Below are 55,551 nucleotides of genomic sequence, written 5' to 3' on the forward strand. Positions count from 1 at the left end.
CTGAGCCATGCCAGTACTCAGCGACCTCCCGGCCCCGCGATCGAAGGCGAGTCCGTACGGCGGCAGCACGGTTCATCACCGGCACCGTCCGTTCGGCACCGAACGTCTCGCCCCGCGCGCCCTCCGCATCATCGGCCGCGGCGCGAGGGAGTTCGGCCGACGCCGTCGGGCTGTGCCGCCGCCCACGCGGCACGCCTCGGAGTCGCCAGCCTGCTCCGGTCACGCCCCTTCGACACCGATGTGCGTGCGGTGGTGACGAGGAGTGTCGATCTCGTCGAGCAGGGCGAGCGCGAAGTCACAGTCGGAGATGCGGCTGGCCATGTTGCCGTCGGCGACGGAGTACCGGCCGGAGCGCGCCCCGGCGTGATCGAAGTCACCGGCTGGGCTGACGACCAGCCAATATCCAGCGCGGTCACCGAGGCACGCAACCACAGGGACGGCAAGCAGTGGACCACCCGCTCCCAGATCACGCGGGCCGACCCCGGCGCCGCCGTCACCTTTGTCGTCGGCGGCGCCGAAGACGGCATCGTGCGATGGAGCTGGACCTTCCACCCTCAAGGACGCGGCACCGTCGTCCAGCAGTCCTGGCAACTCCTCCGCCTCGACCCCGTGCTGGGCACCACCCGCAGCCAACTCAGCGCACTGCGCGACTACATGGCTGACAGCGCCCAAACCACACTGACCTCTCTCGCCCAATGGATCGCCGAAGAACGCCAGCCCGACACCACCCGCAAACCAAGTCCCGTCGGACATCAAAGTCGGTGACTCGTCGTCAGGTGAGTTTCGACACACGCTCTTCGGCTACGCGAGATGGCCGGGCATGGGACATGTCCAGATGGGACGGTCTCATCGTGCTCCGTCAGTTCTTCGGTCTCGGCCGTGGGACAACTGGGTCAGGCCACTGGGGGGATCCGGCCGCCGGTCTTGTGTCGAAGTGCGGCTGCCAGCCGGTCGCGGGCCTCGGTCTGGGCGGCGATCCGTTCGTTGAGGACCGCCAGCCGTTCCAACGCGACTCGCAGGCCCTTGTCCGACGGCGGTGCGACAGCCACCTCGCCGTCCAGACAGGGCAGGAACACCTGCACGTCGTCGAGGGTGAGTCCGGCGGCCAGCAGGTGGCGGATGTTGCGGACCCGCACCACTGCCCGTTCGTCGTAGATGCGGTAGCCGTTGGGGGCCCGCTCGCAGGAGATCAGCCCGGCCTGTTCGTAGTGCCGCAGCGCACGGGGGGTCGCCCCGGTCGCCTTGGCGAGCTCGCCGATCCTCACTCGTTCCGCCTCCCCGGCCACTCCTATCACGCCACGACCGCCCCGCCGTCGACCGGGAGCACGACTCCGGTGACGAACGACGCAGCCGGTGAGGCGAGTTGGGTGATGGCCCAGGCCACCTCCTCGGGCTGACCGATACGACGCAGCGGGGTGTGGGCCAGCTGCCATTCCCGCACTGCGGCCCTCCGCTGCGGCGTCAGGCCCTGGTGCTCGCCGATCGGGGTGTCGATCGCGCCGGGGGCGACCGCGACCACGCGGATGCTGCGGGGGGCCAGTTCGACCGCCCAGCTGCGGGTCAGCAGTTCCAGCGCGGTCTTGGTCGCCGCGTAGACCGAGCTGCCGGGCCAGGCCCGCTGCCCCACCGATGTGCTCACGTTGACGATCACTCCGCCGGTCGCTTCCAGGAGGGGTAGCGCGGCCTGGGTCAGCAGGATCGGTGCGATCAGATTGGTGGCGATCTGCGGGGCGATCGTCTCCGGTGTGAGGATGCCGAGGGCACCACTGCGCACGATACCGGCGTTGTTGACCAGCACATCCAATCGGCCGTGCAGCTCCCGCACCGTATGGATGATTCGCTCAGGCTCTCCCGCGGCGGTGATGTCCGCGGCCAGCGGGGTGATCCGCTCGTGACCGGCGGCGGTCTCGTGGAGCGGTTCGGCTCGCCGGCCCACGGCGAACACGCGGGCACCCTCGGCGGCGAAGGCCCGGGCGGTGGCCCGACCGATCCCGGTGCCGACCCCGGTGACGGCGACGATCCTGCTGCTCTGCGGTGCGGTGCTGGTGTCCATGCCGTGATCGTTCAACCCTGCCGCCAGTGGCAAGGTCAACCGGCGCCCGGTGGGGCCCGCCGGTCCAAGACTCATCGGGCCGGGAGCGTGGACCGTGGCGTGTGGGGCGGACTCGACCGAATCGCGGTGCGGATCCGATCCTCGGTCTCCGTGTGGCGGTCGTGCGTCATGAGTGGTCCCTGGGACGCGCGGCGGCGTCGATCTCGGCGACGATGCGGGTGGCGCGGTCGAACGCCGCCTGGGCTCGCGCCCGTTGCGGGCTTGGAGAGCCGGGGGTTGCCGAGGAAGACGGCCTGGGTGTTCTCGGCACAGGCACAACGCCTTGGCCGAATCGGAGAACCAGCGTCTCAAGGACATCATCGAGGAGCTCTACATCCGGCCGATGGTCGCGGACTCGGACGTGGTGGGCGACGGCAAGACCGCCACGGCACTGATCGAGGAGCTGAACGAGGGCAAGGGCTTCGGCGGCGACGGATCGAAATGGCACATCGAGAAGGCCGTCGCCAAGCTGGGCGGTCTGCGTGACCTGCTGGAGGACGACCGCAAGGCGAAGGAGAACACCGGAAAGGGAATTCTCTCCGACGCCGACCGAAAGGTCGCGCTCAATGAGTCGAAGGAACTCTGGACGGCCCTCAACGCGGACGACGTCGCCGGGGTGGTGACGAAGAACGTGCAGGCCAAACCTGAGTTCGCGAAGACGGTGTCCAAACTCATCAAGACCGTCATCTCGGCGGAATCGATGAGCGAGGTCACGGGACAGAAGTTCGCCGTTCCCGAGAACCTCCACCTCAAGGCCCCCCAGCGCGCCGTGCCCTCGGGTGAGAGGATCAAGGGCCGGGGCTTCGCCAAGGCGTTCGGGGTGGTGGGCGGCGCCCTCAACGCCGCACAGTATCCGGTGGACATCTACAACTACGGATTCAAGGAAGCGTCGAAGCAACTGTCGGAGTCCCTGACGGACCCGCTGGACGTCGTGCCCGACGGACAGGGCGCGGGGTGTGTCTTCTTCGGTGACTGCTATGTGGTGACCCCGATGGCCTGAACATCTGCCGAAGACGCCGCCGGCCGGGGAAGTCTTCCCGGCAGGCGGCGCGGTAATTTGCTGCTCGGAACGAAGGAGTACGAACATGCAAGGAATCCCCTCCGGGGAACTGGTGGAGCGGCTTGTGCGGCTCCTCCCCGAAGTAACGCCCCACGTCGACAAGGCGGCCCAACGCCACGGCATGCGTGCTTCGCAGGTGACCCACTGGGATCAGGTCAACACCCACCCCGGCACGTTCCTGTCCGAGGTGCTCGTCTACCCGCTGTTCAAGCCCCTGATGAATTCCACCCAGATCACCCTCGACCAGGAGGAATTCCTGGCGCGCTGTTTCGAATTCATCGAAGGGCTGGAGGAAAGCCCTGAGGGCGAGTTGGTGGACACGGCCCACTTCACTTCCTGGAGACTCTGCTGGAGAGCAGAGCGGTACTCGACCGCGCCTTCCGGTTCGCCCGGCCGAAGACCCGGGCGGAGATCCTTTCCATGCTGAGAGGCTGGAACGTCCCCGTGGACCCGGCCTGGGAGGACCCCGCGGAAAGACGCTGTGACACCTGAGCTTGATCGGCACACCCGCGGGACGGGGGCCTGGCGCGGAGGTGGCGGAACCCCCGGCGGACCCGGGCCGTACTGCGGGCGGCCCGCCGGTTCGTACGAGCGGAGGGCGCGCTCATCCCGCGTTCGTCGAGAACAGTCCGCCCGTCGGTCCCTGCTTGTCGCCGCCCTGGGCCTTCTTGAGGGCGTTGGCGAGACTCTCGATGGTGAGGGACTGCAGGATGACCCGGCCGTTGCCCTCCAGGGTGGCCAGGGACAGGCCCTCGCCGCCGAAGACCATGTTCATGATCCCCTGGCGGTTGAGGCCGCCGACACGCTGGACGCCGTACTGGATGCCCTCCTGGAAGGCGACGACGCACCCGGTGTCGACCTCGATGCGTCCGCCGAAGTCGGCGGGGTCGAGGTCGATGAAGTTGCCCGCGCCGGCGATGATCACCGTCCCGTACCCGGTGAACTTCTCCAGGATGAAGCCCTCGCCGCCGCTCATGCCGGTGCGCCCGCCCTGGAAGGCGATGCCGAAGTCGACGGTCGACTCGGCGGCGACGAAGGCGTCCTTCTCCGCGAACCACGCGCGCGTGCCGTCCAGTTCCAGGGCGCGCATCTCGCCGGGGAGTACGCCCGCGAAGCCGACGGTGCCCTCGCCGCCCTGTGCCGTGAAGTACTGGAACGCCAGCGACTCGCCCGCGAGCGCGCGCTGGCCGACCTGCATGGCGGTGCCCATGGCCTGGCGCAGCAGTCCGCCCATGCCGCCGCCGGAGCCGCCCTGGGCCTGCCCGCCGTTCGACGGACCGGACAGGCGCGTCTCCATGGTCACGTTCGTCGTCTTGAAGAGGAACTTGCCCGCCTCGCAGTACACGGTCTGGCCGGGGTGCAGGTTGACGACCGCCATCTGCATGGCGTTGCCGACGATCTCTTGCCGAAGGGTCACGAGGAGAGAACGCGGCGGACGGACCGAAGAGTTCCGGGCGGCCGAAGTCGATGTCCGTTCGCCGCCGGTGCCTCGGGACGAGGACTGCTGGGATGGACCCCATGACCTCTCAAGGAACCCTGAACGGCAAGGTGGCCCTGGTGACCGGCGGCAGCCGCGGCATCGGTGCGGCCACGGTGGTGCGGCTGGCCCGGGAAGGCGCGGACGTGGCCGTCACCTACCTGAACGGCAAGGAGGCGGCCGAAGACGTCGTACGGGCCGTCGAGGGGCTGGGCCGCCGGGCGGTGGCCCTGCGGGCGGACGCCGTGGACGCGCGGGAGGCGGCGGGTGCCGTGGAGCGTGCGGCCGAGGCGCTGGGCGGGCTCGACGTCCTGGTGAACAACGTGGGGGTGGGAGTTCTGGGCCCCCTGGAGAACCTGTCGCTCGCCGACGTCGACCAGGTCCTGGCCGTGAACGTCCGCGCGGCCTTCCTGGCTTCCCAGGCGGCGGCGGCGCGCCTGCCGCGCGGCGGCCGGATCATCACCGTCGGCACCTGTATGACCCAGCGCGTGCCGGGACCCGGTGGGACCCTGTACGCGACCAGCAAGGCGGCCCTGATCGGTCTGACCAAGGCGCTCGCACGAGAACTCGGCCCGCGCGGGATCACGGCGAACCTTGTCCACCCGGGTCCCGTCGACACCGGCATGAACCCGGCGGACGGCCCGCACGCGCCGGGTCAGGCGGCGATGACCGCGCTGGGCCGCTTCGGGACGGCGGAGGAGGTGGCGTCCATGGTGACGTATCTCGCGGGCGCGGACGCGGCCTACGTCACGGGCGCCGAACTCTCGGTGGACGGCGGGCACGCCGCGTGAAGGTACTGCCACTCGGGTGAGGCAACGGACCGAGCGCGCGTGAGATCACCGCCGCGCATGGTCGTGCGGAATCGGAGTCCGATCAGCTCGCTGGGTCTGGTGCGTGCGATCGCGAGCTCTCAGCCACCCAGTTCCTGGTGCCGTGCCGCCAGGCGCGATGCGCCCTCACTGGTGAGGGAGCCGAACAGGCGCAGGCGGGAGATGCCTCCGTCCGGGAAGATGTCCACGCGCGCGTGGGTGCCGACGGCGGGGGCCGGCAGAACGAAACGGTGGTTCGTGTCGGGCTGGAGGCGGGTGCGCGGGAGGATCTCGCGCCACTCACCGTCCTCGCCGTCCTTGACCGAGACCGACGCCCAGCCCGCCGCGTTCCCCTTCAGGCAGGCGGTGTCGATCTCCAGCGCCCGGATCTGCGCCTGGGCGGCCAGTCGGTAGCGGACCCAGTCGTGGCCCCGGTCGCGGCGGCGCCGCGTCTCCCAGCCGTCGTCCATCTTGCGGGAGCGGCCGGGCTGGATGCTGTTGGTGGCCGGCGAGTAGAAGAGGTCGGAGGCGTCCTCGACCCGGCCCCCGTTCTCCAGGGACACGACGTCGAAGGTGCCCAGCACCTCCAGCCAGGCCGGATCCGGCGCCACTTCGCCGTACACGCGCAGGCGCGCGATGCCGCCGTCGGGGTGCTGGTTGACCCGCAGGTGCGTGAAGCGCTGTTCGACGTTCACCTCGAAGCCGTTGGCCGCGTGGCCGCCGACCGGTGTGCGCGGGACGAGCGTCGTCCACTTCACGTCGTCGGACAGCAGCTCCTCCGGTGACGGGGAGCCGGTCACCGACGTTGCCTCGATGGACACGGCCTGCGGGTAGTTGCCCCGGAAGTGGGCGGTGTCGACGACGATGCCTCGGATGACGCCGGGCGCGCCGAGACGGACGACCGCCCAGTCGTGGTCCTGCGCCGTGGGCCACGGGTGCTCGGCCGAGGCGCCGCGGCGGCGCCGGGTCTCCCAGCCGTCCATGACCTTGCCCTTGTGCCCGAAGTGCTCGGGGTCGAACTCGGCGCGCTCGGGCACCAGCAGGTTCTCGCGCTCGGCGAAGAACTCGTCGTTGGCGGCGACGACCCCGGCGCCGAGTCCCCGGTCGGCGAGGTTGGCGTACCGGGTGAAGGGGAAGTCGGCGGTGCGGTAGTCCGCGTAGGGGTCGCCGCCTCCGTACGGGTTCGCGTCGCCGGTGAAGCCGGTGAAGCCGGATTGCTGCTGCGCCGTCACGGTGATCAGGTCGTCCTTTCGGGGTCGGCCGCTGTCGGGTGCGGGAGGGAATCAGTCGGTTCTGCCGAGCAGTCGGCCCTTCGGCTCGGTGAACGCGCCGTCCGCCACGATGCGCTCGCCGCGCAGCCACGTGGACTTGACGACGCCGCACAGGGTCCTGCCCGCGTAGGCCGTGACCCGGTTGCGGTGCTGGAGGGCCGCCGGGTCCACGGTGAAGGTCTGGTCGGGCGCGAGGACGGCGAAGTCGGCGTCGCGGCCCGCCTCGATGGCGCCCTTGCGGTCGAGCCCCGCCAGCCGCGCCGTACTCGCGGACATCCAGCGGACCACGTCCTCGAGGCCGTGGCCGCGCGCGCGGGCCTGCGTCCAGACGGCCGGCAGGCTCAGCTGCAGACCGGAGATGCCGCCCCAGGCGGTCGCGAAGTCGTCGGTCTTCAGGTCGGCGGTCGACGGGGAGTGGTCGGTGACCACGCAGTCGATCGTGCCGTCCGCCAGCGCCTGCCACAGCAGGTCCTGGTTGGCGGCCTCACGGATGGGCGGGCAGCATTTGAACTCGCTCGCGCCGTCCGGGACTTCCTCGGCGGTCAGAGTGAGGTAGTGCGGGCAGGTCTCCACCGTGATCCGGACGCCCTCGGCCCGGGCGGCGGCGATCAGCGGCAGCGCGTCGCCGGAGGACAGGTGGAGCACGTGCACGCGCGCGTCGAGCCGCTTCGCCTGCGCGATGAGGTGCGCGATGGCCGTGTCCTCCGCGTCGCGCGGCCGGCTCGCGAGGAAGTCGGCGTACTTCGGGCCGCCCTGTTGCGGGGCGGCGGCCAGGTGGTGCGGGTCCTCGGCGTGCACGATGAGCAGTCCGCCGAAGCCGGCGATCTCGGCCAGCGACCGGGCGAGTTGCTCCTGGTCGAGGTGCGGGAACTCGTCCACGCCCGACGGCGACAGGAACGCCTTGAAGCCGAAGACGCCCGCGTCGTGCAGCGGCCGCAGGTCCTTGACGTTGTCGGGCAGCGCACCGCCCCAGAAGCCGACGTCGACATGGGCCTTGTCCCGGGCGACGTGCCGCTTGGTACGGAGGTGGTCGACCGTGGTGGTCGGCGGCACGGAGTTGAGCGGCATGTCGATCAGGGTGGTGACACCACCGGCCGCCGCCGCGCGCGTGGCGGTCCAGAAGCCTTCCCACTCGGTGCGGCCGGGGTCGTTGACGTGCACGTGGGTGTCGACCAGACCCGGCAGCAGGACGTCGTCGCCGAGGTCCTCCAGACGGGCTCCGGCCGGTACGTCGGCGTCGTACGGCAGTACGGCCGTGATCGTGCCCCCGGCGACGGTGACCGACGCGGCCCGCGTCCCTTCGGGGGTGATGACGCGCGTCGAGCGCAGCACCAGTTCAGCGTCGGACACCCGGACCCCTCTCTGCCGCCGTTCCGCTTCCGGTCCGCGGGATTTACCTCCACGTAACGGAATTCAACGTTCTGTTGAAGGAGTCTTCACTCCCGCTCCCGGTGCCGTCAAGGGCCTGGTTCGCGCCGGGACTCTGGACGCGCCCAGTTGGACGTTTCCACAACACGGAATTAGAATTCCGTCCAGCAGAACGTAGCGATGCACGAGCAGGGAGTCAACCCGCTGCCGGGTAGGCTTTGGCCCCTCCTGCCAGTTCCGAAAGGAGCGCGCCGTGCCGACGCCGACGTCCAGCGCCAGCGACGCCCCCGCCAAGTCCGCCGCCAGCGGTGGTGTCCAGTCCCTCGAGCGCGCCTTCGACCTGCTGGAGCGGATGGCGGACGCGGGCGGCGAGGTCGGCCTCAGCGAGCTGTCCGCGAGCAGCGGGCTGCCGCTGCCCACCATCCACCGCCTGATGCGCACGCTGGTGGCCTGCGGTTACGTACGCCAGCAGCCCAACCGCCGCTATGCGCTCGGCCCCCGCCTGATCCGGCTCGGCGAGTCGGCGTCGCGGCTGCTCGGCACCTGGGCGCGCCCCTATCTCGCACGGCTGGTCGAGGAGACCGGCGAGACCGCGAACATGGCACTGCTCGACGGCGACGAGGTCGTGTACGTGGCGCAGGTGCCGTCCAGGCATTCGATGCGGATGTTCACCGAGGTGGGCCGGCGGGTGCTGCCGCACTCGACGGGCGTGGGCAAGGCGCTGCTCGCGACGGAGGCGCCGGAGCAGGTCCGCGCCCTGCTCGCCCGCACGGGCATGCCCGCGGCGACCGAGAAGACGATCACCACCCCCGAGGCGTTCCTCGCCGCGCTGGAGGAGGTGCGCCGACTCGGTTACGCGGTCGACGACAACGAGCAGGAGATAGGAGTCCGCTGCCTCGCGGTGTCCGTGCCCGACTCCCCGACCGCCGCGGCGATCTCCATCTCCGGCCCGGCGGGCCGGGTCACGGAGGACGCGACGGAACGGATCGTGCCGGTCCTCCAGCAGGTGGCGGCTGAACTCTCCCAGACCCTGGCGAGTTCGGGTCCGGCCGTCTGAGCCACTGCGGGTGTGCGTCCGGCCCCCGGCCCCACGGCCGGGGGCCGTCGTCGTACGCTACGGCCCGCGCCCGGCCGTCAACCGCGCGGCGTCTCCCCGAAGAGTTCCACCGCGTTGCGCACGTCGGCGAGGCTCCCGGCCAGAGCGCTGACCGAGCCGATCGCACCGGCGATCAACAGCAGGGAGCGGCGCAGGCGCGGTATCTCGGGGGCGCCGGTCACGGCCATCGCGGCGAGCGCGGCGAGTTCGTCCTCGGCGATGGGCCGGTCGGGGAACTCGGCGGGATGCGCGGCGAGTTCACGGCGCAGCCGGGACACAGCGGTCCGCAGTTCCGCCACTCTCGGGTCCTCTTCGCTGCCGGTCACCGACCTCTGCCCCAAGCTCCGCAACACAGCTCCCCCCTCGCACCTCTTCGTGCGCGCGGCTTCGGTATGTCACCCGGTGCCCCGTGGCGTTGGTCGGGCGCCGGGGACGCGGGCCAGTAAACGCCACCCGGCACGCCGGACGCCACTGTCGGGACGGAAATTCAGCCCCGGGAAACCCGGCGGTCCTTCCGCACGGGGAGGCACACGGCCACCACGGGTCAGGTATGCAGGAGGTATGACGGACAACGAACACCAGGTCGCCGGGCTGCTCCTGGCGGCCGGCGGCGGGCGGCGGCTGGGCGGACGGCCCAAGGCCCTGCTCGGGCACCGGGGGCGGCCTCTCGTGGAGCACGCGGTGGGGGTCCTGCGCGCGGCCGGGTGCGACCGGGTGCATGTGGTGCTGGGTGCGGCGGCCGACGCCGTGCGCGAGCGGGCGGACCTGTCCGGCTGTGTCCTGGTGGACAACCCGGACTGGGAGCAGGGGATGGGCTCCTCCCTGCGGGCCGGCCTCGGCTCGCTCGCCGGGACGGGCGCCACGGCCGCCCTGGTCTCCCTCGTCGACCAGCCCGGTATCGGCCCGGCGGCGGTGGCCCGTGTCCTGGCCGCGTACACCGACGAGACGTCACTGGCCTCGGCCGCGTACGAAGGCGTGCGCGGGCATCCGGTCCTGCTCGGCTCCGCCCACTGGGCCGGTGTCGCGGCCACCGCCACGGGAGACCGCGGGGCACGCGCCTATCTGAAGACGCACGAGGACGTCCTCACGCTCGTGGAGTGCGCAGACGTCGCACAGCCGTACGACCTCGACAGACAGAGCGACCTGGTCCACCTTGAGTGAACGAGGTGGCACCGAGCGCCACCTTGCCTCGAGGCGGAGAATCTCGACATCAACAGAGCATTGAACTTCCACTATGAGGAAACTAGTATCCACAGATCAGAAGCGCCTGCCTACTCACCGGGCGTGGTCAGCCGCATCTGCACTGCCTGGCACCCAGTGCCGCGGCGTCCCCACGTCAGCTCGCCGAAGGAAGTGACAGCTCATGTCCGCACCCGCGCCGTCGCCGGTCGTCGTCGACGCCGAGCCCCTGCCCCGGCAGGACGAGGTCCTCACCGAGGCGGCCCTCGCCTTCGTGGCCGAGCTGCACCGCCGGTTCACCCCGCGGCGTGACGAGCTGCTCGCCCGCCGGGCGGAGCGCCGCGCGGAGATCGCCCGTACCTCGACGCTCGACTTCCTCCCGGAGACCACCGCCATCCGCGCGGACGACTCCTGGAGCGTGGCCCCCGCGCCGGCGGCCCTCGACGACCGCCGCGTGGAGATCACCGGCCCCACCGACCGCAAGATGACCATCAACGCGCTGAACTCCGGCGCGAAGGTGTGGCTCGCCGACTTCGAGGACGCCTCCGCGCCCACCTGGGAGAACGTGGTCCTCGGTCAGCTCAACCTGATCGACGCCTACACCCGGAACATCGACTTCACGGACCCGAACTCGGGCAAGCGGTACGCCCTGCGTCCGAACGAGGAGCTGGCGACGGTCGTCATGCGCCCGCGCGGCTGGCATCTGAATGAGCGTCACCTCCAGGTGGACGGCGAACAGGTCCCGGGCGCCTTCGTGGACTTCGGCCTGTACTTCTTCCACAACGCGCGGCGCCTGCTCGACCTCGGCAAGGGCCCGTACTTCTACCTGCCGAAGACGGAGTCGCACCTGGAGGCCCGACTCTGGAACGACGTCTTCGTCTTCGCCCAGGAGCACGTCGGCATCCCGCAGGGCACCATCCGCGCCACCGTCCTGATCGAGACGATCACGGCGGCGTACGAGATGGAGGAGATCCTCTACGAACTGCGCGACCACGCCTCCGGGCTGAACGCGGGCCGCTGGGACTACCTCTTCTCCATCGTGAAGAACTTCCGTGACGGCGGGCCGAAGTTCGTCCTTCCGGACCGCAACGCGGTCACGATGACCGCCCCGTTCATGCGCGCGTACACCGAACTCCTCGTCCGCACCTGTCACAAGCGGGGCGCGCACGCGATCGGTGGCATGGCGGCGTTCATCCCCTCCCGCAGGGACCCCGAGGTCAACAGGGTCGCCTTCGAGAAGGTCCGTGCCGACAAGGACCGCGAGGCGGGCGACGGCTTCGACGGCTCCTGGGTCGCCCACCCCGACCTGGTGCCGATCGCGATGGAGTCCTTCGACAAGGTCCTCGGCGCCAGGCCGCACCAGAAGGACCGGCTGCGCGAGGACGTCGACGTCAAGGCGGCCGATCTGATCGCCATCGACTCCCTCGGCGCCAGGCCGACATACGCGGGCCTGGTCAACGCCGTGCAGGTCGGCATCCGCTACATCGAGGCGTGGCTGCGCGGTCTGGGCGCGGTCGCCATCTTCAACCTCATGGAGGACGCGGCCACCGCCGAGATCTCCCGCTCGCAGATCTGGCAGTGGATCAACGCGGGCGTCGAGTTCGAGAACGGCGAGAAGGCGACCCCCGAGCTGGCCCGCAGGGTCGCCGCCGAGGAGCTGGGGAACATCGAGGCCGAGATCGGCGCGGAGGCCTTCGCGGCCGGCCACTGGCAGCAGGCCCACGACCTGCTCCTCCAGGTCGCCCTGGACGAGGACTACGCGGACTTCCTGACGCTGCCGGCGTACGAGCAGCTGGCGGGTTGAGTCACTCGGCCGTCCTCTCCGAGTGGCCCAGGGGTTTGCCCGGGGCCACTCGGTCGCGTACGAGACGCTTGACCGCCGTGGGCTCCGGGAACCCCTGCTCGCGGCGGTCCCAGACGATCTCGTCGTCGACCCGCACGATGAAGACACCCCCCGTGCCGGGCTTCAGGGACAGCTCCGTCAGCTCGGCCTCGAACGTCGTGAGCAGCTCCTGGGCCAGCCAGGCGGCGCGCGGCAGCCAGCGGCACTGGGTGCAGTACTCGATCTGGACGCTGTGGGTCTCCACTGGAGGGGTCTGCGTCATCCCAGGTGCACCGACCAATCCTGTTCCGCCGCCGGTTTGCCGTGCAGGTCCGGGACCCGCTTGAGCCAGTCCGGCCGGCCTCGCTGTGTCCGCGCCGCGCGCAGGGCCTCCTCGGCGGCGAGTTCCTCCCGGGTGGGGAAGTCGGTGGGCAGCCAGGCCTCGGACGCCTTCACCCGGGCCGAGAGGTAGTTCACGTACGCGTCCCGCACCTCTGCGGGGCTCGCGAAGCCCGGCTCGTCGGCCAGCCACGCGTCGGGTACCTCGGCGGTCGTCTCGCGCAGCAGCTCCTCGGTCACCCTCGGCGCCAGGTCGGCGTCGGCGGCCCGCGTGTCCGGGGCGAAGTGGCCGAGGGCGTGGTGCCGGAAGTCGTACGCCTTCTCCGGCGCCGAGGCGTCCCAGCGGTGGTGGAACACCAGGGCGGCTCCGTGGTCGATGAGCCACAGACGCGGGGGCGCGGTGCCGAAGGTGGGCCAGACCATGAGGTTGGAGCTGTGGACCGTGCGGTCGACGTTCACGGTCAGGGCGTCGAGCCAGATGATCCTGCCCGCCTCCAGCGGGTCGAGCGTGCAGGCCCTGGCGACCTCGGGCGTGAAGTCGCGGGCGCCCGGGAGGTAGTCCATGCCGAGGTTGAGGCCTGGGCTCGCGTTCAGCAGGTCGCGCACCTCCTGGTGCGGTTCGTGCGCGGCGATCGCCGGGTCGAAGTGGGCGAGGACCAGCTCGGGGACGCGCAGGCCGAGCCTGCGCGCCAGCTCCCCGACGATCACCTCGGCGACGAGCGCCTTCACGCCCTGCGCTGAGCCGGTGAACTTGACGACGTAGGTGCCGAGGTCGTCCGCTTCGATGACTGCGGGGACGGAGCCGCCCGAGCGCAGGGGTGCGAGGTAGCGGGTTGCGGTGACCTCAGTCAGCATTCTCTCAGGCTATTCATCTTCTTTGCCCTGGGGAGGATCTGGGGACTTACGACCTCCGGGCTCCGGCATGAAGTGAGCATAGTAACCGAGCGTGACAGCTGGCGTGGAGCGGCGCTCAGGTCGGGTCTCGTTTCGCCGCTCAGCCCGCGAACAGGCTCACCAGCAGCGCCGCGTTGAGGGCCACCACGACCACGCTCACCGCCCAGGTGGCGTATGTGGTCGTGCGCCGGTTGACCCAGCGGCCCATGACCGCCCGGTCGCGGGTGAGCAGGACCAGCGGGATCAGGGCGAAGGGGATGCCGAAGGACAGGATGATCTGGCTGAGCACCAGGCTCCGGGTGGGGCCGACGCCGGCCGCGAGGACCGCGATCGCGGGAGCCATGGTGACCGTCCTGCGCAGCAGTACGGGGATTCGGCGGCCGAGGAAGCCGCCCATGACCACCTCGCCCGCGTACATGCCGACGCTGGTTCCGGCCAGGCCCGACACCAGCAGGGCCAGCGCGAAGGCGAGGGCGGCAGCCGGGCCGACACGGCTGCCGTACGCGTCGTGGGCCGCGGCGAGCGAGTCGGCGGCCTGGGGAGCGCCGGGGTGGAACAGGGTCGCCGCCGACACCAGCAGCGCCACGTTCACGGCGCCCGCCAGGCCCATCGCGATCAGTACGTCGGCCCGCACATGGCGCAGGAGGCGGTGGCGCAGAGGTCGGTCGGGGTCGTCCGGCGGCCCGTCGGCGCCGGGAGTGAGGGAGAGGCTGTAGCGGTCGCTGGTGAGCGCCGAGTGCAGATAGATGACGTGCGGCATGACCGTGGCGCCGACGATGCCGCCGGCCAGCACCAGGCTCTCGGTGCCTGACAGCCGGGGCATCAGCCCGTCGGCCGCGGTCGCGAGCGGGGCGCCGACGCCGAGCACCTGCCCCAGGAAGAGCGCGAGCAGACAGGCCAGGCCCCCGGCCATCAGCACCTCGAAGCGGCGCCGCCCGCGACCGCGCATCGGCATCAACAGCAGCGAGGCCACGCCGACGACCACACCGCCCAGCCACAGCGGGAGGCCGAACAGCAGGTGGACGGCGATGGCGCCGCCGACCACCTCGGCGAGGTCGGTCATCACGACGACCGCCTCCGCCTGCGCCCACAGCCCCCACACCACCGGCCGCCGATAGCGGGCCCGGCACAGCTCCGGCAGGCTCATACCGGTGGCCACGCCCAGCTTGGCGGAGAGGTACTGCAACAGCATCGCCACGACGTTCGCGGTGAGTAGCACCCACAGCAGCAGCGGCCCGAAGGCGGCGCCGGCCTGCACGTTCGTGGCGAAGTTGCCCGGATCGACGTAGGCGACGGCGGCGACGAACGCCGGGCCGAGCAGGGTGTACGACAGGCCGGAGCGCAGCGGGGGGCGGCGCTCGCCGGGCGTGCGGCCAAGGGAGCCCGCTGTGATGGGCGGATCGAGCGGCCCCGACCGCGCCGGGGACTGTTCGGTCGTCATGATGCGCTGCTCTCCGTTTCGCCGGGGAGGAACGCGCCCCGAGGGGCGCGGGGCTGTGACAATGTGCGGCTTGGCCGTGTGGGCGCGACCAGCCACGACGAACCCGCAGCCGACCACGAACCGAGCACGGCGGACGCCAACACCCCACCCACTACGGGATGTTGGACGGCCGGGGCAGCCCCTCCGCCAGATCGCCGATCTCCGGGGAGTGGATGGAGCCGGGGTTGCCGATGACCTCCTCGACCACCAACGTCTCGGTCGTCAGCAGCAGCGCGGCGATCGACGCGGCGCTCAGCAGCGCGCTGCGGGTGACCATGACGGGATCGATGATCCCCCGCCGATGCAGGTCGGCGTAGTCACCGCCAAGGGCGTCCAGGCCGCTGCCGACGGGCAGGGCCGCGGTCTTCGCCTCGGCCTCGTCGGGGTCGAGACCGGCGTTGATGGCGATCCAGCGCAGCGGTTCTGCCAGCGCCTTGGCGACGATGGCGCGGCCGGTCGCCGCGTCGCCGTCGGCCGGCGGAAGTGCGGCGATGTCGGCGCGGGCGTGCAGCAGTGCCGAGCCGCCGCCCGCGACGACGCCGTCCTCGGCGGCCGCCCGCGTCGCCGCGAGGGAGTCCTCCAGCCGCATCTGCTTCTCCTTGAGCTCGACGCCGCTCGCGGCGCCGACGCGGATGACGGCGACCCCGCCGGACAGCTTGGCGATGCGCTCGCCGAGCTTGTCCCGGTCGTGGTCGTTGGTGGCGCGCTCCAGTTCGGTCTTGAGGTTCTCGATGCGTTGGGCCACGCGCTCGTCGCCGCCCGCTCCGCCGAGGACGGTGGTGGAGCGCTCGGTGGCGATGACCTTCTCGGCCCGGCCCAGGTCGCCCAGTGTGACGCCCTCCAGGCTTCGGCCCGCGGTGCCCGTGATGACCCGTCCGCCGGTGAGCGCGGCCAGGTCCTCCAGCTCGGCGATCCGCCGGAAGCCGAAGCCGGGCGCGCGCACGGCGAGGGAACGGAACGTGCCGTGCGCCGCGTTGGTGACGAGCATGCCGAGCGCGGGTCCGTCGACGTTCTCCGCGACGACGACCAGCGGGGAGCCGGTGCGCGTCACCTGCTCCAGGACCGGCATCAGCTCCTGCACCTTGGTGATCTTCGTGTCGCAGTAGAGGAGGTAGGGGTTCTCCAGGACGGCCTCCATGCGTCCCTGGTCGGTGACCATGTACGGGGAGATCCAGCCGTTGTCGAACTCCAGCCCCTCCGCGTACTCGACGCTCAGGCCGTACACCGACGACTCCTCGACGGTGACGACGCCGGTGCGGCCGACCCGCGCCACGGCCTGGGCGATGGTCTCGCCGATCGCGGGGTCGTTGTTGGCGGACAGCGCGGCCACGCGGACGAGTTCGTCGTCGCCGACCACCGGCCGGGCCTGGGCGCCGAGCGACTCGACGGCGGCCGCCACCGCGGCCTCGATGCCGTTCTTCAACAGCACGGGATTGGCACCGTCGTTGACCGCCTTGAGTCCTTCACGGACGATCGCCTGGGCGAGCACGGTCGCGGTGGTGGTGCCGTCCCCCACGTCGCCGTTCGTCCGGGTGGCGACCTCCTTGACGAGCTGGGCGCCCATGTTGGCGAAGGGGTCCTTGAGCTGGATCTCCCGGGCGATGGTGACGCCGTCGTTGGTGATGGTGGGCGGCCCGGTCAGCTTCTCCAGGACCGCGTTGCGGCCCTTGGGTCCGAGGGTCACGCGCACCGCGTCGGCCAGCGCGTTCACCCCGCTCTCCAGGAGTGCGCGCGCTTCGGCGTTGAAGCGGAGTTCCTTCGCCATGGCTGTGTCGTCCCTTCGGAATTGCGGCTGTGCGGGAGGGAGGGGGTGGCGGCGGCCGGAGTACGGTCTCCGCGGTGCGCCGACCCTCATCTGTGGGTCCACGGATCGGCCGCCGCCACCGGCATGTGGGTACGGCTCAGGGCACGAGCACGGCGCGCCCGCGCACCCGGCCCTGGTCGAGGTCGGTCAGGGCCCGGTCGAAGTCGGTCAGCGGATAGGTGACGGTGTGCAGCGTGACCAGGCCGCGCGCCGCGAGGTCCATCAGTTCCACCAGGTCGGTGTACGAACCGACCAGGTTCCCCACGAAGTTGATCTCGGTGGAGATGATGTCGATGGTCGGTACGGACAGGGTGCCGCCGTAGCCGATGACGTAGTAGTCGCCGGCCCTGCGCAGCATCCGGACGCCGTCCTCCAGGGCGCCGCCCTCCCCGACGAAGTCGAGGACGGCCTCGGCGCCCTGGCCGCCGGTGAGGTCGGCGACCTGGTCGACCTGGCTGCCGTCGGCGACGACGGTGTGGTGGGCGCCGAGCGTCTCGGCGAGCTTCAGCGCCTCCGCCGACCGGTCGACGACGATCAGCTCGGCCGGGGTCAGGGCCCGCAGCACCTGGATGCCGATGTGTCCGAGGCCGCCCGCGCCGATCACCACGGCCTTGCTCCCCGGCGGGAGCCGCCGGGCGGCCTTCTTCGCCGCGTGGTAGGCGGTGAGGCCCGCGTCGGCGAGCGCGGCCACCTCGGCCGGGGCGAGCTTGGGGTCGAGCGGGACGACGGCGCGGGCGTTGGTGCGCAGGTACTCGGCGAACCCGCCGTCCGTGTCGATCCCGGGGAACGCGCCGGCGGTGCAGTGCACGTCGTCGCCGCGCCGGCAGGCGGCGCACAGTCCGCAGGTGACGAGGGGGTGCAGGATCACCGGGTCACCGGGTTGGAGCCCGGTGACGGCCGAGCCGACCTCGGCGATCCAGCCCGCGTTCTCGTGTCCCTGGACGTACGGCAGGTCCACTCCGCTCTTCGCCTGCCACTGGCCCTCGATGATGTGCAGGTCGGTGCGGCACACTCCGGCGCCGCCGATCTTCACGATCACGTCGAGCGGTCCCTTGACGACCGGGTCCGGTACCTCGTCGAGCTGCGGTGTGCGGTCGTAGTGGTGCAGTCGTACGGCCTTCATGACGTCTCCTCCTCTCCGTGTCCGGGCCCGTACCGGGTGGCCAGCAGCCCTTCGCAGAACTCGGTGTTGGTCTCGATGCCGACGCCGGCGGTACGGCCCCGCAGCAGGTGCCGCTCCATGCCCATGGCCGGTACGGGACGTCCCTGGTCGTCGGAGAACAGGGGTGCCGTCGCGTCGGCGGGCAGGCCGAGCAGTGCGCGCCGGCGCCGGAGCGTCACCGTGAGGCGCTCCGGCAGGTCGCCGAGGACGGCGTCGGCCAGTTGCCGCATGGTCCAGCCGCGTTCGAGGAGCCGTTTGCCCAGCCGGGACTGCGCCGCGAGGTGCCCCTTGCGCAGGAACTGGGCGCGCAGCTCCGCCATGCGGTCGGCGTCGGCGAGGCCGGGGAACGCCTCGTCGAACGACTTGCCGCAGCCGACGCCGTGGTTGATCTCGTCGGAGGCGAAGTGGTCCTCCAGGATGACCGTGCACTCCCCCGCCCAGGGCAGCCCGGCGAGGGCGCGGCGCGCATCCTCCACCATGAGCCAGGCGAAGTTGGGGGCGCAAAAGTACGTGGGGAGCCGGAGTCTTGCCTCGACCGCGCCGTCGGCGCCGACGCTGACGGCCCGGACGAAGCCGAGGTCGGTGATCGGCCGGTCGAGTTCCGGGTCGAGCACCTCCGCCAGGGCCGCGTTGACGGCGGTGACCCGGTCGACCGCCTCGGCGACGGTGGTCATGCCGCCACCCCGGGCGTGGGGACCTGAGCGCTCTCGGGGACCTTCAGGCCGTACAGCCGGGCGTGGTTGAGGCCGAGGATCTTCCGCTTGACGTCGGTGGTGAGGGTCCCGTACTCGCCCTGCAGGTCCTCGGGGATCTGGAAGTCCACGAACCTCTCTATGAGCCACTTGGGGCTCCAGATCGCGTAGTCGCTGCCGAAGACGATCCGGTCCTCGTCCAGCCAGTACAGCAGCTCGCCGATGACCTGGGCGAAGTAGCGGGGCCGGGTGTGGATGAACGGCATGACCACCGACAGGCCCGCGTACACGTTGGGTTCCTGCGTGGCGATCCAGCAGAAGTCCTCCAGGCGGGGCAGCCCCGAGTGCTCCACGACGAAGTTCAGGTCCGGGAAGGCGCTGGCGGCGTGGTCGATGTCGGCGACGTCGAAGGCGTCCCGGTTCAGCGGCCAGATGGTGGGGCCCTTGTGGACGTGGATGTTGCGGATGCCGAGTTCCTCGCAGAGCGCCAGGTAGTCCTGAGCCTCGCGGTCGGACAGCTTCCAGCCCTTGGAGGAGCCGCGCCATTCGGCGGTGTAGAGCTTGACGCCGCGCAGGTCCCACTCGGCGTGCAGCTGCCGCAGCCGCTCCAGGCCGGCCTCGCCCTCGCGCGGGTCGAAGGAGCCGTTGGCGATGAGGCGGTCGGGGTACTTGCGGGCCAACGCGCCGTTGGTCTCGGTCGTGTTGAAGCCGTGGTGGTAGAACTCGTTGAGGTAGGTCGGCTGGAAGATGCCCCAGTCGACGTATCCGGTCTCGAACAGGTCCTGGACCAGGTCCTGTTCCGTGTACTTGCGGAACTTGTCCAGCGGCCACACCCACTCCTGGGGGCTGAGGTTGCGCTGGTAGTCGTAGAAGCAGCGGATGAAGCCCTCGCCGTACTTGTTGGCGGTGTTCTCCTCGCTCGCGTCCCAGAAGTGGATGTGTCCGTCGACGATGAAGTAGTCGACGCCGTCCTTGCTGTACATAGTCTCTCCGAGACGTCAGTCGACCGGGCTGAGGTCGAAGTCGATGTATTCGGCGGCGTCCTCGGGGTTGGCGAAGAGGACGGTCCGGTCGTCGAGGTGGACCATGCGGCCGTAGTGGGTGGACATGATCTCCTCGAAGTCGGACTGGTCGAAGTCGAAGCCGAGGGCCTTGGAGATCTCGTCGAAGTCGAAGGTCAGCACGCGTTCGCCGTCGACGCGGATCATCGACGGGTAGTCGGTGACCGTGACGTTCTGCTTGCCGCGCATGACGTCGGCGACGACGTGGCCGTTCTGGTTGTTCATCAGCGTCACGCCACACCGGTTGGACGAGGTGTGGTCCGCGCTGAACGACTGCGGGACGGTGCTCACTGGGCGGTCCTCTCGCTCGTGGGGTCCCCTGGGGCCCGCAGGCCCAGATCCTGGGCAAGGCGGGCGAAGCGCTCCTTGGCGCGGTCGAGGCTGTCCTCGAAGCGGACGGGCTTCTCGGTGGGCTGCGACCACAGCGGCTGGAGCCGGCGTGCCGCGTCGAGGCTCACCGGCACCCAGCGCTCCAGCCACTCCTGGGCGAGGGCCTTGTTGGCGGCGCCGTGGGTGTCGTCGCCGAGCAGCAGGGTGAACAGGGCGCGCGTGTAGCGCAGGTCGCGGTCGTAGTCGTTCTCGCCGGCGCCCATCACGGTGGGCGTGGTGTAGTCGCCGTTGCGGGCGGCGATCTGCTGGACGAGATGGCTGCGGAAGAGCTCGCCCACGAGGGGTTCGAAGACGATGTTCGCGGCGAGCACGGCTTCGGCCCAGTCCTGTACGGCGGTGATCCGTTCGACGTTCTCGCGCACGCCCTGCCAGGCCGGGTCGTTGTGCCAGACGTCCTTGTGGGCGGAGCCGTCGAAGCCGTCGAGCTGCTCCTCGATGTCGAGGTTGTACAGCGCGAGGTCCTGGGCGAAACGGAGCTTGTGGGCGCCGTTCACCGCCAGCGCGTTGTTGATCATGTTGGTGGGCGCGGAGCGCTGGATCGCCACGAACACATGCATGCCGAGGCCTTGTTCGGCGTGCATCCACGCGCCGACGTGCCGTTCGACGAAGGAGGTCCAGGACCTGGTCCACTGCTCGTAAGCCCGCGCCTTGCGGGCGCCCGCGAGGTTGTGCTGGACCTGCCGTACGACGTTGGCGTTGTTGCGGTAGATCGTCTGCTCCCACTCCTCGTTGGGGTCGAGGAAGCGGTGCCAGTCGGAGGACTTGAGGGCGGTCCAGTCCTGCGGGTATCCGGAGGAGCCGTCGGCGAAGCCGTAGATCCAGCCCTGGAGGAGGTGGCGTTCGGGGTCCGGCTGGACGTCGAAGGTGACGTCCTCGTACATCGTCGCGCGCATCTTCTGCGGCTTGTAGTACGAGAACGCGCGGCTGGTGGAGCTCGGGAAGGTGAGCGCTCCCGCTTCGGCGTCGGTGAACTGCGGCTTTGGGAAGCTGCGTTCGGCCCTGGCGGGCTTGTCGGCTTGCGTGGTCATCGCGTACGGCTCCTCGCGTCGATCGGGTCAGGTCGGATGCGGGTCAGGCGTCGGTGGAGGTGGTGAACTTGTCGAGGAAGATCCGCTCCTCGGGCATGCCCTTGCCGGTGAGCAGTTCCAGCGCGGCGTCGCACATCGGCGGCGGGCCGCACAGGTAGGCGTCCGCCTGCGACAGGTCGCCCTCGTGCCGGTCCACGATGTCGGTGATCAGGCCCTGCTCGTACGTGCCCGACGCGTCCTCGGACAGCGCGGGTACGAAGGCGAAGTCGTCGAGCTTGCCGCCGAGTTCGGCGATCTCCTGCAGGGCGAACAGGTCCCGTGCGGTGCGGGCGCCGTAGTAGAAGCGGGTGCGGCGGGCGCTACCGGTGGCGGCGAGGCCGCGCAGCTGGGCCAGGATCGGGGCCATGCCGGCGCCGCCCGCGAGGAGGATCAGGTCGCGGTCAGGGGCGTCGCGCATGACGCAGGTGCCGTAGGGGCCTTTGACCGTGAGCGGGTCGCCAGGGGCGAGGGCGCCGTCGAGCAGTCCGGAGAACACCCCGCCGGGATAGCGCTTGATCAGGAACTCCAGGCCGCCGCCGTCGGGCAGGCCGGCCATGGAGAAGGAGCGCCAGTGCCCGGTGCCGGGGACGTTGATGTCGACGTACTGGCCCGTGCGGTACGGGAGTTCGCCGGTCGGGTCGACGGCGAGCGCGAGGCGGACGATGTCGTGCGTGACCTGCTCAACGGCCACGACCTTCGTACAAACCTCGCGCGGCGGAATGCCGTTGAGGAGCATCTCCTCGTCGTAGTTGATGAGTTCGACGCTGAGGTCGCCGTAGGCGTGCGCCCGGCACAGCAGGACGTAGCCCTCCTCGCTCTCGTAGTCGGCGAGGGCGAAGGTGGAGTAGCGCTCCATCTGCTGGTCGCCGTCGAGCAGGAAGGACTTGCAGGAGGAGCACTGGCCCTCCTTGCAGCCGTGCATGAGCATGACGCCCTGGCGGAACGCGGCGTCCAGGACGGTCTCGTCCTCGTCGGCCTCGATCTCGATGCCGACCGGTTCGAATCGGATGCGGTGTTTGTCGCCCACAGGGACCGGTCCTTCCGGGGCGGCGACCCCGCGACGGTGCGTCGCCGCCCCTGCCTCGAATTCGTCAGAGCATCGACGGGGTGATGTTGCTGCGGCTGCGGTAGTCCGCGATGTGCGCCTCGCGCTCCTCGTCGGACATCTCGTTGAGCGACACGTTGGGGCTGAGGAAGGTGTTGCCCCGGACGTCGTCGAGGGTCCACAGCTTCTTGGGGTCGTCGAGGTCGAGGTGCGGCTGCGGGACGAGGGTCTTCCCGTCGTCGCGGACATAGCCGAGGTCCTGGACGATGTCGGCGAGGTCCTGGCCGTGGTAGACGGTCTCCCACTCGCGCTTGCCCGTCAGGCGTCCCATCGACGGCGTGGCGCGGCCCTCGTACTCGGGCCGGAACGCGGTCGTGTCGGTCCACGCGCAGGTCTCGGAGCAGTAGGTGCGCCACTGCCCGTCGACCTTGTCGACCACCATGTCCTGGCGGATCAGGCAGGGCACCATGCAGGTCCAGCAGCGGTGCGGGTACTGGTAGCCGACGTCCTCGAAGGCGATCGGCTTGTTCGCGCCCGGGTGCCGAAGCCGGTTGTACGCCTCCCACCAGGCGCCGTACTCGGCGTACCAGCCGGGGTACTTGGACTCGAACCACTCGAAGTCCTCGTCCGTCATCCCGTCGATCCGCCAGAAGTTGACGGGCCAGCCGGTGGCGAAGAACTGGGCCACCTTGTGGACGTAGCCCTGGTCCCAGATCCGCTTCCACGCCTCCTCGACGAGGTCGTGCGGGATCTTCAGGCCGTACTTCTCCAGCGGGATCAGGTACGACCGGTAGTAGTCGTCGTAGATCCAGCGCCGCCACATCTCCGCGTACGACTCGCGGTCCTTGCGGCGGTCCTTGCTGCCGTACTCGATGAACGTGCCGATGGCCGCGTCCACCACGCAGTGGTTGTTCCACCAGGCGTAGCGCAGGTCGCGCTCCAGGAGCTGGCGGTTGTCCTCGTCGGCGAGGGCCATCAGCAGGATCGAGTAGCCGTTGGAGATGTGCCGGGACTCGTCCGACTGCACCGAGTGGAAGACGGTCGGCAGCAGGTAGTCGCCGTTGGCGGCGGCCTCGGCGGGCATGGCCACGAACAGGGTGTTGGTGAAGGCGGTCTCGGCGACCAGCGTCAGATAGACGTTGGCGGCGGTGATCGCGTCACCGGTGATGAACCCCTCGCCGAACTGGCGGCCGATGGTGCCGGCGTAGCAGTTGGCGAACGCCTTCTCGGAGATGTCGAACCCGGCGGGGTCGATGTAGTGGTTCATGTACAGGCGCTTGAGGTTCATCTGGATCGTCGAGTGCCGCACCTCGTCGATCATCTGGACCGCGAGCCCGTTGTGCAGCTGCGGGTTCGGGACCGCGCCGATCGCCATCGGCATCGCGCGGGCCGCGCTGATCTCGGGGAACGGGATGATCGACAGGAACAGCTTCTGCCACTCCATCCAGCGCTGCTGGACCTGGCGGAACATGTTGCCGCGGATCGCGCCGTCCATGGCACCGTAGACCCGGTTGTCCTTCTCCTCCTCCATCGGGAAGTAGGAGCGCAGGACCTGCTTGAGCGGGTCCTTCTTGGGGGCCTTGTCGAAGCGGTAGTCGGTCGCGAAGCGGGTGGCCGGGGTGGCGAACGTCGGCTCCCACGACAACTCGGTGATCTTCTTGTGCGCCTTGCTCAGGCTCTGTCGGCTCACGGGTGATACTCCTCCGGCTGACTCGGCGGCGAGGAAAGAGACGCCTCGGTCGGCCCGGTGGGTGCGGCGGCGCACTGCCGTCCGTCACCGGGGTGTCGCCCATCGTGGGGGCGTCCGGTGCGGCCGGTTGTCTCATGTTGAGACAGGCGTCTCGACCCAGGGCTGGCCACTGGACGACAGCCGGACGTAACGTTCGAGTAACGCGTGAATGCGGACTTCTCACGAACGGCAGCAGAAGGCGTCCTCGCACGGCAGAAGGCACTGAGCCGATGAAACCTGTGGAATCCGTGGAACCCCCGAAGGGGACGAAGCAGCCCCCTCGCTCCGCGCCCGGTCCGGGCCGGCCCCTCGCGCATCTCAATCCCGTCCGTGCCCGGGTGAAGTTCCTGGAGGGCGGGAAGATCTCGGCCTCCGACGTGCGCGCGCCTATCCTGGACTCGTGGCAGCGCTCGCTCTTCTGGGGCGTGGACGCCGACCGCATCGAGGCCCCCTACAACGCCGACTTCGACCCGCACTCACGGCTCGCCACGGCGGCGGCCCCGGTCCTGGACCGGCTGTCGGACGCGCTGCAGGGCACTCCGATGTGCCTGATCCTGACCGACTCGAAGGGAAGGGTGCGGGAGCGCAGGACCGGCGACCGGGCGTTGCACCGGCATCTCGACGACATCTGCCTCGCGCCGGGCTTCAGCTACGCCGAGGAGTACGTCGGCACGAACGGCATCGGCACCGCGGCGGAGGACGGCCGTACGGCGCACGTCTTCGGCTCGGAGCACTTCTCGGAGCGGCTGCAGCGGGTGTCGTGCGCGGCCGCGCCCATCCGCAACCCGTCCAGTGGCCGTCTGATCGGGCTGATCGATCTCACGTCCTGGCAGCACACGGCCTCGCCGCTGATGATGGCGCTGGTGCGGGAGGCCGCCGCGGACATCGAGGAGCGGATGCTGGAGATCGGCTCCGAACGTGAACGAGCGGCGTTCCGCGCCTTCCTGACGTCACGTCAGAGCTCGCGGCGGGCACTGCTCACACTGACCGACGGGCTGCTGCTCGCCGACGCGGCTGCGACGGAGCTGCTCGGCCCGGACGACCATCGCCGGCTGCGGGAGCTGGCCGCCGACCCGGCGGGGCTGCCCGAGCAGCGGTTGCTGCTGAGCGACGGGCGGACGGTGCAGGTCCGCGGTCGGCAGGTGGAGGGCGACGCCCCCGACGGAGGTCCGGCCGCGTTCCTGATCGAGCTGCGGCTGATCGCCGAGCGGGAGGAGTCCGCGCCACGGACGGCGACCGCCCCGGTGCCGCGTCTGGCGGGCATCGCCGGCTCGAGCCCCACGTTCCAGGGGGTCGTACGCCGGCTGATACGGAACTGCGAGCAGCGTCGCTGGACGCTGTTGGACGGCGAAGCGGGAACCGGAAAGTTCGCGCTGGTCAGGGCCGTGCACCGGCATGCGGCTCCGACGACGGCGTTCGCGGTCCACGACGGGGCCGACGTGCGGAAAGGTGCGGCGGACTGGTTGCGGGCCGTGTTCCGGGATCTCGCGGAGGACCGGGGCACGGTCGTGCTGCGGCATCTGGATCTGCTGCCCGCGCAGGTGCTGAGGCAGCTCGACGGAGTCCTGCGGAGCACGGCGGGGCGGTCGGGGTGGGTGGCCGCGCTGCGCACGCGTGACCGGCCGGCACTGCCCGCCGCCGGTGACGACACCGCCGCCGGGCAGCCCGCCGCGGTGCGGACCAGGTTCGACTCCGAGGTCACGGTGCCGCCGCTACGCCATCGCACCGCCGACATCCCGGCGCTCGTGACCTGCCTGCTCGCCCGTCGCGGCGCGGACGCGCAGTGCACGGACGCCGCGTTGCGGGCCTTGTCCCGGGCGCCGTGGCCGGGCAACGTCCACCAGCTGGAATGCTCGCTCCGCTATGCCGAGACCCACCGTTCGGGCCCGCAGATCGAGGCGACCGACCTCCCTCCGTCCCTGCTGTGCCAGGCACAGCACCCCCTGTCCCCCTGGGAATCCACGGAACGCGACCTCGTCGTCCAGGCACTCCTCGACCACGGCGGCGACAAGGCGAGGGCCGCGAAGTCCCTCGGGATCTCCCGGGCGACGATCTACCGCAAGATCACGGCGTACGGGATCCGGCTGGGGCCGGAGAGCGGATGACATCCGGACGCGGGGAGCCGGTTGGCTTCGACCGGGACCGGAGAACAGGTGGCTGGGGACGAAGAACCGGTGCCTGGAGCGTTTCGCCGGTGCCGGCGATCGCTACTCCCGGCACCCCCGGCCGTACACGCTGCGCAGCCACAGGCCGACGGCCTCCCAGCAGCTCAGTGCCACGCCCGTGAGGGCGATCCCGGGGCCGGCCGCCGCGCCCGCCGCCGTGGCGACGGCACCACACACGGCAACCAGGGCCCCGAATCCGCCCAGCGCCAGCAGCCGCTCCCGATGTCCGTATGACCGCGTCGCCATCCTGACCTCCGTTGCCTCCAGGCGTCGCTGCGAGCATGCGGGACCGCGGCCGTGGGCGGAGTCTCACTGTGAGACGGCGTCGCGCCGGACTTGGACGGAGCCTTCGAGTACGGCCCGCGTGCCCTCGGCCAGGTTCGTCGAGCCGCGAATTCAGGCCGTGACGGCCGGCTTGAGGACCTCCTCGCACCACTGCCGGAACGTCGTCGGGGTCGTCGACTCCGCGGTGCGCGGCTCGGCGCTGTCCAGGCCCCGGTTCTTGGCGTCGAACATGTCGACCATCGCCTGCGCCATCGCGTCGGTCGTCCCGAAGCCGGTGAGGCGCTCCTTGAGCGCCGCGCCCGGAATCTGCCGGTAGCTGGTCTCGGTGCCGAGGTCCTCGGAGATGATCTGTGCCATCTCGTTGGCCGACACGTCTTCGGGCCCGAGGCAGGCGACCTGGCCGGGCCCCTGCCACGAGTCGTCGACCAGCAGCCGTGCGGCGGTGGCGGCGATGTCGGGGGTGCCGTCGGTGACCCTCTGCTGGTCCGCGCGGGCCAGGGGATGGTCCCGACCCCGCGAGCCTTGGAACTCCGGGAGGAAGTGGGCGCGTTGCTGCGCAGCTGCGACAACGTCCTGCGGCCCGGAGCCGGTTTCGATGCCGCGCATCTCCAGCGCACCTTCACCGTGCAGGCCACCGACCTGCTCCTGGTGGGGCTGGCCGGGACCCTGACCGAGCGGATCCACACGCAGGCCCCGCACGTGGACGTGGTCTTCCTGCCCGAGGCGGTGGAGGGCGGCCCCGCGCTGCGGCAGGGCTGGGTGGACGTCGAACCGGGTGTCCTGGGACACCTGGACCCGGAGATCCGAACCCAACAGCTCACCCGGGCGACGCTGGTCGGCATCGCCCGCAGCGGTCATCCCCTCTTCGACGGGCGGATCGACGCGCGCCGTTTCGCCGCGGCCGACCACATCGGCATCTCCCGGCTCGGCAAACGCCTCGGGCCCATCGACAGCGCCCTCGCGCAACTCGGGCTGCGGCGCCGCATCGCGGTCGTCGTCCCCAGCCATACGAGCGCGATGATGCTCGCCCGGGACACCGACCTCGTTGCGCTCACCCTGGCCAACTGGCTCCCCGACACCACCTCCGCACTGGGACTGCGCACCTTCCCCATCCCCCTGGACCTTGCACCCCTCGACCTCGGAACGGCCTGGCACCCCCGCAACTCGACCGACCCCGGGCACCGCTGGTTCCGCGACCACCTGGCAGCCGCGGTCCTGGCCCCGTCCGGGACGGGAGACGACAGCTCTCGCAGGACCACGACGTCGTAGGGGCGAGACTGGGCGGCAGTTGGGGCATGGAGCCGGTCGGTGCCCATGTGCTGCCGGGTGCGCCTCTTCGGGCGGTCACCGGCAGGCCAGTGGATTCGGCAGCGGCAGATAGCGCGCGTCCGCGCCGTCCGCGCCCGTCCAGCGCAGCAGGAGGTTCGTCTTCCCGGGGAGGGTGGGCGAGGCGAGCAGGGCGGGGATCTCGGGGACGGGGTGGCGGGCCAGTTCCGCGCGGGCGACGGGCCAGGGGTTCCAGCCGGGGTGGCGTTCCGACAGCAGCGCCGCCACCTCGGTGAGGTTGTTGACGACCAGGCAGTACACCAGCCGCTCCCAGCCCGCCTCGCGGGACACGTCCGTCAGGAGCTTGACGCCTTCCGCGTCGCGGAACAGCGCCTGGACGGGCAGGCCGGTGGCGTCCACCGCGACCAGCGTGTTCTGCAGGTGCGCCTCCAGGACGACGCCGTGCCGCTCGAACGCCGCCAGGGCCGGGGGCACGACCTGGCGCAGATACGCCGTCCACCAGGGCGCCGGGTCGGTGAGCGCGTCCAGGGGGCTGCCCTCGAAGCCGTCCACGAGGGCCGCGGCGAGCAGCGGGGTGGCGCCGGGCAGGACGTGCCGGCGCAGGCCGTCGCGGACCAGGACGGCGAGCTCCTCGAAGGCGAAGGCGGCCGTGCGGTAGCCGCGGTCGCTCAGCCAGGCCGCGGGGCCGCCGAGCGCCGCGAACGCGGACGCCGCCGCCGCGTCGGTGCGGCGCAGCTCGAGCAGGTCGTGGCGCCACAGGCGGCGGATGTCGTTGGTGATCCGCACGTCCAGGCTGAACTTGACGAAGAGGTCGTCGTCGGGGGCGTACACCGTGCGGATGGCGGCCGTGGGCCGGACGGGGCGCGCGGTGTGGCCGAGCCGGACCAGGCGCCCGTCCTCGAACGCCTCCTGGATCTCCGGGCGGGCGGCGACCAGGTCGAGCTGCCAGGGGTGCGCGGGCAGCAGTCGGTAGCCGCGCGGGGCGGTGCCGAGCGCGTCGAGCGCCGTCGTGTCGCCCTCCTCGACGACCGCGTCCTCGCGTACCCCCAGCAGGGTGAGCGGGAAGCGGGCGTACGCCTCGGGCGCGTACGGCAGCCAGCTCGCCACCGGTCCGCCGCCGCGCGCCTTGGGCGCCGGATGGCAGGGGTGCCCGGTGATCAGGGACTGCTCGGAACGCACGTACGGGTCGTCCGGTGCCTCGGCACGCGCGCGTGCGGCCAGGATCGCGGCCACCGCCTCCCGGCTGTCGATCATCTCGCCGGGCAGTTCGGGGTTGGAGAGGCCGGTGGCGGCGCGCAGCTCCTCGGCGATGAGTTTGACCAGCTCGGCATGGGTGAGGGGATGCCAGGTGCCGTCTGTGTGCAACTCGGGGTCACGGGGCCGGCGTCCGCCGCGTACGCGCAGCAGCCGGCCGCCGGCCCGAAGCCGGTGGACGCCCTGCTCACCGGTGGGTTCCGCCGCCTCCCGGAGCAGACAGTTGAGCAGCGGCGCCGACGCGTAGGCGTCGGCGCGCTCGGGGACGTCGTCCCTGGGGTGCATGGGGTCCACGCGATCCATTCGTTCCGTACGGTGCACTGACGATCAGTATGTCTGTCGTGGTCCGACACCCATGATGCGCCGCCCCGTCCCGAGGAGCCCGACCGTGCACCCTTCCCCCTCCGCCGAGGCCGAGCTCGCCGGCGAGCTCGACGCCGTGCGGCCCGATCTGTCGGCGTCGTACGCGGCCGCTCTCCCCGGCGCGCGTGCCGCCGTCCTGTCGCGCCTGTGGCGGGCGCTGGCCCATGAGCCGCTGCCGTGGATCACGCGCAGGGAGCCGACGGCCGGCGGACTGACCCTCCACCTGGCCGACGGGCGCCGGCTGCACGGCCCCTGCGCGGACCCGTACGCGACCGCCGCGTATGTGACGGAGGTGCGGCTCGACGGGCAGGTGTACGACCGTCCGGCGGCTGTGGTGACGGCCCTCGGCGTCCCGCACGGTGCGGCGTTCGCCGCCGAACTCGACCACAGTGCGGCCTCGTTGGCGCTGTCGCGGGCCGACCAGCCGCTGGGCGCGCCCGATCCGGTGACGAGCTGGGAGTGGGAGCAGCGGGTGGTCGACGGGCATCCGTTCCATCCCAACTGCCGTTCGCGGCCCGGCTTCTCGGCCGCCGAAGAGCTCGCCTACGGGCCCGAGCACCGGCCGCTGGTGCGCCTGGGTCTGGTCCCCGTGGACGACGGTCTCGTCCGGGGCGAGTGGCCGGCGTGGCTGCGGGACGGCGCCCGCCGGCTGGTTCCCGTCCACCCCTGGCAGACGGCGCACGTGCTCGGCGTGGCGGCGCAGGAGGGTCCGACCGCGCATCCGCTGATGTCCCTGCGGACCCTGGCCCTGCCCGACGACGGCCCGCATCTGAAGACCGCGCTCAGCGCGCGGCTGACCTCGTCCGTGCGCGACATCTCGGTCGCCTCGGTCGACACGTCGCTCGCGTTGTCCGACTTCGGGGAGGCGGTCGCCCGGCGCACGGACGGTCTGCTGCATGTCACCCGGACGCTGGGCGCGGTCAGCGCGTACTCCCCCGATCTCGCGGCGCTGGTGCGGGAGTCGCCCGAGACGTACGCGGACAGGGGGGCCGGAGAGCGGGTCGTCCCGGTGGCCGCCCTGCCCCTGACCGGTCTGCCCGCGTCCCCCGCCTGGCTGGCCGCGTTCGCCCGTCTGGCCCTCACCGTCGGTCTGCTGCTGCTGGACCTGGGGGTGGCCCTGGAGGCGCACGGCCAGAACCTCCTGGTGGTGCTCTCCCCCACGGACGCTCCCGTGCGGCTGGTCTACCGCGACCTCGCCGACATCCGGGTGAGCCCCGCCCGGCTGGCCCGCCATGGCATCAAGGCCCCCGAGGTGGCCGACCGGATCGTCACGGACGACGAGACGGCCCTGCGCCGCAAGCTGTTCGGCTCGCTGGTGGCGGGCGCGCTGGCCTCGACGGCGGGTTCGGCATCCGCCGTGCGGGCGGCGCTGGAGAGCTCGGTACGGGATCTGCCGCGCACCCCTGATCTCGCGGTACTGCGCGAACAGCCCCTGCCCACCAAGGCGTTGACGCTGATGCGGCTGTCCCCGCAGCGGCCCGGGGACCTGTGGACGCGGCTGCCCAACCCACTCGTGCCGAAGGAAGCCCCCTCCGGCCACTGAGGTTGTTGGCCGGCGCGCCACCTCGGATCAACGAGATCGTTTTGAAGCACGACACCGTTGATCAATAGGATCCGCCGATGATCACAAGACAACGGCTGGCGGCGGGAGTCTGCGCCCTGCTCGCCGCCCTGGCGGCCGGAATCGCCGTCCCGGCCGACGCCCTCGCCGACGAGACCACAGCCCAGGACGCGCCCAAGGTCGATCTCGTCCTCGACGTCAGCGGTTCGATGCGGACGCGGGACATCGACGGCGGCTCGCGGATGGCCGCGGCGAAGCAGGCCTTCGACGAGGTCGTGGACGCGACGCCGCAGGAGGTGCGGCTCGGCATCCGGACGCTGGGCGCCAACTACCCCGGCAACGACCGCAAGACGGGATGCAAGGACACCGCGCAGCTCTACCCGGTGGGGCCGCTGAACCGGACCCAGGCCAAGACGGCCGTGGCGACGCTGCAGCCCACCGGCTGGACGCCGATCGGCCCCGCCCTGCAGAAGGCGGCGGAAGACCTCGCCGGCGGCAACGGGACGCGCCGTATCGTCCTGATCACCGACGGCGAGGACACCTGCGCCCCGCTGGACCCGTGCGAGGTGGCCCGTGAGATCGCGGCCAAGGGGATCGGGCTGACCATCGACACCCTCGGTCTGGTGCCGGACGCCAAGCTGAACAAGCAGCTGAGCTGCATCGCCGAGGCGACCGGTGGCACCTACACCTCGGTCCAGCACAAGAGGGAACTCTCCGGCAAGGTCAACCAGTTGGTGGACCGCACGGCGGACAAGGTGGTCACGCCGGTCGCCGTGGACGGCAGCGACCAGTGCGCCACGGCGCCCACGCTGAAGTCGGGTCTCTACACGGACCGCGAGGAGTTCGGGCAGCACCGCTTCTACCGCGCGGACGTGAAGCCGGGCCAGGAGCTGCGCGCCTCGGTCAGCGTCTCCGACGACCGGCAGGTGAACCCCGACTACGGGGTGACGTTGCGGGCGGTCACCCTGCACGGGCGTGAGATCGTGCGCGGCGAGGCGACCGGCACGGGCCGTACGGACGTGCTCTCGACGGGTCTGCGCTACCCGAAGCCGGTGAGCGACGACGAGAACGCGCCCGCCGAGACGGTGTGCCTCCAGGTCGCCAACTCCTTCTCACCGGCGGCCGGGGTGAAGACCACGCCCGGGCTGCCGCTGGAGATGACGGTGGATGTCGTCGCCGGTCCCGACAAGGCAGGCGACGTGGCCTCCTTCGGGCTCGGGCGCGGCTGGTGGCTGCTCGGCGCACTCGTGCTGACCGGCTTCCTCGCGGGTCTGGTGTGGGGCTGGGTGTCGCGCTGGCGGGTCGCGGTCTGGAGGACCAACTGATGCGTATCGCACGAGTTCTGACAGTGGCGGCTGTGCTGCTGGGGGCCGCGGCGGCCCCGGCCGCCGCCGACGCCTCGCCGTCCGCGAGTCCGTCCGGCGGCAGTGCCGCGCCCGCCTCGGCGGGTACGTCGTTCCGTACGGCGACGGAGATCCAGCAGGGGCAGCAGGCCACGGCGAGCGCCTCGACGGGCGACTACCTGTACTGGTCGTTCCCCGCGGACGCCGGGCAGCGCCCCACGGTCAAGGCGACGGTGAAGCTGCCCTCGTCGTCCCGGAGCGGGGCGCAGACCTGGCAGCTCGACGTGTACGACGGGCTGCGGCGCCGCCAGGCGTGCCAGTACGGGGCCCAGACGCGGACGGCCGCCCAGGACGTGGCCTCGGTGGAGCTGGCCTGCACCCTGCGCACGGTCCGCGCCTGGTCGGAGCCGTGGGCCGATGACCCGCTGCCAGGCACGTACTACGTCCGGCTGACCGTGGTGGGCCTGGGCACGGCCGACCTCGGACTGCCGGTGAACGCCGAGGTGCGGGTGGACTCCAAGGACATCGGCGGCTCGGCGGCGGTGGACGGTTCGCTGGCACGGCCGCTGGTGCCGGGAATCGCCACCTCGCAGAAGTCCTCCGACTCCGGTTCGGCCAAGCTGTCCTCACTGACGCCGGGCGACGGCTGGGCCTCGGGCTGGTGGTCCGACCGCTGGGTGTGGACCGCGATCGGCGGTGTCCTGGCAGCGCTCGCGGGCATCGGGGGCCATGCGCTGACGCGCGGCTCGGGGCGTCCGTCGCGCGTGCCGCCGGGCGTCTGACCCCGCCGCATCCGAAGGCCGAGGCCCGCCGCGCCCCTCGGGTGCGGCGGGCCTCGCCCGTGCTCCGGCGTTCACCGTCACTCCCCGCGCAGCACCTTGGCGAGCGTGCCGTCCCCCGACACCTCGACGCGTCCCGCCGCCACGGCCTGATGGAACGTCAAGGCTCCTCGGCCCAGGTCCGTGCATGTCTCCGCGTCGAGAGTGAGGCGCGCCTCGGGCTCCCCGGGGGCTGGCCCGTCGCCGTACACCGGGCCGTCCTGGGCGCCGAGCCAGAGGTGGAAGAGGCCCTCGTCCAAGTGGACTTCGACCAGCCCCTCCCCCTGCAGCGAGCGCAGCAGCGGCAGCGCGAACCAGTGCGCGCGCACCGCGTCCGTCGCCCGGCGCTCCGCGAGGGCGGGCGCGCCCCATGACCCGAGTGCCTGGATCACCGGCAGCAACTCCTGCCCACGGCTGGTGAGTTCGTAGACGTAGACGGCTCCGGGTGGGGGCAGCCGGCGTCGTGTGGTCAGCCCGTCGCGCTCCATCTCCTTCAGCCGGGACGCCAGCACGTCCGTGCTCACGCCCGGCAGATCCGCGTGCAGGTCGGTGTAGCGGCGCGGACCGGCCAGCAGCTCGCGGACGATCAGGAGGGTCCAGCGGTCGCCGACGGCGTCGAGGGCCCGGGCCGTGGAGCAGTACTGGTCGTAGCTTCGGCGAGGTGACATGCGACGCAGTCTAGACACGTTGTTGGACTTTCCAAGCTGTCACTTGGTAAAACCAAGCAACACCCGATAGCGGAGGGGAAGCGGCGCATGGAGTTCCGGCAGTCGAGCAAGCTCAGCGAAGTCTGTTACGAGATCCGCGGTCCGGTGATCGAGCACGCCAACGCGCTGGAGGAGGCGGGCCACAGCGTGCTGCGCCTGAACACCGGCAACCCCGCGCTCTTCGGGTTCGAGGCGCCGGAGGAGATCCTCCAGGACATGATCCGGATGCTGCCGCAGGCGCACGGGTACACGGACTCGCGCGGTGTCCTCTCCGCCCGCCGTGCCGTGGCGCAGCGCTACCAGGAGCGGGGTCTGGAGGTCGGCGTCGACGACGTCTTCCTCGGCAACGGCGTCTCCGAGCTGGTCTCGATGGCGGTACAGGCGCTGGTGGAGGACGGCGACGAGATCCTCGTACCCGCACCGGACTTCCCCCTGTGGACGGCCGTGACGACCCTCGCGGGCGGCAGGGCCGTGCACTACCTGTGCGACGAACAGGCCGACTGGTATCCGGACCTGGCCGACATGGCGTCGAAGATCACGGACCGCACCAAGGCCGTCGTGATCATCAACCCCAACAACCCGACGGGCGCGGTCTACCCCAAGGAGATCGTCGAGGGCATCCTCGACCTCGCCCGCCGGCACGGCCTGATGGTCTTCGCGGACGAGATCTACGACCAGATCCTGTACGACGACGCGGTGCACCACTCGGCCGCCGCCCTCGCCCCCGACCTGGTGGTCCTCACCTTCTGCGGACTGTCGAAGACCTACCGTGTGGCGGGCTTCCGCTCCGGCTGGCTGGTCGTGACGGGCCCGAAGCAGCACGCGCGCAACTACCTGGAGGGCCTGATGATGCTGGCCTCCATGCGGCTGTGCGCCAACGCACCGGCCCAGTACGCGATCCAGGCCGCGCTCGGCGGCCGCCAGTCCATCACCGAGCTGACCGCGCCCGGCGGCCGCCTCCACGAACAGCGCGACCGCGCCTGGCAGAAGCTCAACGAGATCCCCGGCGTGACGTGCGTGAAGCCGAAGGGCGCGCTGTACGCGTTCCCGCGCCTGGACCCGAAGGTGCACAGGATCCACGACGACGAGAAGTTCGTCCTGGACCTGCTGCTGCGCGAGAAGATCCAGGTCGTCCAGGGGACGGGCTTCAACTGGCCCTCCCCCGACCACTTCCGGATCCTCACCCTGCCGCAGGCCGACGTGCTGGAGACGGCGATCGGGCGGATCGGGCGGTTCCTCAGCGGGTACCGGCAGTAGGGAATGCGGGCGGCGGCCCCCTGTCGGTGATCCCCCGGCTTCGCGCGCCCGGCCGAGTCGTACCGCCGCTTCGCCTTCCCCCGGGTCTGGGTGCCTCCCCGGAGAACGGCCGTCTGGCCCAGTCCGTCCTGCGCGCCGCCGCGACCCCATGACACGGTGCTGTGGAGCGAAAACACGGTGCTGTGGAGCGAAACAGGAAGGACAGGGCGTGGGTGACCTCCTTCTCGTCCGGCACGGTGAGACCGAGTGGTCGTTGTCCGGGCGGCACACCGGACGGACCGACGTCCCGCTGACCGACAACGGCCGGGAGCAGGCGCGCCGACTGGCTCCGCTGATCGCGCGCCACCACATCGCGGCGGCGTTCGTCAGCCCGATGCAGCGGGCCCGCGAGACGGCCCGGCTGGCCGGGGTCGGCGGAGCGCGCGTGGACGCGGACCTGTGCGAGTGGGACTACGGAGGCTACGAGGGCGTCACGACCGTCGAGATCCAGCGGAGCAGACCGGACTGGTTCCTGTTCAGGGACGGCGTGGCGCCGGGTCCGCCGGAGCATCCCGGGGAGGGCCCCGAGGAGGTCGGGGAACGCGCGGATCGGATGCTCGCCAAGATCGACGCGGCCCTCGCCGAGTCGGAGGGCAGTGTGGTCGTGGTCTCGCACGGGCACTTCCTTCGGGTTCTGACCGCACGACGGCTGGGGCTGCCCGCCTCGGCGGGCGCCCTGTTCCAGCTCTCCACGGGGACGATGAGCCGGCTGGGCACGGAGCACCGCCGCCATGTGGTGGCCGGCTGGAATGTCAGACCCGACGCGTACTGTTCCCATGGGTCCCTCGCCGCGGGGGAGGCGGGGCCCGACGGACACTGACGCGTGCGGGGGCCCTGTCCCCGGCCTGTGCCCCCGCGGAAGGAGCACGCCGTGACCCGACCGCCGACCGCCGCGCAGCGGCGCCTGATCGAGGCCGCCGACCCGGTGACCGGGCGGCTCAGGGCGACGGACGCCCAGCTGGCGGCGCTGGTGAAGCGGGGGCTGGCCTTCCGGCATCCGCGTCCGCCGCACGATCACTTCCTGACCCCGGCCGGGCATCGCATACGGGAGACGCCCGCCGAGGAGGCGGTGGCGGCGGCCGTGCCCGCACCGGCGGACTCCGGCGTGTTCGCCGCGCGGGTCGGCGGCGAGCAGACCGCGGACGCCTCCCCCGCTCGCACCCGGGAGGTGCACAGCGCCTGGCAGGGCCTGCTGGAGCTGCGCCGGATGACCAATCCGGGCGGCGCCACCGACCGTCCGTGCGGCTGGGAGCGCGCCCATCTGGTGCGGGCCGCGGCGCTCGCCCTGGAGGCCGCGGGGCACCGGCCGGCGACCGGGGAGGGGGACGGTTACCGGGTGCGTGCGACCCCGCAGCCGGAGGCGGTCGCCGTGCACGAGCCGGACCCCACGGCACTGCGCGCCTGCGCGGCCACGCTGGAGCAGGCGGGCTGGCAGGTGAGCGAGCACACCCAGCCCCGGACGCGGGAGCGGTATGTGCTGGCATCACCGCGCCGCATATGAGCCGCCGTCGGCCGGACTATCCCTTCCGCGGGCCGAGTTGACACCGGCAGGACCGCCAGGCGCACACGCCACTGCCGTACATTCGTACATGCATACATCCGTATGTCCGATGCCGTCACGGGGAGGAACATCATGGCTGAGCCGTTCGCCGTCCAGGTCACCGTCCGCGGGTACGAGACGGATGCCCTGGGGCACCTCAACCAGAGCGTGTATCTGCAGTACGCGGAGCATGCGCGCTGGAGCATCCTGCAGGCCGCCGGGGTGAGCCCGTCCGAGCTGCTCGCCAAGGGGGTCGGACCGGTGGTCCTGGAGACGACCATCCGCTATCTGCGGGAGCTGCGCGCGGGCGACGAGGTCCAGGTGACGTGCGCCTTCGAGTGGGGCGAGGGCAAGACCTTCCGGATCGCGCAGACGATCCTCAGGACGGACGGCACGGTCTCCGCCGAGGTGGCGTCGGTCGGCGGGCTGATGGACCTCAGGGAGCGCAGGCTGGTGGCCGACCCGCAGGGGTACTTCCGGGCTCTGGCGCGCGAACCGGAGCTGTTCGGGCTGTGAGCACCAAGCGCGCGGCGGGACGGGCGGCCACCACCGCACCGAGGGGTACGGCCGTGACCGTACCCCTCGTCCGCATCAGTGCGCGGTCGCCGTCCGTGCCCCCGCGATCTCCTCGCCCGCCTCCATCGGATGGGTCACGTCCTGCGCGTCCCGTCCCTTGCCGAGGTGGTTGAAGACGAGGTTCAGCAGGACCGCGGTCACGCAGCCCGTCGAGATGCCCGAGTCCAGCACGATCCGCGCCGTCTGGGGGAAGGCGTGGTAGAAGTGCGGCGCGGTGATCGGGATGATGCCCACGGCCAGCGAGACGGCCACGATCAGCACGTTGTTGTCCTTCTCCAGGCCGGCCCTGACGAGCGTCTGGATGCCGCTCGCGGCCACCGAGCCGAACAGCACCACGCCCGCGCCGCCGAGCACCGGACGGGGTACGACGGCGATGAGTGAGGCGGCCATCGGGCACAGGCCCATCAGGACCAGGAAGCCACCGCCGGTGGCGACGACGTAGCGGCTGCGGATCCGGGTCATCGCGACGAGGCCGATGTTCTGTGCGAAGGCGCTGCACATGAAGCCGTTGAACAGGGGACTGAGGGCCGAGCCGAGGGTGTCGGCGCGCAGGCCCGCGGCGATGGTCCTCTCGTCCACCGGACGCTCCACGATCTCGCCGAGCGCGAGCATGTCCGCGGTCGACTCGGTCATCGAGACCACCATCACCACGCACAGGGAGAGGATCGCGGCGAGCTGGAACTGCGGGGCGCCGAAGTGGAACGGGGTGGAGAAGCCGATGACGTCCGCCTCCGCGACCGGGCCGAAGTCCGTCACACCGAAGGGGATCGCGACGATGGTGCCGGCGATCAGGCCGAGCAGCACGGCGACCTGCTTGACGAAGCCCCGGGTGAACCGGCGCAGCAACAGGACGATCACCAGGGTCGCCGCCGCCAGGCCCAGGTTCGTCGCCGAACCGTAGTCGTGGGCCGACGGGTTGGGTCCCTGGGCCCAGCCGAAGGCGACGGGCAGGAGCGAGACGCCGATGAGGGTGATGACGCTGCCGGTGACGACCGGCGGGAAGAAGCGGACGGCCTTGCAGAAGACGGGCGCCGCCAGGAAGCCGAGGAGTCCGGCGACGATCACCGCGCCGAAGATGATCGGCAGGGCGTCCGACCTGTCCTTGGTGGAGGCGACGATCGCGGTCATGGGGGCCACCCCGGCGAAGGTGACGCCGTTGACGAAGGGCAGCCGGGCGCCGATCTTCCATATCCCGAGGGTCTGGAGGAACGTGGCCAGGCCCGCGGTGAACAGGCAGGCACCGGTGAGGAAGGTCAGTTCGGCGCCGGAGAGGCCTATGGCCGCTCCGACGATCAGGGGTGGGGCGACGACTCCCGCGTACATGGCGGCCACATGCTGCAGACCGCTGGTGGCCATCTTGAGGGCGGGGAGTTTCTCGTCGACTGGGTGGGCGGACACGGCGGCTCCTCCGGTCGGTTACACGTCGGCTCTGACGCGGGTTTCAGGGAGGTGGTGCGCGGCGGTCGTGCGGGACCGGGGACGGGATCCGTTCCGGGGAACGGTGACCGGTCCGGGGCGCGCGCGTCCACGCGCGCCCCGGAGACGGCCGCCGTGGACCCCGCTCGGGTCCACGGTGCCGACCGGGAGCCGTCCCTCCCGGCCGGAGTCTTCACCTGCTCAGCCCTGCGCGGCGATCCGCGCCAGGCGCTGGGCCTCTTCCCGCGTTGAGCGGGCGATGGCGTCCTCGTCGACGTGCAGCAGACGGCCGCTGTCCACGACCGGCTCGCCGTTCACGAGCGAGAGGGTGACCGGGGCCGCCGCGCCGAAGACCAGTGCGGTCACCGGGTCGGCGATCGAGGCGTGCGCCAGCGTGTCGAGGTTCCACAGCACGAGGTCGGCGAGCTTGCCCGGCTCCAGGGAGCCGATCTCCGCGGAGCGGCCGAGGACCTGGGCGCCCCCGTAGGTGCCGAGGCGCAGGGCCTGACGGGCGTTCAGGGCGGCCTCGCGACGGGCCCCGAGGCGGTTGATCAGGAGCGCGTTGCGCAGTTCGGTGTGGAGTTCGCCGGACTCGTTGGACGCCGTGCCGTCGACACCGAGGCCGACCGGGACGCCGGCGGCGAGCATGTCGGGGACCCGGGCGATGCCGGCGGCCAGACGGGCGTTGGACGAAGGACAGTGGGCGACCCCCGTCCTCGTACGGGCGAAGGTGGCGATGTCGGAGTCGTTCATGTGGACGCAGTGCGCCATCCACACGTCCTCGCCGAGCCAGCCGGTGGACTCGAAGTAGTCGGTCGGGCCCATGCCGAACAGCTCGTGGCAGAACTTCTCCTCCTCCACCGTCTCCGAACCGTGGGTGTGCAGTCGTACGCCCTTGCGCCGCGCCAGCTCGGCGCCCTGCCTGAGGAGTTCGGTGGAGACCGAGAAGGGGGAGCAGGGGGCCACGGCCACCTGCGTCATGGCGTCGAAGGAGGTGTCGTGGTGTTCGTCGATGGTCGCCTCGGTGGCGGCCAGCGCGCCTTCCAGGGTCTCGACGGCGAAGTCCGGCGGCAGGCCCCCGTCCTTCTCGCTGCGGTCCATGGAGCCGCGGGCCAGCGTGAAGCGAACCCCCGTCTCGCGGGCGGCGCGGACGATGGCGCCGGACAGGTCGCCGGAGCCCTTCGGGAAGACGTAGTGATGGTCCATGGCGGTGGTCACGCCGCCGCGGGCCATCATGGCGAGCGAGCCCTGCGCGGCCGCGTACACCATCCGCTCGTCGATGCGTGCCCAGATCGGGTACAGCGCCACCAGCCAGTCGAAGAGGTTGTGGTCCGTGGCCAGGCCCCGGGTGATCCACTGGTAGAAGTGATGGTGGGTATTGACCAGGCCAGGGGTCACGAGGTGGCCGGAGGCGTCGATACGGCGTACGACGTTCTCCAGGCCCTCGGGGGCCTTGCCCGCGCCGACCGACTCGATACGGTTGCCGGCGACGACGACGTACCCGCGGGCGTGCTCGGTGTCGTCCGCGTCCACGGTCGCGATCGCACCGTTCTCGATGACGATGCGCTGGGCTGCTGCCATGGTTCGTCCTTTTCGCTCTGCGGAGGGGGCACGGCAGGACCCTGGGAGTTTGAGTGCCGCGGCCCGGAGGCCACGGGTGCCGAGGGAGGGGGTGCCCCCGGAGGGCCGGGGGCACCCGGGTGGGTCAGAGGTTGGTGAGGTCCACGGGGATCCTCGCCTCGCAGCCGTCCCGCAGGATGGTGGCCTCGATCAGGCCGTAGGGACGGTCGGCGGCGAAGTACACAGCTCCCTCGGCGGTGTCGTTCTTCAGCCCGAACGGCTCCAGGTCCACCAGGAAGTGGTGCTTGTTCGGGAGCGAGAAGCGGACCTCGTCGATCTCACTGCGGTGATTGATGATGCGCGCGCCCATCTGGTAGAGCGTCTGCTGCAGCGACAGCGAGTACGTCTCGGCGAAGGCCTGGAGCAGGTGCTTCCTGGTCTGCTCGTAGGACTTCTCCCAGTTGGGCATCTTCTGCTCGTCGTCGCTCCAGTTGAACCGCCAGCGCCCGGCGACCTCGGTGGCCAGGATGCGGTCGTACGCCTCGGGGAGCGTCGTGTACCTGTCCTTGACGTAGCCCCAGAACTCGGAGTTCGTCGAGTTCATCACCACGAGGTCCTTCAGCCCCGAGACGACCTCCCACGACGAACCGTCATAGGTGATCTGCGTCAGCCGGGTCTCCTGGCCCTTGCGGACGAAGGAGTGCCTGACCTCGTCGGCGCCGATGAACTTCGAGCTGGCGTCGGAGGCCTCGATCCGGTCCCAGGCGTACTCCTCGATGCGGATGCGGGCCCGGTGGATGGGCTCCTGCGAGGTCACGAAGTGACGGGCGAGGTGGATGCCGAACTGCTCGGCGGACTCGATGCCGTACTCCTTGGCGAACGCGAACACCGTGTTCTTGGTGGTGTCGGTCGGCAGGACGTTGGCGTTCGAACCGGAGTAGTGGACCTCGTCCATGTCGCCGGAGAGCGCGACGGACACGTTCAGGTCCTTGATGTGGTGGGTGGCGCCGTCCCGCGTGATCTTCACGACGCGGTTCTCCGCCTTGCCGTACTGGTTCTGGCCGAGAACCACGGGGCGGGAAGGGTGGGAATTGACTGCCATGTGTCTGCTAGCTCCCTCGGTAAACGGAGTAGCCGAACGGGTTGAGCAGCAGCGGCACGTGGTAGTGCTCGCCCGGCACGACGGCGAATGTGATCGCCACCTCCGGGAAGAACACTCCCGCCGCACCGCTGTCCCGATTCGCGGGGGCGTCCTGCTGCGCATCGGCTTGCTTCTTCTCGAGCTTTTCGAGCTTCTCGAAATACGCCTCGACGGCGAAGTCGAGGCGTACGTGGGTCGTCCCTTCGGGCAGGGCCGGCAGGTCCTTGCACCGGCCGTCCGCGTCGGTCGTGGAGCCGCCGAGCGCCTGCCAGTCCGCGTCCCGGCCCGCGCGGGCGAGGAGGCGGACGGCGACACCCTCGGCGGGGCGGCCGACGCTGGTGTCCAGGATGTGCGTGGACACGGAGGCGGTGGTCTCGGTGCTCATGCGGTTTCCTCTTCAAGCAGTCGGGCAAGCCGGATACGGTTGATCTTGCCCAGCTCGGTGCGGACGATCTCCCGCTCCTGCTCCGGCGCGTTTCCGATCCGCTCCCTGACCGCGTCGCGCATCTGCTCGCCGGTCTTCCCGGTCGCGCAGATCAGGAAGACATGGCCGAACTTCTCCTGGTACGCCAGGTTGAGTTCGAGCATCTCCGCCTTGAGCGCCTCGGAGGCGCCGGCCATGCCGCGCTGCTCCCGGGCCGAGGTGGGGTCGCCCGGCTCGGGGCGGCCGATCGGCGGGTGCCCGGCCATCGCCTCCTGAAGGTCCGCTGTGGTGAGCTCGGCCATGGCGGCGTCGCTCGCGGCACAGAGGTCCTCGGCGGTGGCGTAGGGGCGCGCGGCGAGCAGCCGCCGGGCCCACGCCGTGGAGGCGCATGCCTCCTGGAGGGCGGCAAGGGCCGCGTGCTCCTCCAGGGCGTTGAAGCGGGCCAGACCCGGTGGCGTGGAAGTCGAAGTCACGGGGGGCCTCCGTGGCCTTGGTGCTGATCGGGCTGCGAACAGCTAACGCCCCCGCACGACATGGAGTCAACACTTTGTTGAAGATTCGGGGAAACGAAACCGCCGCCTTGCGTCGGGCGGCGCCGCGCCGTGCGCGGTGCGTGGTGCGGGCGGTGCGTGGTGCGTGGCGGGGGCGGTGCGGGCGGGCCGTGCGGCCGCGGTCAGGACTCCTTCTCGCGGTTGAGGTAGTTGTAGACGGTGAAGCGGCTGACGCCGAGGGCGCTCGCGACGGTCTCCACCCCATGGCGCACGGAGAAGGCGCCGCGCGCCTCCAGGGCGCGTACGACCTCCTGCTTGGCCTTGCGGTCCAGCTCGGCCAGCGGCTTGCCGCGCTTGCGTTCCATCGCCGCCAGGATGTGGTCGAGCGAGTCGGCGAGTTGCGGCAGGCGTACGGCGACGACGTCCGCGCCCTCCCAGGCGAGCACCACGTCGTCGGGGCCGGCCTGGTCGGGGGGCAGCAGCTCACCGCCCATGGCGTCGACCAGCGGCTTCACGGCCGTGATGAAGGGCTCGTCCCCCTTCCCGGTCACCTGCCCTCCTCCCCGACCACGTTGACCTGCAGGGAGATCCGTGTGGCACCGGCCTTGAGGGCCTTGTGCAGCAGTGCGTCCACGGCCGTGAGCACCGCGTCGGCACCGCCCTCCGCGGTGTTGCCGAACGGGCCGACGTCCACGGCGTCCAGCTCGGCCGCCTCGATGACCTCGCGGGCGACGAGCGCGTGCTCGGGCGCCTCGTCGAGGTCGAAGGGCTCGGTCGTGAACTCCACTCTCAATCGCACTGTGCCCCCATGGCATCTCCTGCGACCCGCGCGTCTCCGTCAGGTCCACCGTCGGGGTCGGGCTGCCCCGGCCGCCTGGTGAGACCTTAACGGACCCGGACACGGGCCTCCCTCCCCGGAAGCGGACGGGGATGGGCCCTGCCCAACGGACCGCGCTCCCCGGCTCGGCCCGGTGCGACGGACGCGCCGGGCGGCCGCGTAGAGCAGAGGACGGAATCCGAACAGGGAGGGGACCACGAGGTGGCAGGACGCACGTCCAAGGGTGCATTCGGAGGCGCCACGGGTGCATTCAGAGGGGCCAAGGGTGCTTTCAGAGGCGCCAGGGGTACGGCGATCGCGGCGGCGGCCATGGCTGCCCTGACCGCCTCCCAGGCGCCGGGGGCGGTGCCGGCTCGGGCATCGGAACCGACGCGCGGCACGGCAGCCGCCGAGCACGGGCCGACCGTGTCCGGCGACACCCCGTACCGCACCGAGCTCCCGCCGCTGCGAGCCGGAACGCCGGCGCCGAAGCCGGACTCGGCGCCGGCGGTGACGGGCGGCGCCCTGCCCGCGACCGTCTTCGCCGCGTACCGGCACGCCGCCTCGGAGCTCGCGCGCACCGCGCCAGGATGCCGACTGCGGTGGCAGCTGCTGGCCGCGGTCGGCCAGGTGGAGTCCGGGCAGGCGGGGGGCGGCCGGGTGACCGCGGACGGTACGACCGTGACGCCGATCCTCGGGCCCCGGCTCGACGGCGGCGCCTTCGCCGTCGTCCGTGACACCGACGGGGGCGTGTACGACGGGGACACGGCGTACGACCGAGCGGTCGGCCCGATGCAGTTCATCCCGTCCACCTGGGCCCGCTGGGGCGCTGACGGCAACGGCGACGGACGGGCCGACCCGAACAACGTCTTCGACGCGGCGCTCGCCGCCGGGCACTACCTCTGCGCGGGCGGCAGGGATCTCTCCAACCCCGCCGACCTGGACCGGGCGATCCTCGGCTACAACCACTCGGGGGCCTATCTGCGCACGGTCAGGGCCTGGTACGCCTACTTCCTGGAGGGGTACCAGGTGGTGCCTGACCCGCCCGCCGAGTCCCCGTCCCGGCCACGGCCGTCCCGCCCGAACTCCCCCAGGCCCACGCCGAAGCCGTCCGGCCGGCCGAGCACGGCCCCCTCGGGGACACCGTCGGCGCCGGCTCCCGTACCGTCGCCCACGCCGTCCCGTACGGTCGGTGCGACACAGGAGCCCCAGGGGACTCTGCTCCCCGTGCCCGCACCGAGTGTCACAGTGCCGGGCGGGATACTGCCCCATCCCGGCCCGCTGACCAGCAACAGTGAGAAGACGATGGGCTCCGCCCCCTCCACAACCGTGGATACTCGGCGGTAATGTCGCCACCCGCCGGTTGGCACAGGACCGGCGGGTGAGCGCGAAGGGGCCCTCATGGCGACGGACATGCCTGCTGGAACAGAGGCGGCCATGGCCGCGGAGACACAGGCGGCCGACGACCGTTGGCAGCGCATGTGGAGCCACCGTGAGCAGTTGCTCAAGGTGGCCCGGCGCAGGTCGATGAGCCCGGAGGACGCCGAGGACGCCGTGCACGAGGCGATGCTGCGCGCCGCGGAACGCCCCGAGCTCGACGACGAACGCCTCGGCGCCTGGCTGACGACCGTGACGATGCGGCTGTGCGTGGACCGGTACCGGCAGGTCAACCGGGAGGCCGAGGTGCGCAGCAGCCCCACCCTCATCGCGCCGGGCCCCGTGCCCGTCGAGGAGGTGGTGTGCGACCGGGCCGAGGCCAAGTGGCTGGCCGTGCGCAGCGGGGAACTGCCCGCCCGCCAGGCGGAGGCCCTGCGGCTGAAGTCCGAGGACCTCGACGTGGGTCAGGTCGCGGTGCGGATGGGGCTGAGCTACCGGACCGTCGAGTCGCTGCTGGCCCGGGCCCGGCGGACGCTGCGCGCGTCGCTGGCCGGGACGCTCGGGCTGGTGCTGTTCCTGCTCGGGCGCGGACGGCCGCGCGCGGGCGGAAGGGCGCAGACGCTGGCGGTCGCCTCCACCGCTGCGACGCTGGCGGTGGCGGGGCTGGTGCTGCCGCCCGCGTTCGACGGCGGCGGGGGCGGCAGCGGTCCGGCTCCCCGGCCGGCCGAGTCCTGGAGTGCGCGCCCGCTCGGGGACGACAGCGGCGGCGGGACGGGCGGTGCGCGGACGCGTGGGCCCTCCCCCGCGACCTCGAAGGCGACCGACCGGGGAAGGCCGTCCGGCCAGGGGGCACCGGTGCCGCTGTCCCTGCCGTCCCTGCCCGAGGTGTCGCCGCTACCGGCGCTTTCGGCGCCCGGGGTCCCGAGCGTGCCCGGCGTACCCGGGCTGCCGCACGTGCCGGACGTGCCGGGGCGGGTCAGGTCCACCGTCCCGTCCCCTCCGGCGGTGCCGACCCCTTCCGCCGTACCGTCCGTGCCCCTGCCCGTTCCCACGCCGAAGGCCCCGAGCACACCCCCGGTGAAGCTGCCGTAGACCGGAGCGCCCGTCCATCGACGGTCCGGTGCGGAACCTGTCCGTACGCCCGCGCATGAACCCATTTCACGGGCCCAAGACGTGTTCCCGGACCCAAACGCGCCCGTCCGCAGGCCCACGCGCGAACGCACCTGCCACCCCCGAGTGACCTGTCCGCACATCGGCGCGCGAACAGCCGCCACCCGCAAGCGACCCGTCCGCACGTCCCCGCGCGAACGCACCCGCCACCCGCGAGCGACCCGTCCGCAGGCCCGCCCCCGAACGCATCCACGAGCGCGCGCAGCCCGCCCGGAAGCCGCCGTGAGTTCGCCCGTAACGTCGTCCGCAAGTCCACGCGAACCCATCCGCAAGCCCGCGCGTAGAGCGCCCCCCAGCCGAGCGTGAAGCCGTCCGTCAGCCCGCGTGTGACGCGTCCGTGACCCCGCTCGCCAGGACGTCCCCAGGCCCACCGCCCAACCCACCCCCGACTCCCCCGCTGAGCCTGTCTCCCAGGCCGCGCGCACGCATCCGCGGACCCGCGCGCAAAGCCACCACAGGACCCGATGCCGCCCCCACACGTGTCTCGGCAGCCCGCGCGCACACTGCTCGCAAGCCCGCACGCAAGGCCGTCCACGAGCCCGCGCGTATCCCGGCCCCCGCCCGCGCGACCCCGCCCGCAGGACCGCCCGCAGGACCGCCCGCAGACCATCCGTGAGCCACAGCGTGAGGCCGTCCGTGAGCGCGCGTGTGTCGTGTGCGTAAATCCGTCCGAAAAAATTCGGCCTTCGGCGCGACGGACGGTCCGCCCCTCCCCGTAGAGCAGACGTCGGAGCTGCTCACGCATGCGAAGGGTGGACGGGATGGGTGTCGAGATCTGTGTGGAGGGGCTGACCAAGTCCTTCGGCCACCAGGTCATCTGGCAGGACGTCTCGCTGACCCTGCCCGCCGGGGAGGTCTCGGTCATGCTCGGCCCCTCGGGGACGGGCAAGTCGGTGTTCCTCAAGACGCTCGTCGGACTGCTCAGGCCCGACCACGGTTCCGTGAAGGTCGCCGGGCGGGACATCACCCGGCTGCGCGAGCACGAGCTGTACGAGGTGCGGAAGCTGTTCGGGGTCCTGTTCCAGGACGGCGCTCTGTTCGGCTCGATGACCCTGTACGACAACATCGCCTTCCCGCTGCGCGAGCACACCCGCAGGTCCGAGAGCGAGATCCGGCGGATCGTGCTGGAGAAGATGGACATGGTCGGCCTGATCGGCGCCGAGGGGAAGCTGCCCGGCGAGATCTCCGGCGGTATGCGCAAGCGGGCCGGTCTGGCCCGGGCGCTGGTGCTGGACCCGGAGATCATCCTCTTCGACGAGCCCGACTCCGGCCTCGACCCGGTCCGGGTGGCCTATCTCAACCAGTTGATCGTCGATCTCAACGCGCAGATCGACGCGACCTTCCTGATCGTCACGCACGACATCGCCTCGGCCCGCCAGGTGCCCGACAACATCGGGCTGTTGTTCCGGCGCGAACTCGTCATGTTCGGTCCCCGCGAGCAGCTGCTGACCAGCGACGAGCCGGTGGTGCGCCAGTTCCTGAACGGCCGGATGCAGGGGCCGATCGGCATGGCGGAGGAGAAGGACGCCGCCCAGGTCGCGCAGGAGCTGGCGCAGCTCGGTGACGACGGGCACCCCCGCACTCCCGGCAGTCAGGCACTGACTCCCCGCCTGCTGCCGGGGCCAGGCATCACCCGACCGCCCCGCTGGGAGGCGATCGCGAGACGGGAGGCCGAGCTGCGCCGGAGGGAGGTCGCGGAGGCATGAGCCTGTCCCCGACCGCAGCTCTGCGGCACTCGGGCCATCTGTTCGCGATGGCGCTGGACGTCGTGCGGGCCCTGCCCCGACGGCCCTTCCAGGCACGGGAGTTCATCCGGCAGGCGTGGTTCGTCGCGAGCGTCACCATCCTGCCCACGGCCCTGGTCTCCATCCCCTTCGGGGCGGTCATCGCCCTGCAGATCGGCAGCCTGACACGACAGCTGGGGGCCCAGTCCTTCTCCGGGGCCGCCTCGGTGCTGGCGGTACTGAGGGAGGCCTCGCCGATCGTCACCGCGCTGCTGATCGCGGGCGCGGGCGGCACGGCGATCTGCGCGGACCTCGGGGCGCGCCGGATCCGGGACGAGATCGACGCGATGCAGGTGCTCGGCATCGACCCGATCCACCGGCTGGTCGTCCCGCGCGTGCTGGCCTCCATGGTGGTCGCCGTGCTGCTCAACGGATTGGTGTCGGTCGTCGGCGTCGCGGGCGGCTATTTCTTCAATGTGATCCTCCAGAACGGCACGCCAGGCGCGTATCTGGCGTCGTTCACCACCCTCGCGCAGCTCTCCGACCTGTGGGCGGCCGAACTGAAGGCGCTGGTGTTCGGGGCGATCGCCGCGATCGTCGCCTCCTACAAGGGACTGACCGCGCAGGGCGGCCCGAAGGGTGTCGGCGACGCGGTGAACCAGTCGGTGGTGATCACCTTCATGTTGCTGTTCGTGACGAACTTCGTGATGACCGCGGTGTACTTCCAAGTCGTCCCGCAGAGGGGTTAGCCGATGCGACCCCAAGGACTGCGCACCCGAAGACTGCGGCCTCAGGACCTGATCGACCGCCCGTTCCGCCCACTCGACAACCTGGGCACCCAACTTGCCTTCTACGCCCGCTCGTTGGCGTGGACGGGCCGCACCCTGCGTCGCTACAAGAAGGAGATCCTGCGGCTGCTGGCCGAGGTGAGCTTCGGCCGCGGCGCGCTCGCCGTCGTGGGCGGCACGGTCGGTGTGATCGCCTTCCTGTCGTTCTTCACGGGCACCGAGGTCGGGCTCCAGGGGTACGCGGCCCTCAACCAGCTCGGCACCTCCAACTTCGTGGCGTTCCTGTCGGCGTACTTCAACACCCGGGAGATCGCCCCGCTGGTGGCCGGGCTCGCCCTGTCCGCGACGGTCGGCGCCGGCTTCACCGCGCAGCTCGGCGCGATGCGGATCAGCGAGGAGACCGACGCGCTGGAGGTGATGGGCGTCCCCTCGCTGCCGTTCCTGGTGACGACCCGGATGATCGCCGGCTTCGTCGCCGTGATCCCGCTGTACGTGATCGGGCTGCTGTCCTCGTACCTGGCCGCCCGCACCATCACCACCGGCTACTACGGGCAGTCGACGGGCACGTACGACCACTACTTCCACCAGTACCTGCCGCCGGTCGACGTCCTGTGGTCCTTCGGCAAGGTGATCGTCTTCGCGGTCCTGATCATCCTGGTGCACTGCTACTACGGCTACCACGCGAGCGGCGGGCCGGCCGGGGTCGGCGTCGCGGTGGGCCGTGCGGTGCGTACCTCCATCGTCGCCGTGAACGTCCTGGACTTCTTCCTCAGCCTGGCGATCTGGGGCGCCAACACGACCGTACGGATCGCGGGGTGAGACCGATGAGAGTGCTGAGGCTTCGGTTGTACGGCGTCGTCTTCATCGCCGTGCTGGCGCTGCTGCTGTCGCTGTCCGTGGCCGTCTACCGGCAGGCGTTCACCCCCGTCGTACGCATCTCGCTCCAGGCCGACAGCCTCGGCAACCAGCTCGATCCGCGCGCCGACGTCAAGCTGCGCGGACTGCTGGTCGGCGAGGTGCGCGCGGTGCACGCCGACGGCGCGAAGGCGACCCTGGACATCGCGCTCAAGCCGGAGTACGTCTCGTACATCCCCGCGGACGTGCATGCCCGGCTGCTGCCCAAGACGCTGTTCGGCGAGAAGTACGTCGACCTCGTGGCCCCCGCCCGCTCCACGGCACCGCCCATCCGCGCCGGTGATGTGATCACCCAGGACCGCACCCGGACCGGCATCGAGCTGCAGCAGCTGATGAACGACCTGCTGCCGCTGCTGCGCACGGTGGAGCCGGGTCAACTCAACGCCACGCTCTCGGCGTTCGCCACCGCGCTGGAGGGCAGAGGCGACCGGATCGGCGACAACCTCATCCGCGTCGAGGGCTATCTGCGCCGCCTCAACCCGCACCTGCCGTCCCTCAAGGAGGACATCGCGCGCTTCGCCGACGTCGCCGAGGTCTACGGCGACGCCGCGCCCGACCTGGTGCGGATCCTGCGCAACACCGTCACCACCAGCCGCACACTCGTGGAGAAGAAGGACCGGCTGGCCGCCGCGCTCCGCACGACCACGACCGTCGCGGGCACCGCACAGGACTTCCTCGACGAGAACGGCGACCGGCTGATCACCCTCGGCCGGGTCTCCCGGCCCACGCTGGAGCTCTTCGCCCGCTACTCCCCCGAGTACCCGTGTCTCCTGAACGGTCTGGTCCGGCAGGAGCGGGCGTCCGAGGAGGCGTTCCGGGGTGGCGAGATGCGGATCACCCTGGAGGTCGTCCGCCCCCAGGGCGCGTACCGGTCCGGTGAGGAGCCCCGCTATGCCGAGCGGTCGGGGCCGGACTGCCGGGGCATGCCGCATCCGCAGGTGCCCGGACCGAAACCCAAGCTCAATGACGGTACGTCGGCCGGCGGTTCGGGCGGCGCCCTGCCCGGAGGTGTCACCGTGTCCGCCACCACGGCCGAACAGCGGGCCGTCGGCTCGCTCGTGGCCCCCGTCATGGGCGTGCCCGTTGACCAGGTGCCGCCCGTCGCCACGCTGCTGTTCGGGCCGCTGGCCCGGGGGACGGCGGTGAGCGTCGCATGAGGACCACACAAGCCCGGCAGACCATGGCACCGCTCATCAAGTTCAGCCTGTTCGCGCTGGTGACGATCGCGGCGACGGCCCTGCTCGCCGCCACCATCGTCAATGTCTCGCTGACCCCGACCCGCACGTATCACGCGGTGTTCAGCGATGTCACGGGCCTTCAGGAGGGCGATGACATCCGGGTGGCCGGGGTGCGGGTCGGTCAGGTCGAGGGCATCCGGATCAAGGACCGGACGCTGGCGGAGGTCACCTTCGGCGTCGCCGCGAACCGTCCGCTGCTCATCAGCACCCGCGCGGTCATCCGCTACCGGAATCTGGTCGGGCAGCGGTACATCGCGCTGACCGAGGGCGCGGGCGACGCCACCCGGCTGCGGCCCGGCGACACGATCCCGCTGTCGCGGACCCAGCCGGCGCTGGACCTCAACGCGCTGCTGAACGGCTTCAAACCACTGTTCGCCGCGCTCAGCCCGAACGACGTCAACCAGCTCGCCACCGAGATCATCCGGACCCTGCAGGGCGAGGGCGGCACCGTCAACAGCCTGCTCGCGCACACGGCGTCGCTCACCACGACCCTCGCCGGGCGCGACCAGCTGATCGGCTCCGTGATCGACAACCTCAACACCGTGCTCGACACGCTGGACAAGCGCGGTGCCCGCTTCTCCGGGCTGATCACACAGCTGCGGAGGGTGATCTCCGGACTGTCCGCCGACCGCGGGCCCATCGGGGACTCCCTGGTGAACATCGGCGACCTCACCGACGCCACCTCGGGGCTGCTGGCCGACGCGCGTCCGCCGCTGAAGGACGACATCGCGGGGCTCACCGCGCTCACCGGAACGCTGAACAGGAACGAGACGACCGTGGAGGGCGTGCTGAAGCGGCTGCCGAACAAGCTCAACGGGCTGACGGGGACGGCGTCCTACGGCTCGTGGTTCAACTTCTACCTCTGCGACTTCGACGGCCGCATCGTGCTGCCGAGGACGAAGCAGGTGCTCACCCCCTCGCTCCATGTGGCCCAGGCGAGGTGTGGCGGATGAGGACGATGCGGGTCCTGCCGCGCCGGACCCGGCGCCGCCCCGAACCCCTGGTGAAGGTACGCGTTCTGCCGCCGAAGCTGCCCCGGCTGCCGAAGCCGCGGCTCCTCCCGCGCCGGGAGCACCGCCCCGAACCGCTGGTGAAGGTCCGTGTCCTGCCGCCGAAGCTGCCCCGCATCCGGCTGCGCCGGCCACGGCTGAAGCCGTTCCGCGAACGCAACCCCGCGGTGGTGGGCGCCGTCGGCCTCACCACCCTCGTCCTGCTGACCGTGGCCGCGTTCAACGCCGACAGCCTGCCACTGATCGGCGACGGCGACACGTACAGCGCGGCCTTCTCGGAGGCGGGCGGTCTCAAGCCGGGCGACGAGGTACGGATCGCCGGGGTCGAGGTCGGCAAGGTCAAGGGCGTCGACCTGGAGGGCGACCATGTCCGGGTGACCTTCAAGGTCAAGGGCGGCCCGGCGTTCGGCACCGCGACCGGCGCCTCGATCCGGGTCAGGACCATCCTCGGCGCGAAGTACCTCGCACTGCTCCCCAAGGGTCCCGGCCGGCTGAGGCCGGGCAGTGAGATCCCGCTGCGGCGGACGGTCTCGGCGTACGACGTGGTGCAGGCGTTCAGCGATCTGACGACCACGACGGAGCAGGTGGACACCGGGCGGCTGGCGAAGGCTCTGGACACCATCTCCACCACCTTCCAGGACTCCCCCGCGGAGGTGCGGGCGTCCATCAAAGGACTGTCGAGGATCTCCCGGGCGGTCGCCTCGCGCGACGAGGCACTGCGCGAACTCCTCAAACACGCGAACGGGGTCACCGGGGTGCTGGCCGCACACACGAAGGACTTCTCCGCGCTGGTGAAGGACGGCGACCAGCTGTTCAAGGAGATCAGCAGGCGGCGCGCGGCGATCCACGCCCTGCTCAAGACCTCCGCCCTGCTGGGCATCGAGCTCTCCGGCCTGGTCGAGGACAACCGCGCGCAGATCGGGCCCGCGCTCAGGAACCTCGACACGTTCGTCAGGATGCTCGAACGCAACCAGGCGAGCCTGGACCGGAGCGTGAAGCTGCTCGCGCCCTACATCCGGGTGTTCACGAACACCCTCGGCAACGGCCGCTGGTTCGACTCCTACATCCAGAACCTGGTCGCCGCTCCGGTGGTACCGCGGACGGGAGGCTCGCGATGACCGGACGTCCGCCCGTGCGGCGCACCCTGGCGCTGCTGACCGCGCTCGCGGTCGCCGCCGCCCTCGCGGTCGTGCTGTGGCCGCACTCCCGCACCGTACGCGTCACGGCGTACTTCCCGCGCGCCGTCGGCATCTACCCCGGTTCCGACGTCCGGGTCCTCGGCGTCCGCATCGGCGAGGTCAAGAAGATCACGCCGGAGGGCGGACGGGTGCGAGTGGAGCTGGAGTACGACGAGGGGCGCAGGGTCCCCGCGGACGCACAGGCCGCGATCATCAACTCATCGGTGGTCAGCGACCGTTACCTCCAGCTCCTGCCGGTGTACCGGGGCGGCCCGGTGCTGCGGGACGGCGCCGTGATCCCCGAGTCGCGCTCCGCCGTACCGGTCGAGCTGGACCGCGTCTTCGACAGCCTGCACACCACGGCCGAGGCGCTCGGCCCGAAGGGCGCGAACAAGGACGGCTCCCTGTCACGGCTGCTCGGGGTGAGCGCGGACAACCTCCGGGGCCAGGGGGCGAACCTCAACCAGACGGTCGAGGACCTCTCGCAGGCGGTCACCACACTGTCCGAGGGCCGCGGGGACCTGTTCGGCACCGTACGGAACCTACAGGTGTTCACGGCCGCGCTGGCGGCCGACGACAAGAGCGTCCGGTCGTTCAACGACAGTCTCGCCGAGGTGGCGCGGCAGCTCGCCGGGGAGCGCGGGGACCTCGCGGCGGCGCTGCGGCACCTGGGCGCGGCACTCGCCGACGTGTCCGACTTCGTGAAGCACAACAAGAAGGCGCTGACCTCGGACGTGCGGGGCCTCAGCAAGGTCACCGAGGTCCTGGTCACCCAACGGGCCGCACTGGAGGAGCTGTTGACGGTCGCGCCCACGGGGCTGTCGAACCTGCAGAACGCGTACAACGCGTCCGCGGGCACCCTGGACACCCGCAACAACGCGCAGGCACCGCAGGACCCGGCGTCCCTGCTGTGCTCCCTGCTGGCGACCACCGGGGCCGTGGGCGGCAAGAACCCCGACTGCAAGGAGCTGCGGCGGCTCTTCGACTCCCTGCCCAAGGTGCCCGCGGCCCCGGCGGCCCCCGGCACGGTGGACCGGACCCTCGGCGGAATCCTGGGGGCCGGAGCATGAGCGGGCAGCGCACGCTCCGGGCGGTCGCGTGGGCGGCGGCGGGTTCGCTGCTGCTGTCCGGCTGCGCGTTCAACGGCTGGTACGACGTCCCGCTCCCCGGGGGCGCCGCCGCGGACGGCCACGCCTACCACGTGACGGTCGAGTTCAGGGACGTACTCGATCTGGTGCCCCAGTCGGCGGTCAAGGTCGACGAGGTGACCGTGGGCGCCGTCGAGAAGGTGGAGCTGGACGGCTGGCACGCGCGGGTGCGGTTGCGCGTGGCCGACTCGGTGAAGCTGCCGGCCAATGCGGTCGCCGACGTGCGGCAGACCAGCATGCTCGGCGAGAAGTACGTCGCGCTGTCCGTGCCCACCGGCTCGCCGGCCGTGGGCCGCCTGCGCGACGGGGATCTGATCCCGCTGTCCCGCAGCGGCCGCAACCCGGAGATCGAGGAGGTGCTGTCGGCCCTGTCCGCCCTCCTCAACGGCGGCGGTGTCGCCCAGCTCAAGACGATCACCGTGGAGCTGAACAAGGCACTGGCGGGCCGCGAGAGCCGGGTCGCGTCCCTGCTCAAGCAGCTCGACACGTTCCTCGGCGGCCTGGACGAGCAACGCACCCAGATCGTCCGCGCGCTGGAGGGCATCGACCGGCTGGCCAGGCGGCTGGGGCAGGAGAAGACGACGATCGCCCAGGCCGTCGACACGATCCCGCCCGCCCTGAAGGTCCTCGCCGACCAGCGCCGCGACCTGACCAGGATGCTCACCGCCCTGTCGAAGCTCGGAGCGTCCGGCACCAAGGTCGTCAACGCCTCGCGGGACGACACGGTCGCCGACCTGAGGCAGCTGCGGCCGATCCTGCAACAGCTCAACAAGGCGGGCGACGACCTGCCCAACTCCCTGGAGTTGCTGACCACGTATCCCTTCCCGCGCAACGCGGCGGACGCCGTGAAGGGCGACTACGTCAACCTCAGGATCACCGCCGACCTCGACCTGGCGGGCATCTACGGCAATCTCACCGACAAGCCCGGCAAGGGGGGCGGCGGAACCGGGAAGAAGCCCACGCCGACTCCCGGGCTCCCCAGCCTGCCGAGCGTGCCGCTGCCCACGGCCCTGCCCAGCGTCCCGGGCCTGCCCAAGGTGCCGACGCCGTCGGTCGTGCCCTCGCCGTCGGCGGGCGGTGGCGGTGTGCTGTGCCCGCCGGTGTGCACCGCGGCCTACGGCACCCGTCAGGACGCGCACCGTCTCCCGCCGGGGATCGACCTCGCCCTCGCCGAGCTCATGCTGAAGGGGATACAGCCGTGATCACACGGACGGTCAAGGCCCAGCTGCTCGCCTTCGCCACCATCACCGCCGTCGGTGTGTCGTACGTCGGCGCCCAGTACGCGGGCCTGGCGGACGCTCTCCTCGGCCGGGGCTACACGGTGACGGCCGACTTCGCCGAGTCCGGGGGCGTCTTCCCCGGTGCCGAGGTCACCTATCGCGGGGTGCCGGTGGGCCGTGTGGGCGATCTGCGGCTGAACGGCTCCGGTGTGTCGGTGGCGCTGAAGATCGAGGACGGCGCTCCGCGGATCCCGGCGGACACCCTGGCGGTGGTCGCCGACCGTTCGGCGGTGGGCGAACAGTACGTCGATCTGCAACCCCGGCGCTCCGGCGGCCCGTATCTGATGGACGGAAGCCCGATCCCGCGGGGCCGAACCCGAGTGCCGCTGCCCGTCACCGATCTCGTCCTCAGCCTGGACCGGCTGGTCAACTCGGTCGGCAAGGACGATCTGCGCACCACCGTCGACGAGTTGGGCAAGGCCTTCGCAGGCACCGGTCCGGGGCTGAGCCGTCTGGTGGACTCCGGCAACAAGCTCGTCGAGTCGGCCTCCGACTCGCTGCCCCAGACGGTGTCGCTGATCGAGGACTCGCGCAAGGTGCTCAGGACACAGGCCGACAAGGGCTCGGCCATCAAGTCCTTCTCGCGTGATCTGGCCGCCCTCACCGCGCAGTTGAAGTCGAGCGACGGTGATCTGCGCCGACTCGTCGGCAACGCGGCGCCCGCCGCCCAGGAGGTCGACTCCCTGCTGAAGTCCACCCGGCCCCATCTGCCGGTCCTGCTGGCCAACCTCATCAGCGGCGGACAGGTCACCCTGGCCCGGCTGCCCGGCGTGGAACAGGCGCTGGTCACCTTCCCGTTGGTGGTCGCGGGCAGCTACACCGTGATCCCGGGCGACGGCACC

At 71.2% G+C, this 55,551-nt stretch carries 55 protein-coding genes (1 of these 55 only partly in view); 27 read left to right on the forward strand and 28 right to left on the reverse strand.

Features of this window, described 5'->3' with window-relative positions; all coding sequences use genetic code 11:
- Positions 1–363: 363 nt before the first annotated feature.
- Positions 364–765: a hypothetical protein gene (locus ASC56_RS29075; protein WP_199836105.1), complete on the forward strand. Its 402-nt coding sequence runs from the start codon at positions 364–366 to the stop codon at positions 763–765.
- 128 nt (positions 766–893) lie between these two features.
- Here the strand turns inward: ASC56_RS29075 and ASC56_RS29080 are convergent, their stop codons facing one another.
- Both ASC56_RS29080 and ASC56_RS29085 read right to left on the reverse strand, forming a co-directional pair.
- Positions 894–1,265 (reverse strand): MerR family transcriptional regulator, encoded by a 372-nt coding sequence (locus ASC56_RS29080; protein WP_199836089.1) that lies wholly within the window; start codon positions 1,263–1,265, stop codon positions 894–896.
- 26 nt (positions 1,266–1,291) lie between these two features.
- Complete coding sequence (locus ASC56_RS29085; protein ID WP_055494553.1) at positions 1,292–2,053, reverse strand: SDR family NAD(P)-dependent oxidoreductase; 762 nt, start codon at positions 2,051–2,053, stop codon at positions 1,292–1,294.
- A gap of 322 nt (positions 2,054–2,375) precedes the next feature.
- On the opposite strand from ASC56_RS29085, the gene ASC56_RS29090 reads away from it, so the two are divergent.
- Both ASC56_RS29090 and ASC56_RS29095 read left to right on the forward strand, forming a co-directional pair.
- The gene (locus ASC56_RS29090; RefSeq protein ID WP_055494554.1) at positions 2,376–3,092 is read left to right on the forward strand and encodes a hypothetical protein; all 717 of its coding nucleotides are present in this window, start codon (positions 2,376–2,378) and stop codon (positions 3,090–3,092) included.
- A gap of 85 nt (positions 3,093–3,177) precedes the next feature.
- Complete coding sequence (locus tag ASC56_RS29095; protein WP_055494555.1) at positions 3,178–3,579, forward strand: hypothetical protein; 402 nt, start codon at positions 3,178–3,180, stop codon at positions 3,577–3,579.
- A 177-nt stretch (positions 3,580–3,756) separates the two neighbouring features.
- On the opposite strand, the gene ASC56_RS29100 is transcribed toward ASC56_RS29095, so the two are convergent.
- Positions 3,757–4,569 carry an AIM24 family protein gene (locus tag ASC56_RS29100; RefSeq protein ID WP_079102775.1) on the reverse strand — a complete coding sequence of 271 codons (813 nt, stop codon included), beginning with the start codon at positions 4,567–4,569 and terminating at the stop codon, positions 3,757–3,759.
- A gap of 101 nt (positions 4,570–4,670) precedes the next feature.
- Here ASC56_RS29100 and ASC56_RS29105 point away from each other — a divergent pair, with 101 nt between their 5' ends.
- Positions 4,671–5,420, forward strand: coding sequence for an SDR family NAD(P)-dependent oxidoreductase (locus ASC56_RS29105; protein WP_107309382.1), 750 nt, complete (start codon positions 4,671–4,673; stop codon positions 5,418–5,420).
- A 119-nt stretch (positions 5,421–5,539) separates the two neighbouring features.
- On the opposite strand, the gene alc is transcribed toward ASC56_RS29105, so the two are convergent.
- Entirely contained in the window at positions 5,540–6,670 is a 1,131-nt protein-coding gene (gene alc, locus ASC56_RS29110) for an allantoicase (RefSeq protein WP_055494557.1), read from the reverse strand.
- A 51-nt stretch (positions 6,671–6,721) separates the two neighbouring features.
- The gene (allB, locus tag ASC56_RS29115) at positions 6,722–8,059 is read right to left on the reverse strand and encodes an allantoinase AllB (RefSeq protein WP_055494558.1); all 1,338 of its coding nucleotides are present in this window, start codon (positions 8,057–8,059) and stop codon (positions 6,722–6,724) included.
- Positions 8,060–8,330: 271 nt separating this feature from the next.
- Between allB and ASC56_RS29120 the strand changes: the two genes are divergently transcribed.
- On the forward strand, positions 8,331–9,134 hold the full coding sequence (locus ASC56_RS29120; RefSeq protein ID WP_055494559.1) for an IclR family transcriptional regulator: 804 nt from the start codon (positions 8,331–8,333) through the stop codon (positions 9,132–9,134).
- 77 nt (positions 9,135–9,211) lie between these two features.
- Here ASC56_RS29120 and ASC56_RS29125 read toward each other — a convergent pair whose 3' ends face one another.
- Positions 9,212–9,526, reverse strand: coding sequence for a DUF5955 family protein (locus ASC56_RS29125; protein ID WP_079102776.1), 315 nt, complete (start codon positions 9,524–9,526; stop codon positions 9,212–9,214).
- Between the two features lie 208 nt (positions 9,527–9,734).
- On the opposite strand from ASC56_RS29125, the gene ASC56_RS29130 reads away from it, so the two are divergent.
- Both ASC56_RS29130 and aceB read left to right on the forward strand, forming a co-directional pair.
- Complete coding sequence (locus ASC56_RS29130) at positions 9,735–10,334, forward strand: NTP transferase domain-containing protein (protein WP_055494561.1); 600 nt, start codon at positions 9,735–9,737, stop codon at positions 10,332–10,334.
- A gap of 202 nt (positions 10,335–10,536) precedes the next feature.
- On the forward strand, positions 10,537–12,156 hold the full coding sequence (gene aceB, locus ASC56_RS29135) for a malate synthase A (protein WP_055494562.1): 1,620 nt from the start codon (positions 10,537–10,539) through the stop codon (positions 12,154–12,156).
- A gap of 1 nt (position 12,157) precedes the next feature.
- On the opposite strand, the gene ASC56_RS29140 is transcribed toward aceB, so the two are convergent.
- The 11 genes from ASC56_RS29140 to ASC56_RS29190 all read right to left on the reverse strand — a co-directional run bounded on the left by ASC56_RS29140 (position 12,158) and on the right by ASC56_RS29190 (position 23,798).
- Positions 12,158–12,457 (reverse strand): SelT/SelW/SelH family protein, encoded by a 300-nt coding sequence (locus ASC56_RS29140; protein ID WP_055494563.1) that lies wholly within the window; start codon positions 12,455–12,457, stop codon positions 12,158–12,160.
- The gene (locus tag ASC56_RS29145; RefSeq protein WP_055494564.1) at positions 12,454–13,368 is read right to left on the reverse strand and encodes a HipA family kinase; all 915 of its coding nucleotides are present in this window, start codon (positions 13,366–13,368) and stop codon (positions 12,454–12,456) included. Before ASC56_RS29145 ends, ASC56_RS29140 begins: the two co-directional genes overlap by 4 nt.
- A 139-nt stretch (positions 13,369–13,507) precedes the next feature.
- Positions 13,508–14,848 carry an Nramp family divalent metal transporter gene (locus ASC56_RS29150; protein WP_079102777.1) on the reverse strand — a complete coding sequence of 447 codons (1,341 nt, stop codon included), beginning with the start codon at positions 14,846–14,848 and terminating at the stop codon, positions 13,508–13,510.
- Positions 14,849–14,999: 151 nt separating this feature from the next.
- Entirely contained in the window at positions 15,000–16,652 is a 1,653-nt protein-coding gene (groL, locus tag ASC56_RS29155) for a chaperonin GroEL (RefSeq protein WP_055494565.1), read from the reverse strand.
- A 136-nt stretch (positions 16,653–16,788) separates the two neighbouring features.
- Positions 16,789–17,814 (reverse strand): NAD(P)-dependent alcohol dehydrogenase, encoded by a 1,026-nt coding sequence (locus ASC56_RS29160; protein ID WP_055494566.1) that lies wholly within the window; start codon positions 17,812–17,814, stop codon positions 16,789–16,791.
- A complete protein-coding gene (locus ASC56_RS29165) occupies positions 17,811–18,527 on the reverse strand; it encodes an iron-sulfur cluster assembly protein (protein ID WP_055494567.1) in 717 nt (238 codons plus the stop codon). Before ASC56_RS29165 ends, ASC56_RS29160 begins: the two co-directional genes overlap by 4 nt.
- A complete protein-coding gene (locus ASC56_RS29170; RefSeq protein ID WP_055494568.1) occupies positions 18,524–19,528 on the reverse strand; it encodes an amidohydrolase family protein in 1,005 nt (334 codons plus the stop codon). The genes ASC56_RS29165 and ASC56_RS29170 overlap by 4 nt, the downstream gene beginning before the upstream one ends.
- Positions 19,529–19,543: 15 nt before the next feature.
- Positions 19,544–19,897, reverse strand: coding sequence for a propane 2-monooxygenase effector subunit MimD (mimD, locus tag ASC56_RS29175; RefSeq protein WP_055494569.1), 354 nt, complete (start codon positions 19,895–19,897; stop codon positions 19,544–19,546).
- Positions 19,894–21,024 (reverse strand): aromatic/alkene monooxygenase hydroxylase subunit beta, encoded by a 1,131-nt coding sequence (locus ASC56_RS29180; RefSeq protein WP_055494570.1) that lies wholly within the window; start codon positions 21,022–21,024, stop codon positions 19,894–19,896. Before ASC56_RS29180 ends, mimD begins: the two co-directional genes overlap by 4 nt.
- Before the next feature lie 43 nt (positions 21,025–21,067).
- Positions 21,068–22,090: a 2Fe-2S iron-sulfur cluster binding domain-containing protein gene (locus ASC56_RS29185; protein WP_055494571.1), complete on the reverse strand. Its 1,023-nt coding sequence runs from the start codon at positions 22,088–22,090 to the stop codon at positions 21,068–21,070.
- Between the two features lie 64 nt (positions 22,091–22,154).
- Positions 22,155–23,798 carry a methane monooxygenase gene (locus tag ASC56_RS29190; protein WP_055494572.1) on the reverse strand — a complete coding sequence of 548 codons (1,644 nt, stop codon included), beginning with the start codon at positions 23,796–23,798 and terminating at the stop codon, positions 22,155–22,157.
- 269 nt (positions 23,799–24,067) lie between these two features.
- Between ASC56_RS29190 and ASC56_RS29195 the strand changes: the two genes are divergently transcribed.
- Positions 24,068–25,942, forward strand: a complete 1,875-nt coding sequence (locus ASC56_RS29195) for a sigma-54-dependent Fis family transcriptional regulator (protein ID WP_159039720.1) — start codon at positions 24,068–24,070, stop codon at positions 25,940–25,942.
- A gap of 102 nt (positions 25,943–26,044) precedes the next feature.
- Here ASC56_RS29195 and ASC56_RS29200 read toward each other — a convergent pair whose 3' ends face one another.
- Both ASC56_RS29200 and ASC56_RS29205 read right to left on the reverse strand, forming a co-directional pair.
- Positions 26,045–26,248, reverse strand: a complete 204-nt coding sequence (locus ASC56_RS29200) for a hypothetical protein (protein ID WP_055494574.1) — start codon at positions 26,246–26,248, stop codon at positions 26,045–26,047.
- Positions 26,249–26,398: 150 nt separating this feature from the next.
- On the reverse strand, positions 26,399–26,893 hold the full coding sequence (locus ASC56_RS29205) for a hypothetical protein (protein WP_199836106.1): 495 nt from the start codon (positions 26,891–26,893) through the stop codon (positions 26,399–26,401).
- Positions 26,894–26,911: 18 nt separating this feature from the next.
- Between ASC56_RS29205 and ASC56_RS29210 the strand changes: the two genes are divergently transcribed.
- Positions 26,912–27,556 (forward strand): LysR substrate-binding domain-containing protein, encoded by a 645-nt coding sequence (locus ASC56_RS29210; protein WP_267887642.1) that lies wholly within the window; start codon positions 26,912–26,914, stop codon positions 27,554–27,556.
- A gap of 75 nt (positions 27,557–27,631) precedes the next feature.
- Here the strand turns inward: ASC56_RS29210 and ASC56_RS29215 are convergent, their stop codons facing one another.
- Positions 27,632–29,131 carry an IucA/IucC family protein gene (locus ASC56_RS29215; protein WP_055494576.1) on the reverse strand — a complete coding sequence of 500 codons (1,500 nt, stop codon included), beginning with the start codon at positions 29,129–29,131 and terminating at the stop codon, positions 27,632–27,634.
- 55 nt (positions 29,132–29,186) lie between these two features.
- On the opposite strand from ASC56_RS29215, the gene ASC56_RS29220 reads away from it, so the two are divergent.
- From ASC56_RS29220 to ASC56_RS29230, 3 genes are all read left to right on the forward strand, one after another.
- Positions 29,187–30,734, forward strand: coding sequence for an IucA/IucC family siderophore biosynthesis protein (locus ASC56_RS29220; protein ID WP_055494753.1), 1,548 nt, complete (start codon positions 29,187–29,189; stop codon positions 30,732–30,734).
- A gap of 77 nt (positions 30,735–30,811) precedes the next feature.
- A complete protein-coding gene (locus tag ASC56_RS29225) occupies positions 30,812–32,077 on the forward strand; it encodes a VWA domain-containing protein (protein WP_055494577.1) in 1,266 nt (421 codons plus the stop codon).
- Positions 32,077–32,877, forward strand: coding sequence for a hypothetical protein (locus ASC56_RS29230; RefSeq protein WP_055494754.1), 801 nt, complete (start codon positions 32,077–32,079; stop codon positions 32,875–32,877). Before ASC56_RS29225 ends, ASC56_RS29230 begins: the two co-directional genes overlap by 1 nt.
- 77 nt (positions 32,878–32,954) lie before the next feature.
- On the opposite strand, the gene ASC56_RS29235 is transcribed toward ASC56_RS29230, so the two are convergent.
- A complete protein-coding gene (locus ASC56_RS29235) occupies positions 32,955–33,581 on the reverse strand; it encodes a helix-turn-helix domain-containing protein (protein ID WP_055494578.1) in 627 nt (208 codons plus the stop codon).
- Positions 33,582–33,668: 87 nt separating this feature from the next.
- Between ASC56_RS29235 and ASC56_RS29240 the strand changes: the two genes are divergently transcribed.
- The 4 genes from ASC56_RS29240 to ASC56_RS29255 all read left to right on the forward strand — a co-directional run bounded on the left by ASC56_RS29240 (position 33,669) and on the right by ASC56_RS29255 (position 36,972).
- The gene (locus ASC56_RS29240; protein WP_055494579.1) at positions 33,669–34,877 is read left to right on the forward strand and encodes a pyridoxal phosphate-dependent aminotransferase; all 1,209 of its coding nucleotides are present in this window, start codon (positions 33,669–33,671) and stop codon (positions 34,875–34,877) included.
- A gap of 208 nt (positions 34,878–35,085) precedes the next feature.
- Complete coding sequence (locus ASC56_RS29245) at positions 35,086–35,736, forward strand: histidine phosphatase family protein (protein WP_055494580.1); 651 nt, start codon at positions 35,086–35,088, stop codon at positions 35,734–35,736.
- Positions 35,737–35,787: 51 nt separating this feature from the next.
- On the forward strand, positions 35,788–36,417 hold the full coding sequence (locus ASC56_RS29250; RefSeq protein WP_055494581.1) for a hypothetical protein: 630 nt from the start codon (positions 35,788–35,790) through the stop codon (positions 36,415–36,417).
- Between the two features lie 132 nt (positions 36,418–36,549).
- Positions 36,550–36,972, forward strand: coding sequence for a thioesterase family protein (locus tag ASC56_RS29255; RefSeq protein ID WP_055494582.1), 423 nt, complete (start codon positions 36,550–36,552; stop codon positions 36,970–36,972).
- 75 nt (positions 36,973–37,047) lie between these two features.
- On the opposite strand, the gene ASC56_RS29260 is transcribed toward ASC56_RS29255, so the two are convergent.
- From ASC56_RS29260 to ASC56_RS29290, 7 genes are all read right to left on the reverse strand, one after another.
- On the reverse strand, positions 37,048–38,430 hold the full coding sequence (locus tag ASC56_RS29260; protein ID WP_055494583.1) for a nucleobase:cation symporter-2 family protein: 1,383 nt from the start codon (positions 38,428–38,430) through the stop codon (positions 37,048–37,050).
- 219 nt (positions 38,431–38,649) lie between these two features.
- The gene (locus ASC56_RS29265) at positions 38,650–40,029 is read right to left on the reverse strand and encodes an 8-oxoguanine deaminase (RefSeq protein ID WP_055494584.1); all 1,380 of its coding nucleotides are present in this window, start codon (positions 40,027–40,029) and stop codon (positions 38,650–38,652) included.
- A gap of 124 nt (positions 40,030–40,153) precedes the next feature.
- A complete protein-coding gene (gene pucL / locus ASC56_RS29270) occupies positions 40,154–41,110 on the reverse strand; it encodes a factor-independent urate hydroxylase (RefSeq protein ID WP_055494585.1) in 957 nt (318 codons plus the stop codon).
- A gap of 7 nt (positions 41,111–41,117) precedes the next feature.
- Complete coding sequence (gene uraH, locus ASC56_RS29275; RefSeq protein ID WP_055494586.1) at positions 41,118–41,534, reverse strand: hydroxyisourate hydrolase; 417 nt, start codon at positions 41,532–41,534, stop codon at positions 41,118–41,120.
- A complete protein-coding gene (uraD, locus tag ASC56_RS29280) occupies positions 41,531–42,046 on the reverse strand; it encodes a 2-oxo-4-hydroxy-4-carboxy-5-ureidoimidazoline decarboxylase (RefSeq protein ID WP_055494587.1) in 516 nt (171 codons plus the stop codon). Before uraD ends, uraH begins: the two co-directional genes overlap by 4 nt.
- 200 nt (positions 42,047–42,246) lie before the next feature.
- Positions 42,247–42,615: a helix-turn-helix domain-containing protein gene (locus ASC56_RS29285; protein WP_055494588.1), complete on the reverse strand. Its 369-nt coding sequence runs from the start codon at positions 42,613–42,615 to the stop codon at positions 42,247–42,249.
- Positions 42,612–42,863 (reverse strand): hypothetical protein, encoded by a 252-nt coding sequence (locus ASC56_RS29290; protein ID WP_055494589.1) that lies wholly within the window; start codon positions 42,861–42,863, stop codon positions 42,612–42,614. The genes ASC56_RS29285 and ASC56_RS29290 overlap by 4 nt, the downstream gene beginning before the upstream one ends.
- Positions 42,864–43,211: 348 nt before the next feature.
- Here ASC56_RS29290 and ASC56_RS29295 point away from each other — a divergent pair, with 348 nt between their 5' ends.
- The 11 genes from ASC56_RS29295 to ASC56_RS29345 all read left to right on the forward strand — a co-directional run.
- Positions 43,212–44,228 (forward strand): lytic transglycosylase domain-containing protein, encoded by a 1,017-nt coding sequence (locus ASC56_RS29295; protein ID WP_055494590.1) that lies wholly within the window; start codon positions 43,212–43,214, stop codon positions 44,226–44,228.
- A gap of 66 nt (positions 44,229–44,294) precedes the next feature.
- Positions 44,295–45,350 carry a sigma-70 family RNA polymerase sigma factor gene (locus ASC56_RS29300; RefSeq protein ID WP_234377106.1) on the forward strand — a complete coding sequence of 352 codons (1,056 nt, stop codon included), beginning with the start codon at positions 44,295–44,297 and terminating at the stop codon, positions 45,348–45,350.
- Between the two features lie 839 nt (positions 45,351–46,189).
- Entirely contained in the window at positions 46,190–47,134 is a 945-nt protein-coding gene (locus ASC56_RS29305; protein ID WP_055494592.1) for an ABC transporter ATP-binding protein, read from the forward strand.
- Positions 47,131–47,901: an ABC transporter permease gene (locus ASC56_RS29310; RefSeq protein WP_055494593.1), complete on the forward strand. Its 771-nt coding sequence runs from the start codon at positions 47,131–47,133 to the stop codon at positions 47,899–47,901. Before ASC56_RS29305 ends, ASC56_RS29310 begins: the two co-directional genes overlap by 4 nt.
- 3 nt (positions 47,902–47,904) lie before the next feature.
- A complete protein-coding gene (locus ASC56_RS29315) occupies positions 47,905–48,759 on the forward strand; it encodes an ABC transporter permease (RefSeq protein WP_199836091.1) in 855 nt (284 codons plus the stop codon).
- A 5-nt stretch (positions 48,760–48,764) separates the two neighbouring features.
- Entirely contained in the window at positions 48,765–50,012 is a 1,248-nt protein-coding gene (locus tag ASC56_RS29320) for an MCE family protein (RefSeq protein ID WP_055494594.1), read from the forward strand.
- Positions 50,009–51,046 carry an MCE family protein gene (locus ASC56_RS29325; RefSeq protein ID WP_055494595.1) on the forward strand — a complete coding sequence of 346 codons (1,038 nt, stop codon included), beginning with the start codon at positions 50,009–50,011 and terminating at the stop codon, positions 51,044–51,046. Before ASC56_RS29320 ends, ASC56_RS29325 begins: the two co-directional genes overlap by 4 nt.
- Entirely contained in the window at positions 51,043–52,221 is a 1,179-nt protein-coding gene (locus ASC56_RS29330) for an MCE family protein (protein WP_371330309.1), read from the forward strand. Before ASC56_RS29325 ends, ASC56_RS29330 begins: the two co-directional genes overlap by 4 nt.
- Positions 52,218–53,351 (forward strand): MCE family protein, encoded by a 1,134-nt coding sequence (locus ASC56_RS29335; RefSeq protein WP_199836092.1) that lies wholly within the window; start codon positions 52,218–52,220, stop codon positions 53,349–53,351. Before ASC56_RS29330 ends, ASC56_RS29335 begins: the two co-directional genes overlap by 4 nt.
- Entirely contained in the window at positions 53,348–54,631 is a 1,284-nt protein-coding gene (locus ASC56_RS29340) for an MCE family protein (protein ID WP_055494596.1), read from the forward strand. The genes ASC56_RS29335 and ASC56_RS29340 overlap by 4 nt, the downstream gene beginning before the upstream one ends.
- On the forward strand, positions 54,628–55,551 hold the 5' portion of the coding sequence (locus ASC56_RS29345) for an MCE family protein (RefSeq protein ID WP_055494597.1). The gene runs 351 nt beyond the window's last position; the window shows 924 of its 1,275 coding nt (coding positions 1–924); it begins with the start codon at positions 54,628–54,630; its stop codon lies off the right edge, out of view. The genes ASC56_RS29340 and ASC56_RS29345 overlap by 4 nt, the downstream gene beginning before the upstream one ends.

This window comes from Streptomyces sp. TP-A0356 (genome assembly GCF_001417775.1).
Taxonomy (GTDB): domain Bacteria; phylum Actinomycetota; class Actinomycetes; order Streptomycetales; family Streptomycetaceae; genus Streptomyces.

Excerpts from the sequence above, each read along its gene's own strand:
- ASC56_RS29085 (WP_055494553.1), bottom strand. The coding sequence starts at position 2,053 with ATGGACACCAGCACCGCACCGCAGAGCAGCAGGATCGTCGCCGTCACC.
- ASC56_RS29095 (WP_055494555.1), top strand. The coding sequence starts at position 3,178 with ATGCAAGGAATCCCCTCCGGGGAACTGGTGGAGCGGCTTGTGCGGCTC.
- ASC56_RS29105 (WP_107309382.1), top strand. The coding sequence starts at position 4,671 with ATGACCTCTCAAGGAACCCTGAACGGCAAGGTGGCCCTGGTGACCGGC.
- ASC56_RS29130 (WP_055494561.1), top strand. The coding sequence starts at position 9,735 with ATGACGGACAACGAACACCAGGTCGCCGGGCTGCTCCTGGCGGCCGGC.
- aceB (WP_055494562.1), top strand. The coding sequence starts at position 10,537 with ATGTCCGCACCCGCGCCGTCGCCGGTCGTCGTCGACGCCGAGCCCCTG.
- ASC56_RS29140 (WP_055494563.1), bottom strand. The coding sequence starts at position 12,457 with ATGACGCAGACCCCTCCAGTGGAGACCCACAGCGTCCAGATCGAGTAC.
- ASC56_RS29145 (WP_055494564.1), bottom strand. The coding sequence starts at position 13,368 with ATGCTGACTGAGGTCACCGCAACCCGCTACCTCGCACCCCTGCGCTCG.
- ASC56_RS29150 (WP_079102777.1), bottom strand. The coding sequence starts at position 14,848 with ATGACGACCGAACAGTCCCCGGCGCGGTCGGGGCCGCTCGATCCGCCC.
- groL (WP_055494565.1), bottom strand. The coding sequence starts at position 16,652 with ATGGCGAAGGAACTCCGCTTCAACGCCGAAGCGCGCGCACTCCTGGAG.
- ASC56_RS29160 (WP_055494566.1), bottom strand. The coding sequence starts at position 17,814 with ATGAAGGCCGTACGACTGCACCACTACGACCGCACACCGCAGCTCGAC.
- ASC56_RS29165 (WP_055494567.1), bottom strand. The coding sequence starts at position 18,527 with ATGACCACCGTCGCCGAGGCGGTCGACCGGGTCACCGCCGTCAACGCG.
- ASC56_RS29170 (WP_055494568.1), bottom strand. The coding sequence starts at position 19,528 with ATGTACAGCAAGGACGGCGTCGACTACTTCATCGTCGACGGACACATC.
- ASC56_RS29180 (WP_055494570.1), bottom strand. The coding sequence starts at position 21,024 with ATGACCACGCAAGCCGACAAGCCCGCCAGGGCCGAACGCAGCTTCCCA.
- ASC56_RS29195 (WP_159039720.1), top strand. The coding sequence starts at position 24,068 with ATGAAACCTGTGGAATCCGTGGAACCCCCGAAGGGGACGAAGCAGCCC.
- ASC56_RS29200 (WP_055494574.1), bottom strand. The coding sequence starts at position 26,248 with ATGGCGACGCGGTCATACGGACATCGGGAGCGGCTGCTGGCGCTGGGC.
- ASC56_RS29205 (WP_199836106.1), bottom strand. The coding sequence starts at position 26,893 with ATGCGCGGCATCGAAACCGGCTCCGGGCCGCAGGACGTTGTCGCAGCT.
- ASC56_RS29215 (WP_055494576.1), bottom strand. The coding sequence starts at position 29,131 with ATGGATCGCGTGGACCCCATGCACCCCAGGGACGACGTCCCCGAGCGC.
- ASC56_RS29220 (WP_055494753.1), top strand. The coding sequence starts at position 29,187 with ATGCGCCGCCCCGTCCCGAGGAGCCCGACCGTGCACCCTTCCCCCTCC.
- ASC56_RS29225 (WP_055494577.1), top strand. The coding sequence starts at position 30,812 with ATGATCACAAGACAACGGCTGGCGGCGGGAGTCTGCGCCCTGCTCGCC.
- ASC56_RS29230 (WP_055494754.1), top strand. The coding sequence starts at position 32,077 with ATGCGTATCGCACGAGTTCTGACAGTGGCGGCTGTGCTGCTGGGGGCC.
- ASC56_RS29235 (WP_055494578.1), bottom strand. The coding sequence starts at position 33,581 with ATGTCACCTCGCCGAAGCTACGACCAGTACTGCTCCACGGCCCGGGCC.
- ASC56_RS29240 (WP_055494579.1), top strand. The coding sequence starts at position 33,669 with ATGGAGTTCCGGCAGTCGAGCAAGCTCAGCGAAGTCTGTTACGAGATC.
- ASC56_RS29255 (WP_055494582.1), top strand. The coding sequence starts at position 36,550 with ATGGCTGAGCCGTTCGCCGTCCAGGTCACCGTCCGCGGGTACGAGACG.
- ASC56_RS29265 (WP_055494584.1), bottom strand. The coding sequence starts at position 40,029 with ATGGCAGCAGCCCAGCGCATCGTCATCGAGAACGGTGCGATCGCGACC.
- pucL (WP_055494585.1), bottom strand. The coding sequence starts at position 41,110 with ATGGCAGTCAATTCCCACCCTTCCCGCCCCGTGGTTCTCGGCCAGAAC.
- uraH (WP_055494586.1), bottom strand. The coding sequence starts at position 41,534 with ATGAGCACCGAGACCACCGCCTCCGTGTCCACGCACATCCTGGACACC.
- ASC56_RS29295 (WP_055494590.1), top strand. The coding sequence starts at position 43,212 with ATGGCTGCCCTGACCGCCTCCCAGGCGCCGGGGGCGGTGCCGGCTCGG.
- ASC56_RS29300 (WP_234377106.1), top strand. The coding sequence starts at position 44,295 with ATGCCTGCTGGAACAGAGGCGGCCATGGCCGCGGAGACACAGGCGGCC.
- ASC56_RS29305 (WP_055494592.1), top strand. The coding sequence starts at position 46,190 with ATGGGTGTCGAGATCTGTGTGGAGGGGCTGACCAAGTCCTTCGGCCAC.
- ASC56_RS29310 (WP_055494593.1), top strand. The coding sequence starts at position 47,131 with ATGAGCCTGTCCCCGACCGCAGCTCTGCGGCACTCGGGCCATCTGTTC.
- ASC56_RS29315 (WP_199836091.1), top strand. The coding sequence starts at position 47,905 with ATGCGACCCCAAGGACTGCGCACCCGAAGACTGCGGCCTCAGGACCTG.
- ASC56_RS29320 (WP_055494594.1), top strand. The coding sequence starts at position 48,765 with ATGAGAGTGCTGAGGCTTCGGTTGTACGGCGTCGTCTTCATCGCCGTG.
- ASC56_RS29325 (WP_055494595.1), top strand. The coding sequence starts at position 50,009 with ATGAGGACCACACAAGCCCGGCAGACCATGGCACCGCTCATCAAGTTC.
- ASC56_RS29330 (WP_371330309.1), top strand. The coding sequence starts at position 51,043 with ATGAGGACGATGCGGGTCCTGCCGCGCCGGACCCGGCGCCGCCCCGAA.
- ASC56_RS29335 (WP_199836092.1), top strand. The coding sequence starts at position 52,218 with ATGACCGGACGTCCGCCCGTGCGGCGCACCCTGGCGCTGCTGACCGCG.
- ASC56_RS29340 (WP_055494596.1), top strand. The coding sequence starts at position 53,348 with ATGAGCGGGCAGCGCACGCTCCGGGCGGTCGCGTGGGCGGCGGCGGGT.